This is a genomic window from Caballeronia sp. ATUFL_F2_KS9A (genome assembly GCF_023630765.1).
Lineage (GTDB): Bacteria > Pseudomonadota > Gammaproteobacteria > Burkholderiales > Burkholderiaceae > Caballeronia > Caballeronia zhejiangensis.
Genome location: NZ_JALQEK010000056.1, coordinates 1 through 53,548, shown reverse-complemented (window position 1 = coordinate 53,548; position 53,548 = coordinate 1). Strand labels below are relative to the sequence as shown.

At 63.9% G+C, this 53,548-nt stretch carries 64 protein-coding genes, 1 tRNA gene and 1 pseudogene (1 of these 66 cut by a window edge); 25 read left to right on the top strand and 41 right to left on the bottom strand.

Annotation, left to right across the window (positions count from 1 at the left end; all coding sequences use genetic code 11):
• The 5 genes from NCS67_RS31265 to NCS67_RS31245 form a co-directional block, all read right to left on the bottom strand.
• Positions 1–622, bottom strand: partial view of a GGDEF domain-containing protein gene (locus NCS67_RS31265; RefSeq protein ID WP_008345652.1) — the 5' portion only. The gene continues 596 nt to the left of window position 1, outside the view; the window shows 622 of its 1,218 coding nt (coding positions 1–622); the start codon lies at positions 620–622; the stop codon falls past the left edge of the window.
• Between the two features lie 104 nt (positions 623–726).
• Positions 727–966 (bottom strand): DUF3072 domain-containing protein, encoded by a 240-nt coding sequence (locus tag NCS67_RS31260; protein ID WP_008345654.1) that lies wholly within the window; start codon positions 964–966, stop codon positions 727–729.
• An 81-nt stretch (positions 967–1,047) separates the two neighbouring features.
• Positions 1,048–1,120, bottom strand: a tRNA-Lys gene (locus tag NCS67_RS31255).
• Positions 1,121–1,309: 189 nt separating this feature from the next.
• Entirely contained in the window at positions 1,310–1,717 is a 408-nt protein-coding gene (locus NCS67_RS31250; protein WP_008345656.1) for an Hsp20/alpha crystallin family protein, read from the bottom strand.
• A 28-nt stretch (positions 1,718–1,745) separates the two neighbouring features.
• Entirely contained in the window at positions 1,746–2,186 is a 441-nt protein-coding gene (locus NCS67_RS31245; RefSeq protein WP_250437882.1) for an Hsp20/alpha crystallin family protein, read from the bottom strand.
• 245 nt (positions 2,187–2,431) lie between these two features.
• Here NCS67_RS31245 and NCS67_RS31240 point away from each other — a divergent pair, with 245 nt between their 5' ends.
• The gene (locus tag NCS67_RS31240) at positions 2,432–2,815 is read left to right on the top strand and encodes a hypothetical protein (protein ID WP_033535688.1); all 384 of its coding nucleotides are present in this window, start codon (positions 2,432–2,434) and stop codon (positions 2,813–2,815) included.
• Positions 2,816–2,937: 122 nt separating this feature from the next.
• Here the strand turns inward: NCS67_RS31240 and NCS67_RS31235 are convergent, their stop codons facing one another.
• The gene (locus tag NCS67_RS31235; protein ID WP_250437881.1) at positions 2,938–3,567 is read right to left on the bottom strand and encodes a CGNR zinc finger domain-containing protein; all 630 of its coding nucleotides are present in this window, start codon (positions 3,565–3,567) and stop codon (positions 2,938–2,940) included.
• Between the two features lie 144 nt (positions 3,568–3,711).
• Between NCS67_RS31235 and NCS67_RS31230 the strand changes: the two genes are divergently transcribed.
• Positions 3,712–4,566 (top strand): alpha/beta fold hydrolase, encoded by an 855-nt coding sequence (locus NCS67_RS31230; protein WP_034471088.1) that lies wholly within the window; start codon positions 3,712–3,714, stop codon positions 4,564–4,566.
• A 41-nt stretch (positions 4,567–4,607) separates the two neighbouring features.
• Here NCS67_RS31230 and NCS67_RS31225 read toward each other — a convergent pair whose 3' ends face one another.
• The 3 genes from NCS67_RS31225 to NCS67_RS31215 are packed head-to-tail and all read right to left on the bottom strand — an operon-like array spanning position 4,608 to position 6,324.
• Positions 4,608–4,856, bottom strand: coding sequence for a pentapeptide MXKDX repeat protein (locus NCS67_RS31225; protein ID WP_008345665.1), 249 nt, complete (start codon positions 4,854–4,856; stop codon positions 4,608–4,610).
• Between the two features lie 47 nt (positions 4,857–4,903).
• Positions 4,904–5,680: a molybdopterin-dependent oxidoreductase gene (locus NCS67_RS31220; RefSeq protein WP_250437880.1), complete on the bottom strand. Its 777-nt coding sequence runs from the start codon at positions 5,678–5,680 to the stop codon at positions 4,904–4,906.
• 14 nt (positions 5,681–5,694) lie between these two features.
• A complete protein-coding gene (locus tag NCS67_RS31215) occupies positions 5,695–6,324 on the bottom strand; it encodes a cytochrome b/b6 domain-containing protein (RefSeq protein WP_250437879.1) in 630 nt (209 codons plus the stop codon).
• Positions 6,325–6,689: 365 nt separating this feature from the next.
• Here NCS67_RS31215 and NCS67_RS31210 point away from each other — a divergent pair, with 365 nt between their 5' ends.
• The 4 genes from NCS67_RS31210 to NCS67_RS31195 all read left to right on the top strand — a co-directional run bounded on the left by NCS67_RS31210 (position 6,690) and on the right by NCS67_RS31195 (position 8,480).
• Complete coding sequence (locus NCS67_RS31210; RefSeq protein ID WP_033535687.1) at positions 6,690–7,235, top strand: sigma-70 family RNA polymerase sigma factor; 546 nt, start codon at positions 6,690–6,692, stop codon at positions 7,233–7,235.
• The gene (locus NCS67_RS31205) at positions 7,232–7,873 is read left to right on the top strand and encodes a DUF1109 domain-containing protein (protein WP_008345671.1); all 642 of its coding nucleotides are present in this window, start codon (positions 7,232–7,234) and stop codon (positions 7,871–7,873) included. The genes NCS67_RS31210 and NCS67_RS31205 overlap by 4 nt, the downstream gene beginning before the upstream one ends.
• A gap of 113 nt (positions 7,874–7,986) precedes the next feature.
• Complete coding sequence (locus NCS67_RS31200) at positions 7,987–8,214, top strand: hypothetical protein (RefSeq protein ID WP_008345673.1); 228 nt, start codon at positions 7,987–7,989, stop codon at positions 8,212–8,214.
• Entirely contained in the window at positions 8,211–8,480 is a 270-nt protein-coding gene (locus NCS67_RS31195; RefSeq protein ID WP_250437878.1) for a hypothetical protein, read from the top strand. Before NCS67_RS31200 ends, NCS67_RS31195 begins: the two co-directional genes overlap by 4 nt.
• A gap of 51 nt (positions 8,481–8,531) precedes the next feature.
• On the opposite strand, the gene NCS67_RS31190 is transcribed toward NCS67_RS31195, so the two are convergent.
• Together NCS67_RS31190 and NCS67_RS31185 are read right to left on the bottom strand one after the other, a co-directional pair.
• On the bottom strand, positions 8,532–10,949 hold the full coding sequence (locus NCS67_RS31190; RefSeq protein WP_008345677.1) for a glucose/quinate/shikimate family membrane-bound PQQ-dependent dehydrogenase: 2,418 nt from the start codon (positions 10,947–10,949) through the stop codon (positions 8,532–8,534).
• Positions 10,950–11,007: 58 nt separating this feature from the next.
• Entirely contained in the window at positions 11,008–11,424 is a 417-nt protein-coding gene (locus NCS67_RS31185) for a hypothetical protein (RefSeq protein WP_250437877.1), read from the bottom strand.
• 171 nt (positions 11,425–11,595) lie between these two features.
• Here NCS67_RS31185 and NCS67_RS31180 point away from each other — a divergent pair, with 171 nt between their 5' ends.
• A complete protein-coding gene (locus NCS67_RS31180) occupies positions 11,596–11,940 on the top strand; it encodes an ElaB/YgaM/YqjD family protein (protein ID WP_061164684.1) in 345 nt (114 codons plus the stop codon).
• Between the two features lie 34 nt (positions 11,941–11,974).
• Positions 11,975–12,166: a DUF2934 domain-containing protein gene (locus NCS67_RS31175; protein ID WP_250437876.1), complete on the top strand. Its 192-nt coding sequence runs from the start codon at positions 11,975–11,977 to the stop codon at positions 12,164–12,166.
• Positions 12,167–12,191: 25 nt separating this feature from the next.
• Here the strand turns inward: NCS67_RS31175 and NCS67_RS31170 are convergent, their stop codons facing one another.
• The 8 genes from NCS67_RS31170 to NCS67_RS31135 form a co-directional block, all read right to left on the bottom strand.
• Complete coding sequence (locus NCS67_RS31170) at positions 12,192–13,223, bottom strand: SDR family oxidoreductase (protein WP_175982158.1); 1,032 nt, start codon at positions 13,221–13,223, stop codon at positions 12,192–12,194.
• 55 nt (positions 13,224–13,278) lie between these two features.
• Positions 13,279–14,169: an MBL fold metallo-hydrolase gene (locus NCS67_RS31165; RefSeq protein WP_250437875.1), complete on the bottom strand. Its 891-nt coding sequence runs from the start codon at positions 14,167–14,169 to the stop codon at positions 13,279–13,281.
• Positions 14,170–14,177: 8 nt separating this feature from the next.
• Positions 14,178–15,035 carry an NAD(+) synthase gene (gene nadE / locus NCS67_RS31160; protein ID WP_250437874.1) on the bottom strand — a complete coding sequence of 286 codons (858 nt, stop codon included), beginning with the start codon at positions 15,033–15,035 and terminating at the stop codon, positions 14,178–14,180.
• On the bottom strand, positions 15,032–15,547 hold the full coding sequence (locus tag NCS67_RS31155; RefSeq protein WP_008345691.1) for a CinA family protein: 516 nt from the start codon (positions 15,545–15,547) through the stop codon (positions 15,032–15,034). The genes nadE and NCS67_RS31155 overlap by 4 nt, the downstream gene beginning before the upstream one ends.
• 157 nt (positions 15,548–15,704) lie before the next feature.
• Positions 15,705–15,926, bottom strand: a complete 222-nt coding sequence (locus NCS67_RS31150) for a hypothetical protein (RefSeq protein ID WP_008345692.1) — start codon at positions 15,924–15,926, stop codon at positions 15,705–15,707.
• A 24-nt stretch (positions 15,927–15,950) separates the two neighbouring features.
• Positions 15,951–16,448: a YciE/YciF ferroxidase family protein gene (locus tag NCS67_RS31145; RefSeq protein ID WP_008345694.1), complete on the bottom strand. Its 498-nt coding sequence runs from the start codon at positions 16,446–16,448 to the stop codon at positions 15,951–15,953.
• Positions 16,449–16,576: 128 nt separating this feature from the next.
• Positions 16,577–17,539 (bottom strand): alpha/beta fold hydrolase, encoded by a 963-nt coding sequence (locus NCS67_RS31140; protein WP_250437873.1) that lies wholly within the window; start codon positions 17,537–17,539, stop codon positions 16,577–16,579.
• A gap of 149 nt (positions 17,540–17,688) precedes the next feature.
• A complete protein-coding gene (locus NCS67_RS31135) occupies positions 17,689–18,234 on the bottom strand; it encodes a DUF4142 domain-containing protein (RefSeq protein WP_008345698.1) in 546 nt (181 codons plus the stop codon).
• A 124-nt stretch (positions 18,235–18,358) separates the two neighbouring features.
• On the opposite strand from NCS67_RS31135, the gene NCS67_RS31130 reads away from it, so the two are divergent.
• Positions 18,359–18,580 carry a DUF2795 domain-containing protein gene (locus NCS67_RS31130; RefSeq protein WP_008345700.1) on the top strand — a complete coding sequence of 74 codons (222 nt, stop codon included), beginning with the start codon at positions 18,359–18,361 and terminating at the stop codon, positions 18,578–18,580.
• Between the two features lie 32 nt (positions 18,581–18,612).
• Here the strand turns inward: NCS67_RS31130 and NCS67_RS31125 are convergent, their stop codons facing one another.
• Positions 18,613–19,779 carry a mandelate racemase/muconate lactonizing enzyme family protein gene (locus NCS67_RS31125; protein WP_350029149.1) on the bottom strand — a complete coding sequence of 389 codons (1,167 nt, stop codon included), beginning with the start codon at positions 19,777–19,779 and terminating at the stop codon, positions 18,613–18,615.
• 118 nt (positions 19,780–19,897) lie between these two features.
• On the opposite strand from NCS67_RS31125, the gene NCS67_RS31120 reads away from it, so the two are divergent.
• Entirely contained in the window at positions 19,898–20,860 is a 963-nt protein-coding gene (locus NCS67_RS31120) for a LysR family transcriptional regulator (protein WP_250437872.1), read from the top strand.
• Between the two features lie 15 nt (positions 20,861–20,875).
• Here NCS67_RS31120 and NCS67_RS31115 read toward each other — a convergent pair whose 3' ends face one another.
• Positions 20,876–21,910, bottom strand: coding sequence for a methyl-accepting chemotaxis protein (locus tag NCS67_RS31115; RefSeq protein WP_008345706.1), 1,035 nt, complete (start codon positions 21,908–21,910; stop codon positions 20,876–20,878).
• Positions 21,911–22,263: 353 nt separating this feature from the next.
• Here NCS67_RS31115 and NCS67_RS31110 point away from each other — a divergent pair, with 353 nt between their 5' ends.
• Together NCS67_RS31110 and NCS67_RS31105 are read left to right on the top strand one after the other, a co-directional pair.
• Entirely contained in the window at positions 22,264–22,737 is a 474-nt protein-coding gene (locus NCS67_RS31110; protein WP_250437871.1) for a hypothetical protein, read from the top strand.
• Between the two features lie 7 nt (positions 22,738–22,744).
• The gene (locus NCS67_RS31105; protein ID WP_250437870.1) at positions 22,745–25,054 is read left to right on the top strand and encodes a M48 family metalloprotease; all 2,310 of its coding nucleotides are present in this window, start codon (positions 22,745–22,747) and stop codon (positions 25,052–25,054) included.
• On the opposite strand, the gene scpA is transcribed toward NCS67_RS31105, so the two are convergent.
• Genes scpA through NCS67_RS31060 form a run of 9 tightly spaced genes read right to left on the bottom strand, consistent with a single transcriptional unit; the run spans position 25,047 to position 33,659 of the window.
• Entirely contained in the window at positions 25,047–27,134 is a 2,088-nt protein-coding gene (gene scpA, locus NCS67_RS31100) for a methylmalonyl-CoA mutase (RefSeq protein WP_250437869.1), read from the bottom strand. The genes NCS67_RS31105 and scpA overlap by 8 nt on opposite strands.
• Positions 27,131–27,955 carry a Pnap_2097 family protein gene (locus NCS67_RS31095; protein WP_250437868.1) on the bottom strand — a complete coding sequence of 275 codons (825 nt, stop codon included), beginning with the start codon at positions 27,953–27,955 and terminating at the stop codon, positions 27,131–27,133. The genes scpA and NCS67_RS31095 overlap by 4 nt, the downstream gene beginning before the upstream one ends.
• Positions 27,956–27,964: 9 nt before the next feature.
• Positions 27,965–29,254 (bottom strand): MSMEG_0569 family flavin-dependent oxidoreductase, encoded by a 1,290-nt coding sequence (locus tag NCS67_RS31090; protein ID WP_008345715.1) that lies wholly within the window; start codon positions 29,252–29,254, stop codon positions 27,965–27,967.
• 30 nt (positions 29,255–29,284) lie between these two features.
• Positions 29,285–29,569, bottom strand: a complete 285-nt coding sequence (locus tag NCS67_RS31085; RefSeq protein ID WP_250437867.1) for an MSMEG_0570 family nitrogen starvation response protein — start codon at positions 29,567–29,569, stop codon at positions 29,285–29,287.
• Positions 29,570–29,591: 22 nt separating this feature from the next.
• A complete protein-coding gene (locus NCS67_RS31080; RefSeq protein WP_250437866.1) occupies positions 29,592–30,542 on the bottom strand; it encodes a sll0787 family AIR synthase-like protein in 951 nt (316 codons plus the stop codon).
• On the bottom strand, positions 30,539–31,099 hold the full coding sequence (locus NCS67_RS31075) for an MSMEG_0567/Sll0786 family nitrogen starvation N-acetyltransferase (RefSeq protein WP_250437865.1): 561 nt from the start codon (positions 31,097–31,099) through the stop codon (positions 30,539–30,541). The genes NCS67_RS31080 and NCS67_RS31075 overlap by 4 nt, the downstream gene beginning before the upstream one ends.
• A 1-nt stretch (position 31,100) precedes the next feature.
• Positions 31,101–32,171, bottom strand: a complete 1,071-nt coding sequence (locus NCS67_RS31070) for an MSMEG_0568 family radical SAM protein (protein WP_008345724.1) — start codon at positions 32,169–32,171, stop codon at positions 31,101–31,103.
• Positions 32,164–33,171 carry a Nit6803 family nitrilase gene (locus NCS67_RS31065; RefSeq protein WP_250437864.1) on the bottom strand — a complete coding sequence of 336 codons (1,008 nt, stop codon included), beginning with the start codon at positions 33,169–33,171 and terminating at the stop codon, positions 32,164–32,166. The genes NCS67_RS31070 and NCS67_RS31065 overlap by 8 nt, the downstream gene beginning before the upstream one ends.
• 5 nt (positions 33,172–33,176) lie before the next feature.
• Positions 33,177–33,659 carry an MSMEG_0572/Sll0783 family nitrogen starvation response protein gene (locus tag NCS67_RS31060; protein WP_008345727.1) on the bottom strand — a complete coding sequence of 161 codons (483 nt, stop codon included), beginning with the start codon at positions 33,657–33,659 and terminating at the stop codon, positions 33,177–33,179.
• Positions 33,660–34,060: 401 nt separating this feature from the next.
• Here NCS67_RS31060 and NCS67_RS31055 point away from each other — a divergent pair, with 401 nt between their 5' ends.
• Positions 34,061–35,452, top strand: coding sequence for an aminotransferase-like domain-containing protein (locus NCS67_RS31055; protein ID WP_008345729.1), 1,392 nt, complete (start codon positions 34,061–34,063; stop codon positions 35,450–35,452).
• Between the two features lie 14 nt (positions 35,453–35,466).
• Here the strand turns inward: NCS67_RS31055 and NCS67_RS31050 are convergent, their stop codons facing one another.
• Both NCS67_RS31050 and NCS67_RS31045 read right to left on the bottom strand, forming a co-directional pair.
• On the bottom strand, positions 35,467–36,678 hold the full coding sequence (locus tag NCS67_RS31050) for a DUF2252 family protein (RefSeq protein ID WP_250437863.1): 1,212 nt from the start codon (positions 36,676–36,678) through the stop codon (positions 35,467–35,469).
• A 62-nt stretch (positions 36,679–36,740) separates the two neighbouring features.
• Positions 36,741–37,760 carry an FUSC family protein gene (locus NCS67_RS31045; protein ID WP_250437862.1) on the bottom strand — a complete coding sequence of 340 codons (1,020 nt, stop codon included), beginning with the start codon at positions 37,758–37,760 and terminating at the stop codon, positions 36,741–36,743.
• Between the two features lie 158 nt (positions 37,761–37,918).
• Here NCS67_RS31045 and NCS67_RS31040 point away from each other — a divergent pair, with 158 nt between their 5' ends.
• On the top strand, positions 37,919–39,046 hold the full coding sequence (locus NCS67_RS31040; protein ID WP_250437861.1) for an L-dopachrome tautomerase-related protein: 1,128 nt from the start codon (positions 37,919–37,921) through the stop codon (positions 39,044–39,046).
• An 18-nt stretch (positions 39,047–39,064) separates the two neighbouring features.
• Here the strand turns inward: NCS67_RS31040 and NCS67_RS31035 are convergent, their stop codons facing one another.
• From NCS67_RS31035 to NCS67_RS31025, 3 genes are all read right to left on the bottom strand, one after another.
• Positions 39,065–39,283 carry a hypothetical protein gene (locus NCS67_RS31035; RefSeq protein ID WP_250437860.1) on the bottom strand — a complete coding sequence of 73 codons (219 nt, stop codon included), beginning with the start codon at positions 39,281–39,283 and terminating at the stop codon, positions 39,065–39,067.
• A gap of 109 nt (positions 39,284–39,392) precedes the next feature.
• A complete protein-coding gene (locus tag NCS67_RS31030) occupies positions 39,393–39,737 on the bottom strand; it encodes a response regulator (RefSeq protein ID WP_008345740.1) in 345 nt (114 codons plus the stop codon).
• A 105-nt stretch (positions 39,738–39,842) separates the two neighbouring features.
• Positions 39,843–40,280, bottom strand: coding sequence for a CBS domain-containing protein (locus NCS67_RS31025; protein ID WP_033535648.1), 438 nt, complete (start codon positions 40,278–40,280; stop codon positions 39,843–39,845).
• 140 nt (positions 40,281–40,420) lie between these two features.
• Here NCS67_RS31025 and coxB point away from each other — a divergent pair, with 140 nt between their 5' ends.
• Genes coxB through NCS67_RS30990 form a run of 7 tightly spaced genes read left to right on the top strand, consistent with a single transcriptional unit; the run spans position 40,421 to position 46,806 of the window.
• On the top strand, positions 40,421–41,377 hold the full coding sequence (coxB, locus tag NCS67_RS31020) for a cytochrome c oxidase subunit II (RefSeq protein WP_250437858.1): 957 nt from the start codon (positions 40,421–40,423) through the stop codon (positions 41,375–41,377).
• Positions 41,374–43,296: a cytochrome c oxidase subunit I gene (gene ctaD, locus NCS67_RS31015; protein WP_034471079.1), complete on the top strand. Its 1,923-nt coding sequence runs from the start codon at positions 41,374–41,376 to the stop codon at positions 43,294–43,296. Before coxB ends, ctaD begins: the two co-directional genes overlap by 4 nt.
• Positions 43,293–43,922 (top strand): cytochrome c oxidase subunit 3, encoded by a 630-nt coding sequence (locus NCS67_RS31010; protein ID WP_008345745.1) that lies wholly within the window; start codon positions 43,293–43,295, stop codon positions 43,920–43,922. Before ctaD ends, NCS67_RS31010 begins: the two co-directional genes overlap by 4 nt.
• Positions 43,919–44,254: a hypothetical protein gene (locus NCS67_RS31005; protein ID WP_250437857.1), complete on the top strand. Its 336-nt coding sequence runs from the start codon at positions 43,919–43,921 to the stop codon at positions 44,252–44,254. The genes NCS67_RS31010 and NCS67_RS31005 overlap by 4 nt, the downstream gene beginning before the upstream one ends.
• Complete coding sequence (locus NCS67_RS31000; RefSeq protein ID WP_250437855.1) at positions 44,233–45,159, top strand: cytochrome c oxidase assembly protein; 927 nt, start codon at positions 44,233–44,235, stop codon at positions 45,157–45,159. Before NCS67_RS31005 ends, NCS67_RS31000 begins: the two co-directional genes overlap by 22 nt.
• Positions 45,160–45,163: 4 nt before the next feature.
• On the top strand, positions 45,164–45,526 hold the full coding sequence (locus NCS67_RS30995) for a c-type cytochrome (RefSeq protein WP_008345748.1): 363 nt from the start codon (positions 45,164–45,166) through the stop codon (positions 45,524–45,526).
• Positions 45,527–45,528: 2 nt separating this feature from the next.
• Complete coding sequence (locus NCS67_RS30990; protein ID WP_250437854.1) at positions 45,529–46,806, top strand: c-type cytochrome; 1,278 nt, start codon at positions 45,529–45,531, stop codon at positions 46,804–46,806.
• Positions 46,807–46,812: 6 nt separating this feature from the next.
• On the opposite strand, the gene NCS67_RS30985 is transcribed toward NCS67_RS30990, so the two are convergent.
• From NCS67_RS30985 to NCS67_RS30970, 4 genes are all read right to left on the bottom strand, one after another.
• Positions 46,813–46,986: a hypothetical protein gene (locus tag NCS67_RS30985; RefSeq protein WP_250437852.1), complete on the bottom strand. Its 174-nt coding sequence runs from the start codon at positions 46,984–46,986 to the stop codon at positions 46,813–46,815.
• Positions 46,987–47,058: 72 nt separating this feature from the next.
• The gene (locus NCS67_RS30980; RefSeq protein WP_008345751.1) at positions 47,059–47,262 is read right to left on the bottom strand and encodes a CsbD family protein; all 204 of its coding nucleotides are present in this window, start codon (positions 47,260–47,262) and stop codon (positions 47,059–47,061) included.
• 46 nt (positions 47,263–47,308) lie between these two features.
• The gene (locus tag NCS67_RS30975; RefSeq protein WP_250437850.1) at positions 47,309–47,773 is read right to left on the bottom strand and encodes a hypothetical protein; all 465 of its coding nucleotides are present in this window, start codon (positions 47,771–47,773) and stop codon (positions 47,309–47,311) included.
• A gap of 57 nt (positions 47,774–47,830) precedes the next feature.
• A complete protein-coding gene (locus NCS67_RS30970) occupies positions 47,831–48,931 on the bottom strand; it encodes a YihY/virulence factor BrkB family protein (RefSeq protein WP_008345753.1) in 1,101 nt (366 codons plus the stop codon).
• 324 nt (positions 48,932–49,255) lie between these two features.
• On the opposite strand from NCS67_RS30970, the gene NCS67_RS30965 reads away from it, so the two are divergent.
• From NCS67_RS30965 to NCS67_RS30955, 3 genes are all read left to right on the top strand, one after another.
• Positions 49,256–50,131 carry a manganese catalase family protein gene (locus NCS67_RS30965; protein WP_008345754.1) on the top strand — a complete coding sequence of 292 codons (876 nt, stop codon included), beginning with the start codon at positions 49,256–49,258 and terminating at the stop codon, positions 50,129–50,131.
• Between the two features lie 64 nt (positions 50,132–50,195).
• Positions 50,196–50,642, top strand: coding sequence for a response regulator (locus NCS67_RS30960; RefSeq protein ID WP_008345755.1), 447 nt, complete (start codon positions 50,196–50,198; stop codon positions 50,640–50,642).
• 67 nt (positions 50,643–50,709) lie between these two features.
• A complete protein-coding gene (locus NCS67_RS30955; RefSeq protein ID WP_250437849.1) occupies positions 50,710–51,192 on the top strand; it encodes a DUF3597 domain-containing protein in 483 nt (160 codons plus the stop codon).
• Positions 51,193–51,322: 130 nt separating this feature from the next.
• Here NCS67_RS30955 and NCS67_RS30950 read toward each other — a convergent pair whose 3' ends face one another.
• Positions 51,323–51,835 carry a flavin reductase family protein gene (locus NCS67_RS30950; RefSeq protein ID WP_250437848.1) on the bottom strand — a complete coding sequence of 171 codons (513 nt, stop codon included), beginning with the start codon at positions 51,833–51,835 and terminating at the stop codon, positions 51,323–51,325.
• Positions 51,836–51,977: 142 nt separating this feature from the next.
• Here NCS67_RS30950 and NCS67_RS30945 point away from each other — a divergent pair, with 142 nt between their 5' ends.
• Complete coding sequence (locus NCS67_RS30945) at positions 51,978–53,147, top strand: zinc-dependent alcohol dehydrogenase (protein WP_250437846.1); 1,170 nt, start codon at positions 51,978–51,980, stop codon at positions 53,145–53,147.
• 199 nt (positions 53,148–53,346) lie between these two features.
• Here the strand turns inward: NCS67_RS30945 and NCS67_RS30940 are convergent.
• Positions 53,347–53,548 (bottom strand): annotated as a pseudogene (locus NCS67_RS30940) (hypothetical protein); the annotation flags it as partial.

Below are 53,548 nucleotides of genomic sequence, written 5' to 3'. Positions count from 1 at the left end.
GCGTCATCGGCAGAACGACGGAATAGAGCACGCCTTCATACATCGTCGCCTGACCGGCGATCGCCAGCAACTGCGGTCCGAACGACGCCGCCAGCCACGGCAGAATCGCGGCCCTGAATGCGTAGAAGAGCGCGTGGCCGCCCGTGACGGCCACGGCGATGTTGCGCGACTGCTTCCATTTCGAATCCCGCGTGCCGAGGAGTTCGCGCGCAGTCAGACCGCACACCACGGCAATGGGAATGGCGCTGATGTACGCCCACATGACCGCTTCGCCGCGCTTGCCCGCGATGGCCCAGGCGAGCGCGAGCATCGACAGGATGCCGACGGCGAACCGGCCGTAGCGGCGTCCGTTCAGGAGCGCGACGCCTTGCAGATTGAGCAGATACCCGCCGACGATGATGAGATTCGACACCGCGGCCCCCACGACGCCGGGGAGGCCGGGCACGCCGTGCCGCATCGACGCGGCGGCGCAGCCGAGCGCGAGCGTCGCATAACCGGCCGCGAGCACGCCGAGTTCGCGCCTGCGCCGCGGATACGACCGGCGCTCCCAGAGCGTCAGCGCGCTGCTGGCGAGGAGCGTTCCTATCGCTAACAGGTAAAGGGTGATGAGGTCGACACGCATGCGCTCGTTAAGCCTTCTTCCGGCCGAAGACGATCTGACATGACTCGTTTACGGCTGCAGAATCGGAAAATTTAGGCACGCGTGCCGGATTCGGACGCTTGCCGTCAGCCTGATTTACCGCGCCCCGTCTTTTGCTGAAGTTCGTCGATGCGGCGGGACGCGTCGGCTTTCGTCAGGGTTTCGTCGAAAGGCTCCTTGGCTTCTTCGCAGAGCGTTTTGAGGTAAGACGCCTGCGCGCCGGTCATCGGCTCATCGCCTGTGGTCCAGTCGGCGGGGTCTTTTTCCGCGTTCGACGTCGGGTGCGATTTGGGGTTGTCTTGCGGATCGGCGGATTTCTGGGTCATGCTGGGATCTCCTTGCAATGCCCCTTGCTGCGCAAAGAATGTGCCCTGGCTGGGCGAAAGCCCCGACGTGTGATGCCGATATGGGCCGTACTGGATTCGAACCAGTGACCAACGGATTAAAAGTCCGCTGCTCTACCAACTGAGCTAACGGCCCGGCCCGCCCGATCTCCGCGCGCCACAGAGGCGCTTCTTGGGTGCCTGCCCTGGCCGATGGCCGGCAATCGCGTGTATGTCCGCGCGAGCGCTCCTTGATGACGGTGCGCATCCGGGTCTGCGCAGTCGGAGGGTAGCGGCAGACGGCCGCCACCCACGTTCTCCTGTCGTTGCTGCCCGCCCGCCGGCCTCAGTTCGTACGCACTTCGATTCGGCGCGGCCGGGCTTCGTCGCGGCGCGGTATCGTCAGCTTCAGCACGCCGTTCTTCAGGTTCGCATCGATTTTCGATGCGTCGAAGTCAGCCCCCAGCGAGAACGCCCGCGCGAAATGAGGCTGGCGGATCTCCGCATGCTGCAGGCGCAGTCCTGCCGGCGTGGGCACCACCGCCTCGGCCTCGATGTACAGGTTGCCGTCGTGGACCTTCACATCGAGCCGGTCCTTCGTCACGCCGGGCAGATCCGCCCACAGAGTGACGCCCTGGCTATCCTCGAAGACGTCGACGGGCGGCGCCAGCGTGATCCGGCGTGGCGACTGCTCGTCGTCGCGCCGAGCCACCGTCGTGTCGTCTTTCCTGGCAAGTTTGGTCGTGTCGTTCATGATGTCCTCCTACGTTCTGCGACGCGTTTCATTGAACCGTGATGGCGCGCGGCTTCGACGTCTCCCGCTTGCCGATGCTCACGGTCAGGCAGCCATTGGTGTACTGCGCCGTGACCTTGTCGGGGTCCGCGTGCTGCGGCAGCTCGATGACGCGCCGGAAAGCGCCGACGAACCGCTCCTGCGCATAGGTACGGGTGTCGTCGCCGGCTTCCGGCTGTACGCTCCCGCGCTCGCCGCTGATGGTCAGCAGCCCCTTGTCGATCGATACATCGAGGCTGGCCGGATCGACACCCGGCGCGAACGCGACGATCTCGATCGAGTCGTCGGTCGAACCGATGTTGACCTGCGGGAAGGCGCCCGAGCGCCCGGAACGGATGCTGGAGGGGAAACCGCCGAAGAGGCTCGCCATCTGCTGTTGCAGACGGTCGAACTCGCTGAAGAGGTCGGTCCCGAAGTAGAGATCGCTCATGGTCATTTCCTCCTTGAAACCAGCAGGAAGACGAACCGGCCTACGCGCTCCAGTTCGTCTGCCATGCTGCGGGCAAACAAATCGAAACACGCAGCGCGCCGGACTGCTGGCGCGACTGCCTGAGCGGAATTCAAGATAGGATCCCGAGCGGAAATTTCAAGGGGATTTTTGCGACTTTCCGCTCTTGAATTGGAATGCCCGCACCCTATCTTCACGACGCTTCCGACGGACCATGCGAGGACATCATGGAATTCGAATACGATTGGCTGACCCTGGGCCGGCACCGAATCCGGCTGCGCTCGACAAGGGGTTTTCCGACCGAGACGATGCGTACGGCGGTCGAGGTCATCCGGCTGGCTATCGACAGCAACATGAGCGCGCGTGCGCGGCTCGTTGAAGTCGTCTTCCAGCAGGAATCTGCTTACGAGATTGCCGTCGGCACCACGTTCGCCGACGACCGGTTATGTGCGCCGCAACTGGAGGTGGCGATCGCGACGGTCCTCGGCCTGCAGCCCACGAAGATCAATATTTCCGTGACGGTGGTCACGCAGGAAGAGGTCGATCTGCACTTCGGAGTCTACGAGAGAATGCTGGCCGAAAAGCTCGGCGTGGTGCCGCCGATCCAGTGAACCGTCGCACGCCACACCAGAGCTCCAGACCTGCGGCGAACAATGAGTGCGCGACCTTGTCCCGGCGTCCGGTAACCTCGAGCAGGGGCCGGACCTTCGATCTCGCGTCACGCCATTAGAACTCAACCGCCCTTTCCTTCCCTGAGCCGCGCGCGATGCGCGGCGACTTTCGCGCGGTTCCCGCAACTGGCCATGCTGCACCAGCGGCGAGCGTGACCGCGCGTGTGATCGGCGAATAGCAGCGTGCATGTCGGACCTTCGCACGCTTTGACGTAGGTGAAATCCTCTTCGCAGACGAGTCTCGCGAGCGCCTCGACAATCGGCATCAGCAGCGACTCGGCCGTCGGATAGCGGCGCTGCATCGCGAATGCAAGCCCGCTCGACGCGCTTGCATCCGCGACGATCGCGCCGTGTTGTTCATCGCGCATCAGCACGGTGTTCAGCGCTTCCAGTTCGCGCAGGTCTTTAGCCGCGAGCGGCCGCCCCTTGTTCTTCTGCACGAACGATCTGAACCATTCGCGCAAGCCGCGCGCCTTCGCCGCGACCTCGTCGAGTTCGGCGGGTGCGATTTGCGAACGCATGTGCGCAAGCACGTCGGCGGGCACGAGCCTCGCCTGCTCGAGCCATGACAAAAAGCCTTCGCCGTCGGCGAGCCAGTCGACGGGTTCATCGACCGGCGTGGCAACCGAGTTGAGAAAGTCGAGGCCGGGCGCGTCAGCCACGAAGAATGCGGGAAGTGAGCGGTATTCCATTTCTTCGGTCCAGCGGTGTTTCTACGATGACTTCATCGTAACCGCTAAAAACGCACTTGACAAGTTACACAGTCGATAAGTAACCTTCATCGCAGACGTTTAACGGTTACACGAACGAACGCCCTCACTCGCGGAGAAACAACCATGTCCACCATTGCTCATCGCCATATCGACGTCGACGGTTTCAACGTGTTCTATCGCGAAGCCGGTCCGGCAGACGCGCCGAAGCTGCTCTTGCTGCATGGCTTTCCCAGTTCCAGCCACATGTTTCGCGACCTGATTCCGCTCCTGGCCGACCGCTTTCATATCGTCGCGCCCGATCTTCCCGGTTTCGGCCTCTCCGACATGCCGAGCCGCGACAGCTTCGCATACACGTTCGATAACATCGCCGGCGTGATCGACCGCTTCACGGAACGGGTCGGCTTCGATCGCTATGCGGTCTACGTCTTCGATTACGGTGCGCCGACCGGTTTCCGCCTCGCGCTGAAGCATCCGGAACGCATCGCGGCGATCGTTTCGCAGAACGGCAATGCCTATGAGGAAGGACTGAGCGACGGCTGGAGTCCGATCCGCGCGTATTGGCAGACGCCGACGCAGACGAATCGCGATGCGTTGCGCGCGATGCTCACGAAGGACACGACGAAGTGGCAATACACGCACGGCGTGCCCGATGCGTCGGCGGTTTCGCCCGATGGTTACTCGCTCGACGACTACTACCTGAACCGTCCCGGCGCGCACGAAGTGCAGCTCGATCTGTTCGCCGACTATCGCAACAACGTCGCGCTTTATCCGGCGTTTCAGGCGTATTTCCGCGAGCATCGGCCGAAGTTTCTCGCCGTGTGGGGTAAGAACGATCCGTTCTTCCTGCCGCCGGGCGCGGAAGCGTTCAAGCGCGACATCCCGAACGCGGACGTGCGCTTCTTCGATACGGGCCACTTCGCGCTCGAAACGCACGCGGCGCAGATCGCGGCGGCGATCAAGGAATTCCTCGCCGACTAATCACGGGTAAGCAAGGCCGGGCGCGCACCCGGCCTTCGCTTTTACTGCGACATCGCGCCCGAAGCCGGATGGTCCATGCCCATCGCGTTGTTCTTCTTCATCTTGTCGCTCTTCTTCATCGAGTCGTGCGACATCGCGTCCTTGCTCATCGAGTCGTGAGACATGCTGTTTTTGCTCATGGCATCGTGAGACATGGCGTCGTTGGACATCGCGCCGCTCGCCTGCGCGAACGCGGACGAAGCGCCGAGCGCCATCATGGTTGCAAACACTGCGGTCATCAGTCGCTTCATGGTGCATCTCCTTCGTGGGTTGAAAAGCAAAAAATGCGGTGCGGCGATCAGGAACCGCCGAACCAGTTGTAGCCCTGGTCGACCCAGTAGCCGCCCGGATACGTATTGGTGACGAACATCTCGACGATGTGCTTCGGGTTCTTGTAGCCGAGCTTGGTCGGCATGCGCAGCTTCATCGGATAACCGTATTTCGCGGGCAGACGCTCGCCGTCGTATTCGAACGTGAGCAAGGTCTGCGGATGCAGCGCGGTCGGCATGTCGATGCTTTCGTAGTAGTCGTCCGCGCAGCGAAAGCCGACGTATTTCGCGGTCGTGTCCGCGCCCACGCGACGCAGAAACTCGGAGAACGGCGTGCCGCCCCATCGCCCTATCGCGCTCCAGCCTTCGACGCAGATGTGCCGCGTGATCTGCTCCGCGTGAGGCAGCGCATACAGCTCGGGCAAGGTCCACACACGCTTGCCCGTGACGAGGCCGCTCACCTTCAGCCGATAGTCGCCGCCATCGACATGCGGCACGTCGTCGATGCCGTAATACGCGTTGAACGGAAACGGTCGCGTGAGCTGCGCTTCGGTATAAGTGGGCGCGAGACGCTTCGGGTCGAAGAGCAGCGCCTGCGCGCGATCGTTCAGGCGCGAGACGGCGGTCAGGAACGTGTTGACCGAGTCTTCATCGGTGATGGAGCAGCCGGTCAACAGCGACAGGCCGCCGAGCGTCAGCATGCGCTTGCCGAAGAGACGCCGCGAAGGCATGTCGAGTTTGCGGCGCGCGTCCGCGAGTATCGAGGCGCGGTCGAACTTCATGATCTTTCTGTCGTTCGTGTTCATCGCGAGTCTCCCGATCAGCGGCCGCGCAGCATGGTGAGCAGCGAACGCGGCACGAGCGCGACCATCGCGACATGCACGACCACGAACGCAGCCATCAACGCCATCGCGCAGAAATGCACGACGCGTGCGCGGTCATAGCCGCCCATCATTTCGCGCAGCAAGGGAAACTGCACCGACTTCCAGATCGCGAGACCGGACAGAACGAGCAGGATCAGATCGATCACGACGAAGAGATAAGCGAGCTTCTGCACCGCGTTGTATTGACGAAGGTCCGCGTGCGAAAGCTTGCCGGTGAGCGCCGCGATCAGATCGTGCAGGACGGCGCGCGGCGAGAGCGGAAAGAACTTTGCAAGAAAGCGGCCGCTCGCGAGATTGAGCGCGAGATACACGATGCCGTTGAAGACCAGCAGCCACATCGCGGCGAAATGCCATTGCAACGCCCCGCCGAGCCATCCGCCGAGCGTGATCGACGTCGGAATGACGATGCCTGGAAACACCGGCGAAGCGTCGTAGATGCGCCAGCCCGAAAGCATCAAGATCAGCGCGGCGAACGCGTTGAGCCAATGCGTGATGCGCAGCCAGAGCGGATGAATGGGCGGAATGCGTTGCGCGGTTTCGCGCGTCTGCGTGAGTGTCGTTTGCATGTCGGTCCCCGTGATGAAGCGTCGGATACGGGTGAATTCGTCGCGAGTCCGCGTTCGGTTACAGACGGGTTTTTCTTTTTCTGTTTCCCGTCGTGTAACCAATCGGCACGCAAAGACGAACTAGCTCACAAGACATGCAAGGAGTTCGTCATGCGGATACGCACGGCTGTCAACACGCTTGCGCAATGAAAAAGATGGACCGCGACGGCGCGTTTTCGACCCTCGTGAGCGCTATTGCGGCGCATCACGGCTTCGTCTATTCTGAAGCGCCCGATCTGACACACGACGCGTCCGCGCCCCGTACGCGCACGTCAGGCGCCGTGTATGAATCGCCGTCCGGCCGTCTCGCCAATACGGGAACCATCTTGCAAGAAGCGGAAAACCGCCTGAGAGTGCTTTTCATCGCCGGACTCGATGGCGACCCGAACGCATACCGCGATTTTCTGCAGGCGCTTACGCGGCACTTGCGCGGCTATCTGCGCAGACGCATTCCGCAGCATCGCGACGATGTCGAAGATCTCGTCCAGGACATTCTGCTCGCCGTGCATAATGCGCGTCACACCTATCGCACCGACGAACCGCTGACCGCGTGGCTGCACGCAATCGCGCGCTACAAGCTGATGGACTATTTCCGCTCGCGCGCACGCCGCGAATCCCTGAACGATCCCATCGACGACTATGCCGACTTGCTCGCCGTCTCCGACGACGAACCCGCGCAAGCGCGGCGCGACATAGGCAAATTGCTGGAGGACTTACCGGACAAGCAGCGCCTGCCGATCGTGCATATGAAACTCGAAGGCTTGTCGGTGATGGAAACCGCGCGCATCACGGGGCTGTCGGAATCGGCGGTCAAGGTCGGCGTGCATCGTGGGCTCAAGGCGCTCGCCGCACGGCTTCGGGGGTTGCGATGAAAACCGACGACCTCATCGGGCTGCTCTCGAATCAGGTGACGCGCATCGATCGCGGCGCGGTGGCGCGGCGCTTCGCCAGGGCGCTGCTGCTGGGCGCGCTCGGCTCGGTGATCCTGATGGCCATCGTCTACGGCGTGCGGCCGGATCTCGCGAGCATCGCGCGCACGCCGGTGTTCTGGGCCAAGATGGCGTATCCGTTCGTGGTGGCGATCGGCGCGTTCATCGCCGTGACGCGGCTCGGGCGTCCGGGCGTTCGTGCGGGTTATGCGTGGGCGCTCGTCGGCGTGCCGTTCGTCGCGGTGTGGCTCGCGGGCTGGCTGGTGCTCGAGGGCGCCGCGCCGGCCGAACGTCTGCCCATCGTGCTCGGCCAGTCGTGGCGTACGTGTCCGTTCAACATTCTGCTGCTGTCGGTCCCGACTTTTCCCGCCGTGTTCTGGGCGATGAAGAGTCTCGCGCCCACACGCCTTCGCCTCGTGGGCGCGGTCGCCGGTCTGCTCGCGAGCGCGATCGCCACCGTCGCCTATTGCCTGCATTGCCCGGAGATGAGCCCGGCGTTCTGGAGCGTGTGGTACGCAATCGGCATGATGCTGCCCGCGGGCATCGGCGCTTGGCTCGGGCCCAGGCTGCTGCGCTGGTGATCGGCGTCGTGAGGCGCGAGCGTACCGGAGCCGATCCTGCCAAGCCCGATCAATGCTGATGTAAGGAAGCGCGACGTCGCCGCGTCCGATCAGATGTCAGCCGGAGCAACGCCATGGGCCCCACTTCCCTTACTTTCGACATCGATCCCACCCCGCGCCGGGCAGACGGCGAGTTCATGGCCCACGCGCGAATCACCATGCCCGCGGAAAACGGAAGCGAGGGCCAGATCTTCATGAGCGGCGATCTTGCCGGATTCGACACGCGCGAAGACGCGATCGCGTACGCAAGGATCTGGGCCCGCGACTGGATCGACGCTTTCGTGCGGCTCAATACGCGATGACGCGTCCGCATGATCCCATCCCTGATATCGACCACCGAGACGAAAGCATGAACCAGCCGGAAAACAACGCAGCCAATGCAGAGGACGAGCGCGAAAAAGACCGCGCGGCTCGCGAAGCGCTGGACCGCGGCGACAAGGAAAAAATCGACAAAAAGCTCGATGACCTGGGCGTATCGAGAACCGAGTCCGGAAAAGACCAGTCGTCGAAACCGGACACGGAAGGATCGAATTCATCGAGCAAGAACCTCGACGAGCAAGGCGACTAGCCGGGCTCCGCGTCCCGCCCGAATCGATAGATCAGGCGGGACGAGTCGCGGTCAATGCTTGTCCGGCAGCGCATACGCGATCACGTAATCGCCGAGCTTCGTCAGAAACGAGCCGTGACCGCCCGCCGCGATCAGCACGTACTGCTTGCCGTTCGCTTCGTAGGTCATCGGGGTGGCTTGGCCGCCGGCGGGCAAACGCGCTTCCCAGAGCTTTTCACCGGTGTCGGTGCTGAAGGCGCGCAGGTAATCGTCCTGCGTCGCGCCGATGAAGAAGACGTGCCCGGCGGTCGTCATCGGTCCGCCCAGCATCGGCATACCCATGCGGAACGGAACCGGAATCGGCGATGCATCGCGCGTCGTGCCGATGCGTTTCTTCCAGATCACCTTGTTCGTGTCGAGATCGAGCGCGGCGACATAACCCCACGCGGGTTGCTTGCAAGGCAGACGCAGCGGAGACAGGAAAGGATTCAGCTCCACGCCATACGGCACGCCGTATTGCGGCTGAATGCCGACTTCGGTGCCGGTGCCCGCCTGGCCCGCTTGCGGCGGATCGATCGGGTTGCCGGGGCCGCGCGGCACGAGCTTCGAGACGAACGGTAGCGCGATCGGATTGGCGATGGCGATGCGTCGGTCCGTATCGACGGCGAGCCCGCCCCATTCGAACATGCCGAGATTGCCGGGGAACACGAGCGTGCCCTGCTCGGACGGCGGCGTGAACGGCCCTTCGTACTTCAGCCGATGAAAGATCACGCGGCACATGAGCTGGTCGTACATCGTCGCGCCCCACATGTCCGCGTCGGTCAGGTTCTTTGCGGGCCGGAAAGTGAGCTGCGAGAACGGTTGCGTCGGCGAGAGGCGATCGCCCTTCGCCGCGCCTTGCGGGACCGGCTGCTCGGGCGCGGGCACGATCGGCTTGCCGGTGCGACGGTCGAGCACGAAGATGTTGCCGGTCTTAGCCGGTGCGTAGATCGCCGGAACGATGTTGCCGCTCTGATCCCTGATATCCGCGATGGTCGGCTGCGCGGGCAGGTCCATGTCCCAGAGATCGTGATGCACGGTCTGATAGAACCACGCGAGCTTGCCCGTCGATGCGTTGAGCGCGAGCAGCCCGCTCGCATAGCGCTCCTGATCGGGCGTGCGGTTGCCGCCCCAGATATCGGGGGTCGTCACGCCCATCGGCAGATAGACGAGATCGAGCTTCGCATCGTAGGCAGCGGGCGCCCACGAGTTCGGCGAGTTCTGCGTGTAGCTATGCTGATCGTCGGGGATCGCGTTCGGGTCGTGCGCGCCGGGATCGAAGGCCCACAGCAGCTTGCCGGTGTTCACGTCGAAACCACGGATCACGCCCGACGGCTCGCGCGTGCCGTAGTTGTCCGTGACCGCGCCCGCGACGACGATCACTTTCGACGTGACGATCGGCGGCGACGTCGGCTCGTACTGGCCGGGCGTCTTGACCGGCTGCAGATGCTGAAGATCGAGCACGCCGTTCGTCGCGAACTCGGGGCACGGCTTCCCGCTCGCGGCGTCGAGTTCGAAGAGACGCCCATCGTTGACGGGCAACACGATGCGGCGCGCGCACATCGGCAGATTCGTCGTGTTGCCGGCGGCGCGCGCCTGCTCGGCGGCGGGCGTCTCGTAGTACGACACGCCGCGGCAAGTCACGTGCTGGAAACTCGGATCGGGCTTGAGCTTCGGATCGAAGCGCCATTTCTCCTTGCCCGTGGCGCCATCGAGCGCGATCGCATTCTGATGCGGCGTGCAGAAGAAGAGCGTGCCGTCGATGGCGAGCGGCGTCACTTCATCGGTGATTTCGACCGGATCGTTCGGGCCTTTCATGTCGCCCGTGCGAAAGCGCCAGGCTTCCTTCAGTTCGTGCGCGTTGCCCGCGTTGATCTGCGCGAGTTGCGAATAGCGCGTGCCGGTCTGCGTATTGCCGTAAGCGCGCCAGTCGCCATCTTGCTGCGCGGGCGCAGTGGCGGCAGCCGACGGCGCCGCGCGCACCGTGCCGTCCAGCTCCTGCGGATCGTTGAACACCGCATATGCGAGCGCGATGCCCGACAGCACGATGGTCGCACCGAGCGCGAGTGCGCCGGACTGCCGGGGCCACGTAAAGATGCGCAGCACGAATGGCAGCACCATCCATATGCCGACGATGACAAGCACATCGAGACGCGGCGCGAGCGCCCAGAAGTCGAAGCCCGACTCGACGATCGCCCATATCAGTGTGCCGAGCAACAGCGCCGCGTAGAGCCACAGTGCGAGGCCATTGGCGCGCCAGACGAGCCACGCGATCACGAGCATCGCCACGCCGGCGACCACGTAGTATGGCGAGCCGCCCACCGCGATCAGCCATCCGCCGCCGACGGCCATGTAAAGCCCCGACAGAACGAGAAAGACGATCGTGATCCACTTCGGCACGGACGAAGGCGAACGATGCCGCGCGGGCGGCGGCGAGGAGGATGTGTTCATTCGATGGAAGAAGGATGCGTTGCCGGCAACGCAGCAGTCGTCGTGCCTGTCGTTTGCTTTACTTGGGGACGTGGGCCACGACCGCGCCGGTCGCGTCGACGATTGCGGTCTCGCCCGATGCGCTCACCGATGCCGGCGGCTCGATCGATTCCGCGAGCACGAGTTTCGGCGCGCCCGCGTCCGGCTGCGATGACGTGGCGCCTATTGCATCGATGACATCGGCGGCTGTCGCGGCGATGATCGACAGCAGATCGCCTGCGTACGACAGGAACGCGACCGGCAATGCAGGCTGCGCTTCGCTGGCCTGCGGCGCGCTCCACTGAACGCGCACATCGGCGAGCGCGGATTGCATCGTCTTTTCGTTCAGTTCTCCGAGTTGCCGGAAACCGACCGCAAAACTGGAAGCGGCGCGCAAGCCCGTCTCGAGATTCGTGCGCGCGACGGAGAAGAAAGGCTGCATCAGAACGGGAAACATTTGTACGCTCCATTAGCGATGAAAGTCGGCGAATCATGGAGCAACGGGTATGCCATACACGCGGGACTTTCGTTTCGTCAGGACGGCACGCCGATTGCGCCACGCACATGCGCGTCTCTCGACGCGCACCGCGACTTCATCGCATTCAAACGATTTCCAGTGGAGGCAAGCATGGCTGACAACGACCGCGCGCTCGAACCCGTCAACGCTATCAAGACCGAAAGAGCCGACAGCGCCTATGAATTCCCGACGAGCGACAACATGACATCCTCGAATGGAGACCACAGCAGCTTTCGCGAAGCATCGAAGTCATGGGATGCAGGCAACGATGCAACGTCGACGAGCAATCTGCGCTCCGATGCGAAGGCCCGGTTCGCCGACATGCAAGACGCGATGACCCGAAAGTACCGCGCCGCCGCCGATACGACCGACGACTTCGTGCACGAGAATCCGTGGAAGGCGATCACGATGGCCGCGCTGGTCGGCGTGGTCGTGGGCATGCTCGCCGCGCGCTGAGCATCGCTCGTTCGCTGAAAAGGAGGAAAGCATCATGGACGTCCCGGCTAGCGAAGAACAGATTCGGGCACTCGCTTATCGGCTTTGGGAAGAAGCGGGCGGCCCTGAAGGCCGCTCGGACGAGTTCTGGATCGTCGCGCAGCAGCAACTGGCGACCGAGCCTGGCATGGGCGGCAACGAATTGCCGGGAGGCGAGCCCGCCGGCGCATCGCCGTCCTCTCGCTGATCTCGAAGATGACTCGACGACGCGCTTACTCGAACCTCGGTTTGCGCGTCGCCCGAAGATAGCGGCGGCCGGCGTCGAGCAGCAGCAAGGCGGCGACGCCCATCGCCACGCCGCGCGTGCCGGGCGGATCGATGCGCGCATCGGTGTAAAGGCTTCGCTCGCGCACCTTGCCGTTGCGGCCCGACCGTTCGCGCAGACTGCCCGCCCCTTCATACAACGCGTCGCCTTCGCCATGAGGCTGCCGCGTGAGTTGCGCCTTCACGCCGACGAGACTGACCAGCCTGTCATACAGTCGCGGTGCGCGCTGGCCGAACGACGCCATCGCGCGCGACGCCCCACCGACATGGACATCGCGCTCGGGCACCTCGGCGCAATGCAATATCGCTTTAGCGACCACCTCGGGCGCATAGACCGGTTGCGGCAGCTTCGGCTCGTGCGTGAGATAGTTTCGCGCGTGCTCGACGAAGAGCGTGTCGATTCCCGCAGGCTTGATGAGCGTGACGGACACCGGCGCACGATCGTTTTCCAGCTCGATGCGCAACGCATCGGTATAGCCCTTCACCGCATGTTTCGACGCGACATATGCCCCTTGCAGCGGAATGGCGACATCCGACAGTTCACTGCCGAGATTGATCAAAGCGCCGCCATGCTCGCGCAGATGCTTCAACGCACTGAGCGAGCCGTTCACGATGCCCCAGAAATTCGTATCGAAGAGCTTGCGCTGGTCTTCGAGCGGGACGTCGGTACATCGGCCATAGAGCGATACGCCCGCATTGTTGATCCATGTATCGAAGCGCCCGAATCGCGCGATGGCCGCATCGGCTGCGGCCTGCAACTGCGCCGCGTCGCCCACGTCCGCAACGGCGTAAGCCGCTCGCTGGGTGTCACCGTGCGATAACTCGTCCGACAGCGCCTTGAGCGCCGCTTCGTCGCGCGCCACGAGCATGAGGCGCGCGCCGCGCTTCGCCGCCATTCTCGCGGTGACGAGACCGATACCGCTCGTCGCCCCCGTGATGACGATCACTTGTTCGCTGAGTGGTTTGAGCTGTACTCGCATGATGATCTCGCCGGTTATGGTTGGACCAAACCGGGAGAGCATGCGACATGCCGCGTTACGCCCAAGAGCGCGCGGGCCGTATGAAAGCGTCGGCCGGAATGCCCGCCGATCGTCCGGCCATGCGCTCGAATTCGATCGGGTCGTGGCTGCAAAACACGTCGAGCTTGCCGCGCGAATCGACGCTGGCGCACAGCTCACGCAGCCTCGCCTGATTCCTTAGCCGCGCCGCGCGGTCCTTTTCCATCATCCATTGATAGAACGCCAGTCCCGGTGTACAGCGCGGATGTTCGAGATCCATCTCCGTATGAAAGAAATACGCGTCGGCCGCCAGCAGCAGCCAACCGTTTTCCTTGCGTACCGCGATGCCCGCATGACCGAAGGTGTGTCCTCTGAGCGGCACGAGTGCGATATCGTCCAACGAATCCGAGAGCGGCCGCACGCATTCGAAGCCATGCCAGCGGTCGCCGGCGGTGGCGTCGTGAAGTTGCCAGTTCGGCTGCGTCGACCATCGTTGAGGTCTGAAGCGCTGCCGATCGAGCCACGTCTGCTGACGCACCGCATAGTCGCGCTCGATGCGCAGCATATGCACCTTCGCGTGCGGGAAATCATCGAGGCCGCCCGCATGATCGAAGTCGAGATGACTGAGCACGATATGCCGCACGTCGCTGGCCGAAAAGCCCAGCCGTTCGATCTGGCGTAGCGCGGTCATCTCCTCGCGAAAGTCCGGCTTGAGCATCAGCAGGAAGAACGCCGACAGGCGGCTGCGCGGATCGGCGACATCGCGCAATCCGAAGCCTGTATCGATCAGAACGAGCCCTTCGCCCGTTTCGACGAGCAGGCAATGGCACGTCAGTTCGCCCCGGCGCAGAAGGCCGGGCGTGCGGCCATCGAAGATCTTGCCGCCGAGCGGACAACTCGATATGCAGTTGAGGTGATGAACACGCACGCCATGCCTCAAGCAGAGCGGTCTTCGCGCGGCACTTCGACCGGCAGCGCGCGCTTGTGGCGCGTCGCCGTATAGAAGCGGCGAATGGTCAGCAGCACTTCTTCGCTGACTTCCTTGCCCTCCAGAAAGTTGTCGATGTCTTCATAGCTCACGCCATAGCTATCCTCGTCGGGGCGTTGCGGCGTAAGCGATTCGAGATCGGCTGTCGGCACTTTCATCACGAGGCGATCCACCGCGCCCATCGAACGCGCAAGCGCACGCACGCGGCGCTTGTTCAGACCCGACAAGGGCAGCACGTCCGCGCCGCCGTCGCCGAACTTCGTGAAGAATCCCATCAGCGATTCGGCCGCGTGATCGGTGCCGATGACGACGCCCACCCGCGCGCCCGCAACGGCGTACTGCGCGATCATGCGCTCGCGCGCCTTGATGTTGCCGAGCACGAAGTCTTCCTGGAAGTCGTCCGTGTACTGCGCGCCACCCTCTTTGAGCGCCGCGAGCATGGCGTCGGATGGGCCCTTGACGTTGACGGTCAGCGTTTCGTCCGGACGTATGAAATCGAGCGCGAGCCGGGCGTCTTCCTCATCGCGCTGCGTGCCATAGGGCAGTCTCAGCGCGACGAAGTGCGCGTCATAACCGCTCGCGCGAAGACGTTCGACGCTCAGTTGCGCGAGGCGCCCCGCCGTCGACGAATCCACGCCGCCGCTGATCCCCAGTACGTAAGTGCGAAGTCCCTGCGATGAGAGATAGCTGCAAAGAAAGTCGATGCGCCGCTCGCGCTCGGCTTCGACGTCGAAATCGCTCGCGACACCCAGTTCGCGAATCACGGCTGCCTGCCAGCTGCGCCAATCGGTAGCTTGCTCGTTCATCGTTTCTCCCTGACTCGCTGTGCGTGCTGCTGATCGAAGTAGTGTTCGATGCGCGATAGCGCATAAAGCGCCGCTTCGCGCCGGACATCGTTGCGTTCGCCTTCGAATTTCTTCGTCTCGCTGAAGGTGACGATGGTGCCATCGCGCGCACGATACGACCACGCGAAGCACTGCGTACCCGATGGCGGTCCGTCGGGCACCGCATCGGCGACGCCCGTATTCGATACCGCGATCTGCGCGCAACATGCTTCCTGCCGCAGCGCGCCCTCCGACATCTCGCGCGCGACGGCTTCGCTCGTCAGCCCATGCTGCTGCATGGTGTCCTCGCGCACGCCGAGGAAGCCCGCCTTGCCAGTCGGCGAGTACGTGACGAAGCCCACGTCGAGACAGCTTCCGCTGCCGGGCACCGACGACACCAGCGAGGCGATGAATCCGCCGGTACACGATTCGGCTGTCGCGAGCATGAGTCCGCGCGAGGTGAGGAATGACACGGCCTGACGGGGAATGTCCATGATTCGGCCTTCCGAAAGGTTCTGGTCTGTTGCGATGCTGTTAGCAGTTCGTATGCCACTGCGGGAGCCCGGCATGTCGTGTGACAGCCGCAAAGAAAACGACGCACGCCGAACCCTGTCGGCGTGCGTCGATGTCGCGCTTACGGCAAGGCGTCGATCAGGACCGGGCTTCCGTTCCTTTGAGATTTCCATGCTTGTGAGCATGCGTGGCGCCGTACTTCAGCTCGAAGTGCGCGCCTTTTCCGCTCCGGGTAGGCGGAAAGTGCTCGCCTTCCACGCAGGTCACTTCGAACGTGTCCTTGCCGTCATCGTGGACCACCGAGTAGATACCCGAGACCTTCACGATCTCGCCCGGCTTGTATGAATTGTCGCCTGCCATCTTCATCTCCAGAGTGAACGAATTTCAGCCCTTTTGCTGCACTTCCTCGGCGAGTTGCGTCTTCGCGAGCTGGGTCAGTTTCTCGTCCGTGGCCTTCTCTTCCTGCAAGGTATCGAGCAAAAGTTTCATCGCGTCCTCGTTGCCGAGTTGCTTCGCGAGCGTCGCCAGCGTGCCGTAGGTCGCGATCTCGTAGTGCTCGACCTTTTGCGCGGCAGCGATCAACGCGGCGTCGCGAATCGGGCCCTGCTCGAAGGTTTCGATTTCGTCCTGCGCTTCCTCGACGAGACCTTCCATCGCCGCACATTTGATGCGCTTCAACTTGACGCCGAACAGTTCGACCACCTGATCGATGCGCTCGATCTGCCCGTTCGTTTCCTCCAGATGCGTCTCGAACGCCTGCTTCAGTTGCCCGTTGGTCGTCGCCCGTGCGAGCTTCGGCAGCGCTCTCGTCAGTTGCTTCTCGGCGCTGTACACGTCGGAAAGTGCATGAATGAAAAGGTCCTGCAACGTTTTCGATGCCATGATGCCTCCGGTTCGGGATCGGGTTGATGGGACGCGCCGGCTCGACCGGCGCCCGCTTCTCTCCGCGCAATTCGCGTGCCGTGCAATCTTGATCAGCTTGCCTAACGGTTCTGGATGCGCAGTCGCGGCTATTCGAGCGCCATCGTCTCGATGGCGTCGCCGATGCGGCCCGCGTCGTCGTAATGCACCATGTGCCCGAGGCCCGGCATGATCGAAAGCGCGCTTTGTGCGATGTCCTTGTAAAGACGGCCCGACTGCGAGTCCGTATCGACGATTGCGTCGTCGCTGCCGGCAAAAATGCGAACCGGCACGTCGATCTCGCCGTATCGCCCGGACATCGATGCCGCGGCCGGAATCATGCAAGCGGCGTCCTCTGCCGTCGCGCGCATCTGCGACGGGCGCAAGACCAGTTCGCGCGGTACATGGCCGTGAAAGGTATCGGGTACGGCGCGCGGCGCGAACATGGCCTGCACCGTGCGGCCGTACATCATGCGAGCGACGATCGGCGACACGGTGTAGCGCAGCACATCGCCGACGATCGGCATGGCCGCGGGCGCGCTGATCGCAACGTCCGCGCGCGCAGTGGGATAGTAGTAACCCGAGATCAGCGTGAGCCCGCGAATGTCCAGACGTGGTTCGAGCGCCATCGCCGCTGCGACGAGACTGCCGAGCGAATGACCGACGACCACCGCTTGCGTCAGTCCCAGCCTTTTAAGCGCAAGCTGGATCGACGTGGCCTGAGCCTGCGGCGTCCAGATGCGCGCGCGCGGCCGCTCGCTGTGCCCGAAGCCGGGACGATCGAAGGCGATTACGCGGTGACGCCGGGCGAGCCGCTCGAACAATCCGCTCGCCACGAAGTCTTGCGACGCGACCAGATTGCCATGCAGCAGGACGACGACCGGGCCTTCTCCTTCGTCGAGATAGTGGAGGCGCACGCCATCGACATCGATGAATTGGCCCGTGGGCGGAAAGTCGCGTTCCGCGCGCCGCGCTCGCATGGCCGTCCATGCGGCAAGACCGATCGACGCGACAGCCGCGCCGCCGGCTATCGCCCGGCGCGAGAGCAGGGATCCGGTTCGTGTATCTGACATGCGTTACCCGTTCGGTCTGATGAATCCGGCGAACCCGCGCTGCCTCGTAGACGCGCCAGCGAGCTCGCAAGAAAAAGCAGCCCCGCGTGGTTCCGCGCGGGGCTTCGTCCATCGCTTCGGCTTCGGTGCTCCGAAACCGTCAGCCGGGCTTATTGCACGCCCTTCTTCGCGGCGAGATCCTGCGCCATCTTCAGGTGCTTCTGGATGGTCGGCAGCGCCTTCTGCGCCGCCTTCTTGAGGTCGGCGTTCTGGCCTTCCTGCGCTTCCTTCTGGAAAGCGGCGACGGCCTTCTGATGCCCTTCGACGCCGACCTTCTGAATGTACATGGTGTCGAATTCCTTGCCCTTGAGCGGCTTGAGCGCATCGATAACCGTCGTGTCCGAATTGTCCTTCGGCACTTCGACGCCATGCGGCGCCGCCATCTTCAGCTGCATCGTCAGCTTCGTATGATCGATCATCATGTGATGCGCGAAGCTTTTCACGTCCTTGTCCTGCGACTGGCTGGTCGCCAGCTTGGCCGTGTCGATCTCGGTCGAGCTCGACTCGCTGGCGGCCTGTACGAAAGCCTTGTCCACCGCCGGCAGGTCGTTGGCCTGGGTGGTGCTCGCTGCCTGCGTCTGTGCCAGCACGGTGATAGGCGCCGCGCCGATGAAACCTGCCGCGACGAGTGTAACGAGAGCCGAATGTGCCTTCATGGAAGCCTCCTGAGTAAATGGTCGATTCGCGGCATATGTCAGCAATTGCGATGCCGTGCCCCGCGCTGGACAGGCACAACGGCTGCTGTCGAAGCCCATGATTCATCGATCAAGGGAGCGAATCATGGCAAGCAACTCATCCTCCGGCGGTTCCAACAGCGTGTTCATCGACATGCAGAAAGCCTTGAAGGGCGTCGACTATCCCGCCGACAAGCAGACGCTCGTCGAAACCGCGCGCAGCAACGGCGCAAGCGAAGACGTGATGTCCGCGCTCGATGCGTTGCCGGATCAGCAGTTTCAGACGCCCGCGGAGGTGTCGAAGGCAGTCGGTCAGGAAGAAGGCTGAGTCGGTAGACGGCGCGCGCAGCGCATTGCCGCTCAGGTAAGCAGCTTCTTCATCTCGACGATGAGATCGGACTTGCCTTCGAAGCCGATGCCCGGCAGTTCCGGCATCGTGATGTAGCCGTTCTCGACCTTGACGCCGTCGGGGAAGCCGCCGTATGGCTGGAACAGGTCCGGATACGACTCGTTGCCGCCGAGACCCAAGCCCGCCGCGATGTTCAGCGACATCTGATGGCCGCCGTGCGGGATGCATCGGCTCGGAGACCAGCCGTGCTCGCGCAGCATGTCGAGCGTGCGCAGATATTCGACGAGACCGTAACTCAGCGCGCAGTCGAACTGAAGCCAGTCGCGGTCGGCACGCATGCCGCCGTAACGGATGAGATTGCGAGCGTCCTGCATCGAGAACAGGTCTTCGCCCGTGGCCATCGGATTGGCATAGTAGTTGCGCAGCGTGGCTTGCAGTTCGAAGTCGAGCGGGTCGCCCGGCTCTTCGTACCAGAAGAGGTCGTATTGCGAGAGCGCCTTTGCATAGCGAATGGCCGTGTCGAGGTCGAAGCGGCCGTTTGCATCGACTGCGAGCTTTTGGCCGTCCTGCAGCACGCTCAGGATGGAGTCGATACGGCGCAGGTCTTCATCGAGCGATGCTCCGCCGATCTTCTTCTTCACGACCGTATAACCCCGATCGATGTAGCTGCGCATCTCGTCCTTGAGCGTTTCGTGATCTTGGCCCGGATAGTAGTAACCGCCCGCCGCGTACACGAAAATCCTGCGGTCCGGCTCACCGTCGCCATAGCGGTCGGCGAGCAGTTGAAATAGCGGCTTGCCCTCGATTTTCGCGACCGCGTCCCAGATCGCCATGTCGATCGTGCCGATGGCGACCGAGCGTTCGCCATGACCGCCCGGCTTCTCGTTCGTGAACATCGTCGCCCAGATCTTGTGCGGGTCGAGATTGTCGCCTGCGTCGTTCACGAGCGAAGCGGGATCGGCTTCGAGGATGCGCGGAATGAAGCGCTCGCGCATCAGCGTGCCCTGGCCGTAGCGGCCGTTCGAGTTGAAGCCGTAGCCGACGACCGGCTCGCCATCGCGCATGACATCGGTGATGACGGCAACCACGCTCAACGTCATCTTGCTGAAGTCGATGTAGGCGTTACGAATGGGTGAACTGATCGGTACGGTCTTCTCGCGGATTTCGACGATTCTCACGGCAATGTCTCCAGGGTCTTGGCAGGTATTGCAACCCGGCGGCTGCAACGTGGAACGTAGCTTACCCGCGACGAACGCTGCTAAACTGCACTTCCGTTCACATCATTATTCACATCCGGTGAATACCGAAACGCAGACCGCGACCGACTTCGAGTTCTTTATCCTGCTTGCGAAGCTCAGGAGTTTGTCGGGGGCGGCGCGTGCGCTCGATCTGTCTCCGCCCGCCGCGACCAAGCGGCTTGGCGTCATCGAGCAAAGGCTCGGCGTGCGCCTCGTCAACCGGACGACCCGCAGCGTCAGCCTCACGCCCGAAGGGGAAACGTATCTGCGCTACGCGACTCACATCGTCGGACAGGTGCGTGAGATGGAAGAGGCGTTATCGGTCGCGAGCCGCGATCCGCAAGGCCCGTTGCGCATCAATGCAACGCTCGGATTCGGCCGGACGACCATCGCCCCGATCGTTTCGGAATTCGCGAAGCGCTATCCGGGCGTCGAAGTCCAGTTCGAAGTAACGGACCGTCCTGTCGATCTGATCGAAGGCGCGTTCGATCTGGCGATACGCTTCGGCGATCTTCCGGACAGCCGGCTCAGTGCGCGGCGAATCATGAGCAACCGGCGGTTCTTATGCGCGTCGCCGAAATATCTCGAGAAGTACGGCACGCCGGAGCGCGTCGAAGAACTGGCTCGGCATCGCTGCATCATTCATCGACAGAACGACGATGCCTACGGCGTGTGGCGCTATATCGTCAATGACCACATCGAGGCGATCAAGGTCAAGGGCGCGCTGTCGAGCAATGACGGCGATATCGTGCTTCGCTGGGCGCTCGACGGACACGGCATTCTGATCCGCTCGGAATGGGATCTCGCGAAGTACGTGCAAAGCGGAAGGCTCAATCTCGTGATGCCGAACACCGTGCTGCCCTCGGCCGATCTCTTCGTCTACTATCCGCGGCAGAAGAATCAGACTGCTCGCGCGCGCGCGTTCATCGATTTCCTGGTCAGCCGGTTTCAGGCGCCCTTCACGCCGGTCGATACAGGCAGCGAACTTCGCGAGCGCAAGAAGCGAAGTCCGCGCCGTTGAGCGACCGCCGATGTCTCATGCGGGCATCTGGCAGATGACGCCGTACCAGCCCAGACCGCGATAGGTCTCGTAACCGGGCGTCGCTGCAAACGATACGACTGCACCGCCGGCATCGCGGTAGAAGCCCGATTCCTTGCCGCCCGTCTGCAAGCGAAAGCGCTCGTTGAGGATGCCCTTGCCATCCGACGCGGCGATCACCCGAAACGACGAATCCAGGATCAGACAGCGCGAGCGCGCCCACTCTTCGTTGCTCAGGCGAACGCCTTTGACGACGGTCTCGGCTTGAGGCGCCCAGTCGAAGAAGATGATGAGCGCTCCGAGCACGCGACCATCCGGCGCGCCGCCCTCGCGAATCGCCGTCGAATACGTCGCGACCTGTGCGTTGTCGAGCGGCGCGACTGTCTCGACATCCGACGCCACGTATTGCGCGCCCGACGCCGTCTTCATTGCGGCCTTGTACCACTCCGCGCCCGCCACGTTCTGCCCGCGCACCGCGTAAGTCGAGTGACGGCCGTTCGCCACGACCACGCCGTTCGCATCGACGACCCAGAGATCCCGATAAACCGTGTAGCTATCCAGGATGACCTTGAGGCGGCTGCAGGCATGATCGCGCGCCGCCGCGCGCTCATCGGCGAGACATCCGACCAATGCCGAGTCCGTCGCCCACCAGCGCACGTCGCAGGAGCGCTCGTACAGGTTGCGGTCGATGATGTCGATCATGTTCAACGCAAGGTCCGTGTACCGCTGACCGTCGAGCGATCGCATCCGCTCGATCATGCTGTCGCCGAGTTCCGTGAGCGTCGCAAGCGATCCGGCAAGCTCTTTGTTGAGGCCGGCCGTGATGTCGGAGATGCGTGTCGATACATGCTTCACCTGCTTGGCGACGACAGCGAAGCCCTTGCCCGCATCGCCGGCGCGGGCAGCTTCGATCAGCGCGTTCAGTGCCAGGAACGTGGTCTCGCGGTTGATATCGTTGATGTCGCTGATCTTGCCCGAGGCGAGGCGTTTGACTTCATGTGTCAGATCGACGATAGCTTGCGGATTGGACATGTGGCTTCTTCGTAGGGTCGGTTTTGTATCCCGATCAATGCAAGGTTCGCGCCTGTTTGTCTGACGATTGAGTTTTTACGAAGCAAACGTTTGGAAAGTGACGCGTGTTTTCACCGAGCACCAGTGAAGCGAAAACATGCCCTGTTTTGAGTCGCGTCAGTCGCGCTAGTCGTGTTATCAGCGAACGGGCTTCAATCGTAAAAACAAACTGAAAGGCGGCGAAACGTGCGGTAGCGCGCATTTTGTTCAGAAGTGTTGACCGCAACGGTTCAGAACCGCATGCGCTGCTTCGTCCTTAACGACGAACACTTTTCTTCCACACACGAAGACGCAGCCACGCGTTCAGACAACACATGGGCTCGACCGCCGAACACGACCTGATCCGGGACTTGTCCCGCAATGTCCTGATGCAGCTCGCGCCGAACGAGCTGCCGCTTTTCGCGGCGGCGAGCGCGGCGTGGTTTGCCGATCCGGACGCCGCGATGAAGGCATCGAAAAATCGCGATGCCGCGCTCGGCTTCGGCGCCGAATCGTTCTCGATCCTCTTCACGCCGCTCGTGCTTCAAGTCGTGTCGGAAATCATGCCGATCCTCGGCGGCATCGCGCTCAAGGCGGCGGAAACGGCCATCGGCGAAGAAGTGTCCGCGCGCGTGCGGAAGATGTTCCGGGGCGAAGAACCCGAAGCCGTCGCGATCCTGAGCTCCGAACAGTTGGGCGAAGTCCATCGCCATGTGATCGCGGCCGGCTCGCGCCTGCGTCTCGATCGCGCACGAGCCGCGCACCTCGCCGATGCCGTCGTCGCGCAACTGGCCCTGCCGAAGAAGTGAGCGAATCGTGCTGCAATCCGTCACGACGAACACGCGCAGGCCGCGGCTCAATCCGTTGCCGTTTCCGTCCGACATCGCGCTGAGGTTCGATCTGCTGATCGTGCTTATCGTGTGCGTCAGCATCCAGTTCTATGGGCATTTCTGGGAAAGCCTGCACGTCGAGGCGACGGAAAAGCTCGTCGCGTGCGCGTCGGATATGTTCGCGGGCGTTTTCGATCCGCGATTACTGACTCGGGACGTGCTGTCCGCTTCGGAAATGCGTGTGCAGTTCGCACCGCAATTCGCGCATTGCATGGCGCTTCTGCGGCCGCAAATGGCGTGGAAAGTCGCGGGAATCGTCGCGACGCTCGCGCTCGCCGGTGTCTTCTACTGGCGCTTTCCCGCGTGGAAGCTGAAGTCGCAGCGGCTCGTGCCGATCGCAAAGGACGATCCGCCCGGTCTTTTCGATGCGCTCATCGCCCTTTGCGGCGAAGCGCAGTTGAATCCGCCGCCCGCGTTCGTCTGGAATCCGCTCGCGACCGGCCTGCCGGTCACGTTCGGGCGTCGCCGCGACTATTACGTCGCGCTCTCCGGCGCGTTCGTCGCCAATTATTTCTACGCGGATCGCGCCGCCTTCCGCGCGATCGTCCTGCATGAACTGGCGCACATCCGTAACCGCGACATCGACAAGACGTTCATGACGATTGCCGCGTGTTTCGCGTTCGTCACCGTGAGCGTCGTGCCCTTGCTCGGCGTCACTCTGTTTGCCGGACACGCGCTACGCGACACCGCCTGGCTGCTCGCAAAGACCGGGCTGTGGAGCGCGCTCGTGCTGCTGTCGGGCGCGTCGGTGCTGCGCGTGAGGGAGTTTTACGCGGACGTGCAAGCGTCGCATTGGGACGGCTCGCCCGTTCACGTCGATCGTGTGCTCGCGCGGATGCGCGACGACAGCAACAAGCGCGCGCGCACGTTCCTGAGCCTGCATCCGCGCGGCGATGCGCGTCGCGCCGTGCTCGCCGACACCACGCCGCTCTTTCGCCTCGGCAAGTGGGATGCGCTCGGCATCGGCTTCGGCGCGGGCGTCGTCATCGAAACGATGAACGGTCTCGTGCTCGGCCTCGTGCCCGGCGAAGCGCAAGCGGCGGTCTTGCGCGTGACGATCATCGCGTCGGCGGTGGTGCCGCTCGCCGTGATGATCTTCGCGATCGGCGCGCTCACGACGGGCGTCTGGCGCGGCGCCTATGCAGCGGTGCTGAACGGCCGCGATCCGGTGAAGGGCACGGCGGCGGCGGGCGCCGTGTTCGCGCTCGGCTACTTCGTCAATCAGATGCTGCTCGGCGCGGGGCTGCTTTGGGGCGGCCCGGCCCAGCCGCGCATGACCGCCGACACGCTGACGACGGTGCTCGAAGTCCACGCGGTCGCGCTCGTGCTCGCGGCCATCGGATGCTGGATGATCTGCGACTGGATCGCGCGCTCGGCCGCCGCGTGGACTGGCGTCGCCGTGAGAAGCCGCTCGCCGCTTTTCGCGCTCAGGCTGACGAGCGCGGTTTCCATCGCGGGCGTCGCGGGGATGTTCGCGTGGGGCACGTTCGCGTCGATGTCGATCGTGACGCTCGGGCCGCATCAGACGTTCTATACGTCGCTCGTGATGGTCGCGCCGCCGGTGGTCATCGCGGCGTTCGGGTCGTGGCTTTTTCCGTGGGCATCGCGATGGTTCGGCCGCGCGCGCCGCGAGCTCGCGCCGTCGTCGTGGGTCTTTCTCGACGACGCATTCCGCTTGCGTCTTCCCGAGTTCCGACCGGGCCGCGCGCTGTCGACGGGCATCATCGCCGGGCTCGTCTTCTGTCTCTGGATCGAACTGTTGCGGTTTCGCCGCTTCCTTCCGCACGATGCCGAAAGCACGATCTACGCGACTTTCTCCGCGCTGCTGCACGTCGCGCAACGCGCGGGCGAAAGCGGCTTCGCGATCGTCATGCCGATCGCGCTGACGGCGGCGCTCGCGGCGCTGATCGCGGCGTCGCGTCGGGGCGCGTTCAACGCGCTCTACGGCTTGTGCGCCGGATCGATCGCGGGCGCGGTGATGAGCGTGGGCGGCCTCGTGACCATCGACCTCAACGCGCAATCGACGTTCGAGTCGAGCATGACGTCGGTGCTGCTGTACCTCGGCGTGGCGTCGCTGGCCGCCCTTCCCGCTTCGATGATCGGCGCGCTCGCCGGCACATTGCGCAGGTCTTCGGACGGACATGACCGCTTGTCGATGGTTCGCAAAACGGTCGTCGCCATGCTCGGGATCGTGGTCATCGCCGGATGGATCAAGTCGCTGAGCGACGTCATCTGAAGTCGGCCTGCGAAGTGACCAGGCGCGATTCGGAGCGCGCGTCCGGGCAGATCAACTTCACCAGCCGTTCTACGATCTCGTGCATCGTCGAACCTGGATTGAATATGTCGGCGACGCCTTTCTTTCGCAGCAAGAAGGCGTCTTCGTCGGGCACGATTCCGCCGACGACGAGCGGCGTATGCACGTCGCGCTCCGCAAGCTCGCGCAGCAATCGAGGCACGAGCGTGCCGTGCGCACCGGCGAGCGACGAGACGCCGATGACATCGTACGGCCGTTGCGCAGCGAGCTTCGCGGCCTGCGCCGGCGATGCGAACAATCCGGTAGCCGTCACATCGAAGCCTGCATCTTCCAGCGCGCACGCCACGACATTCGCGCCGCGATCGTGTCCGTCCAGTCCCAGTTTCGCGATCAACATGCGTGGGTTTCGGCCGAGCGTTTCGCCGAGTTGCGCAACGCGAGCGCACGCCGTGTGCCATGCGTCGTCATGGCGACATTCTCCGTACACGCGTGTCGTATTCGCCGATGCCGGATCATGACGCGGCCACACGGCTTCGAGCGCGCGCGTGCATTCACCCACGGTCGCGCGGTCGCGCATGCAATCGATCGTCAGCGCGAGCAGATTGCCGGCATCGTCGCGTGCGGCGCGCGTCAATGCGGCGAGCGCGGCACGCACGCGAGATTCGTCACGCCGGCGCAGCACGTCGGCGATTCTGTGCGACTGCTGCACGCGCACGCGTTCGCCATCGATCGCGAGACAGGCGGGCGCATCGTCGTCGGCATGGTCGGCAACGAACGCGTTCGCGCCGACGATCGTCTGCGTTCCCGAATCGATGCGCGCCTGCGTCGCCGCCGCACGCTCCTGAATCCGCCGATGAACCCAGCCCGTGCGAATTGCTTCGAGCGCACCGCCGCGCGCCTCGATTTCGTCGACGATGTCGCGCGCTTGAGCCGCGACGCTCGCCGTCAGCGATTCCATCATGTACGAACCCGCCCACGGATCGACGACCTCGCACAGCCCCATCTCGTGCTGAAGAATCAATTGCGTGTCGCGTGCGAGCTGCGCAGCGGATGCCGATGGCAACGCAAGCGCTTCGTCATGTGCATTCGTGTGCAGCGATTGCGTGCCGCCGAACACTGCCGCCATCGCTTCGACGGTCGTGCGAACGATATTGTTTTGCGTGCGCGTCGCGCCGAGCGACCAGCCCGACGTCTGGCAATGCATCCGCAGCGCGCGACTCTTCGCCGACGTCGCGCCCTCTTCTTCGGCCATGCCCGACCAGATGAGTCGCGCCGCGCGCAGCTTCGCGATCTCCGCAAAGAAGTCCGCGCCGACGCCGAAGAAAAAGCTCAGTTGCTCGCAGACGGCATCCGCGTTCAGGCCGCGCGCGCGCAGCGCACGCACATACGCGCGGGCGTTGGCGAACGTCAGCCCCAGCTCCAGCGATGCATCCGCGCCCGCTTCCTGAAAGTGATAACCCGAAACGGACAGCGCCTTGAAGCGCGGCATCCGCTCGCTTAAAAACTGCACGACATCCGCGACGATTCGCATCGACGGTTCCGGCGCGAACACGCAGGTGTTGCGCACCATGAACTCCTTGAGGATGTCGTTCTGCACGGTGCCGGAGAGCGACGCCATCGCGATGCCGCGTTCCTCCGCCGCGACGATGTACGCCGCGAGCACGGGCAGCACGGCGCCGTTCATCGTCATCGACACGGAGACGCGTTCTAGCGCGATGCCTTCGAAAAGACGGGCCATGTCGTCGACGGTATCGATGGCCACGCCCGCAAGACCGACATCGGCGCGCGCTTCATCGTCGGTCGAGTCGTAGCCGAGTTGCGTCGGCAGATCGAACGCGACGGACAAGCCCTGCGCGCCGCGATCGAGCGCCCGGCGAAACGCGAGGTTCGAATCGGCGGCATCGGCGTAACCGGCGTACTGGCGGAGGGTCCACGGTCTCGTCGTGTACATCGACGGATACGGTCCGCGCACGAACGGCGCGGCGCCGGGCATCGAGTCGAGATGCGCGAGACCTTCCAGATCGACCGCCGTGTAAAGCGGCTTGCGCGGTACGCGGTTCATGCGCGTCTCCGTGTCTTGTGTGTCAGCACGTCGGCGATCTTCACGCCATCGCGCGTGCGCTCGATCTCGCACCAGTGCGCGATGCGCGCATCGTCGATCGACACGCGCCGAAACGTGGCCCGCAGCCCTTCGCCGACGTTGATGTTGCCGTGATAATGCAGCTCGCGCGACACGAGCGCGGGCAAGTCCGCGAGACGCCACGTTTGCCATTCCGCACGATCGACGAACGCCTGGAAGCTCGCGAAGTACAGAAAGTCGGCGCCGTTGAAGTCGCTGTACGGGCACGGCATAAACTCGACCGGCGCGCATTCCGCCTCGTGCAAAGCGATTCCGTCGATGCTCGCTCCTGCTTCACGCAGGCGCAGCTTGCGCGCCCTATCCTGCATGTCGGCGATGAGCGGATTCATCGGCGCGATCTCGCCTTTGAGGTTCGCAAAGCTCGCCCGCGCGACCGAGCGATTGTTGCGCGCTTCGGTGCGTCGCACGAAGGTGGACATCATCGACAACGCGGCGATCGTGCCGCCTTTGCCGCTTACGCGATGCTCGCTGAAGTGCCGCACCGGACCCACACGCGAAAGCTCGGTGCGTATGCAGAGCGCGTCGTTCTCGCGCACATCGTGCATGCCTTCGGCGCGCAGCCGGATCGACGTGAACGCGGCATACGCGCGGCCGCCTTCGTCGGAGATGAAGTCGCTCGCCGTTTCGCGTGCGAGCGCGTCCCAATGCCGGTCGCCGCACTCTTTCAGCAGCCAGTTCTCCGAGAGCCCCGCGCAATTGAGCTGCGGCATGCCGGCGCGATAGGTATCGTCGTGACGAGGCATGAGCTTCCTTTACGCGCACGCGATCGACGCGCGCTCCGGCGCGTTTGCCCGCTCGGCGCACACCGCATCGACGATGTATTGCGCATCGCGCGCCACGCCGGAGAAGCGGCCCGAGCCCCACGTATGCAGCCACGGCAAGCCGACGAAATAGAGGCCCTTCACCGCCGTCACGCCGCGCGTATGCGATGGATAACCGCGTCCGTTGAACACCGGCGCATCGAGCCACGCGAAGTCCGGCGTGAACCCTATGCACCATACGATCGATGTGATCCCGCTCGCCTGCAGGTCGAGCTCCGCGCGCTCTTCCTGCGGCTGCCAGATGGGTACATAAGGCGCGGCGGGAGGCGCGTCGATGCCGTGCTTCGCGATGAAACCGTCGATGCTCGCGTTGATGCGGTTATAGGTATCGTCGGCGTCATCGAGATTCGCGCGCAGGTTGGTCGCGAAACGCAGCTTGCCGTCACGGAAGTCTTCGAGCCGGCCAAACAGTTCCATGCCTTCGAGCGCGAAGCGGCGCAGATCGATGTCGCGTCCGCCGTCGCGGCCCGTGACGTAATGATTGGTGTTGTCGCGCACGCCTTCGCGCAGCGGATGATCGGTCACGGGCATGTCGTAATAGCGCATGTCCGCGAGCCAGTCGACGACATCGCGACCGCGATGAAACCGCGCGCAACGCGGCGCCTCGCCGACCGCGAGATGAACCTTGCGTCCCGACAGATGCAGATCTTCCGCGATCTGCGCGCCTGACTGACCCGAGCCGACGACGAGCACCGCGCCGGGCGGCAGCGCACCGGCGTTGCGATATTCCGATGACTGCACCTGCACGATGTCAGCGGGCAGACGCTCGGCCATGCGCGGCACGATCGGCGTGTGATAGCCGCCCGACGCGACCACGATCTGATCCGCCGTGAACGCGCCGCGCGTGCTCGTCACGGCGAAGCGTCCTTGCGCGTCGCGCGTGACGCGCGTGACCGCCGCGTCCTCGAGCACCGGCGCATTCACCTTGGCGATGAACGCATCGAGATAGTCGATGATCTCGTCCTTCTTCATGAAGCCGTGCGGGTCCGCGCCCTGATACGGATGCCCCGGCAACGCGCATTGCCAGTTGGGCGTCACGAGGCAGAACGTGTCCCAGCGTTGCGTGCGCCATGTGTGCGTGACGCTGTGCTTCTCCAGCACGAGATGATCGATGCTGGCCTGCTTCAGGAAGTAGCTGGCCGAAAGCCCGGCCTGTCCGCCGCCGATGACGATCACGCTGTAATGCGCCGGCGCGGTCTGTGCTGAATCGATGTTCGACATATTCAATCCCTCTACCATTCGACAAGTGAGTCAATCGAGCGCCAGCACGGTGACGCGTGCCTCGTGCGCTTCGCTGAAGCGGCTCGCATCCTCTTCGATGCGCGCAAGCTGATCGAGCGCGGCCGAGCACGCGAAGCCGTATTTCTCCCGCACGCGCTCCGAGCCGATGTGCAGCGCCTCGCGCGAACGCGCGACGAAATCGCCGACGCTATAGCTTTCGCCTGCCGCGAAATACTCGCCGACGACCGTCGAAGGCGAATAGCAGCTCGCCTCGACGCCGTCGGGCCAACGAATCAGAAAATGCATCACTGGCATGGTGTAGCCTCGGTTGCGGGGTTCATCGCGCGCATATGAACGGCTCCTCGTGCAGGTTCCATAGCAACGCGGCATCACCGTCGCGCGTCAACACGACTTCACGCGATGCATCCACTTCGCCGATCACCGCGCTCGCGAGGTCGCGCGAAGCAAACCGCACGAGCACTTCATCGACCTGTCCGGGACGCACGGACAGCACGAAGCCGAAGCTCGGAAACGCCGTGAGCCAACGCTCGAAATCGACGCCTTCGGGACAGGGCAACGCATCGAGATCGATGCGCGCGCCGGCCTTCGAGCATTCGAGCAACATCAGCGCGGTGCCGAGCGCGCCCGCCATGCTGATGTCCTTCGCGGCATCGCACAGGCCGTCTTCGGCTAGCGCGGGCAGCAGTTCGTAATCGCCGCGCGCGCGGCCAGCAGGCGCGCTCACCGATGCATTCCAGAACGGATAAGGCTCCTCGAAACGGCCGCGCAAATCGACGGCCATCACGAGCGCATCGCCGGGGCGCGCGTCGAAGCTCGTCAAAAGCTTCCTGGCCCGCCCGACGATCGCCACCGCGAGCTGCGCGCGGTCGCTGCGCACGTTGCTATGGCCGCCGACGATCGGCACGCCATACGCCGACGATGCCGCCGCCATGCCCGCGAGCACCTCGGATGCCGCTTGCGCGTCGCCGCTCCACAGCGCATCGACGACGGCGAGCGGACGTCCGCCCATCGCGTAGATATCGCTCACGTTCACCATCACGCCGCTGTAGCCCGCGAACCACGGCATCGCGCGCACGAAGTCGCTCACCAGCCCTTCGATGGCGAAGAGCAGATAGCCGTCGCCATCGGGAATCGCGGCGCAGTCGTCGCCTATCGGCACGGCCTGAGCGCCTTCAGGCAGCCGCGACAACACGCCCGAGATATCGCTCTTGTGACGAAAGCCGCGACTCTCGCGCAAGCGTTCGACGAGACCGGCCAGCGCGTTCACGACGGCCTCCGCGCCAGCGCGACGAATCCGCTTTGCGGCGTGACGCACGGCGGATACGCATCGAGTTGCGCGCGCATCAGATGATGCGGGCGGCCGAAGAGCGTCTCTTCCCGCTGCGTGTCCCAGCGCAGACGCCGGAAAAGCGGCACGTTCTGCGCCTGCACATGCGCGAGAAAAGTCTCGCATCCGAGCGCGTGTGCGCTCGACACCGCGAGCCGGATCAGCGTCGAGCCGATCTTGCCGTGCGAACGGAAAGCGGCGTGCACGGCGAGCCGCGAGCCGAGCCACACGCGCGGCTGCGTCTCGTGGATGCGTACCGTGCCGACGACCTGCTCCGGCATGCCCGCGACGCAACTCAGCGCAACGAGCAGTTGCGCGCGTTCGTCGATCTCGTCGCGATCGTCGCCGACGAACACGCCCTGCTCGATGCAGAACACCGCGCGGCGCAGCTTGTACGCTTCATCCGCTTCCCACGGCAGCGTCGCCCACTTGACGCGATATTCGACCGGCGTATAGGCGAGATCTAATGCATCGCCCTCGATGGCTTCGACGAACATGTCACACCTCGTACGAAGAAAGCGACGAGCACGCGCCGCATTTGCCGCAGCCCGCTTTGATATCGGCGGAACGCATGTTGGCGTTTGCGAGCATCGCGCCGATGGGCGCCAGCACCGAGCGCATGAATTCGGGCGTGGGCGCGGGATGATCTTCGAGCGGCGTGCCGCTGATCGGCACGAAGGGCACGACGAACGGATACACACCGAGCGCGATGAGCTCGCGCGCCGTATCGACGATGGCCTGCGCGCTGTCGCCGAGCCCCGCGAGAATGTACGTGCTCACCTGTCCGCGTCCGAATACGGCGACCGCCGCCTCGAAGGCTTCCATGTAACGCGCGACCGGCACCGTCGCCTTGCCCGGCATGATGCGTTCGCGCACGGAAGGCGTCACCGCTTCGAGATGCATGCCGAGCGTGTCGATGCCGCTTGCCTTCATGCGCTCGAACCAGCGATCGTCGTCGGGCGGCTCGCATTGCGCCTGGATCGGCAGATCGACCGCGGCCTTGATCGCGAACGCGCTTTCGCAAAGGATCTGCGCGCCGCGATCGGATGTGGGCGGCGTGCCGGTCGTGAGCACCATATGCTTGACGCCATCGAGAAGCACGGCAGCGCGCGCGACTTCGGCAAGCTGCTCCGGCGTCTTGCGCGCGATCGTGCGCCCCGCCGCGAGCGACTGGCCGATCGCGCAGAACTTGCACGACTTGCGCCGGCTCTCGTAGCGGATGCAGGTTTGCAGCACGGTCGTCGCAAGCACGTCGGCGCTATGCAGCGTCGCGATGTGCGAGTAAGGCACGCCGTCGAGCGTCTGCATCGCATAGAAGCGCGGCGCCTTCGGAAAGCTGATGCTCGCGATCGGAATGGTGTTGCGCATCAGCGCGCTTTTGCCGTTCGCATCGGGCTCCCCGGCGACGAACGGCGATTCCCACGCGGTGCTCGTATGCACGGGCACCATGATGGTCACGCCATCGACCGTGACCGCCTTGTGATCCGACGGTCCCGCGCCGCCGCGCCGGCTCGACACGCCCGCGCGCGGATCGACGAGCCGCAGGCCCGTCGACTGAAGCTCAGTCATCAATTGCCGTGTCGATGCCGGCAGGTTCTCTCGGGCGCTCATCGTGTTCGGTGTCCTTGAAGGAAGTGACGGGCGATGCCGGGCGATCGTTGATCGCGAGGCTCAGCAGTTCGGGCCGTGCGTAATGACCGACCGAATCCATCATGCGTTTGCGCTTCGTGATGAGCGCCATGTCGAGATCGGCGATCACCATGCCCTCGCCTTCGCGCAAAGGCTCGGCGAGATGCTGGCCTTCGGGCGAGACGATCGCCGTGTTGCAGCCGCCGCGCAGCGCGCGTTGCAGATTCGGGTCGGGGGTGACGGCTTCGATCTGCGCATCGGTGAGCCAGCCCGTCGCGTTGACGACGAAGCAGCCCGATTCGAGCGCGTGATGGCGGATCGTCACTTCGATCTGCTCCGCGAAGATCGGACCGACCAGCGAGCCGGGGAACTGGCTGCAATGGATCTCTTCGTGCTGCGTCATCAGCGCATAGCGCGCGAGCGGGTTGTAGTGCTCCCAGCACGCGAGCGCGCCGACTCGTCCGACGCCCGTTTCGACGACCTTGAGACCGGCTGCGTCGCCTTGCCCCCAGATCATGCGTTCATGAAACGTCGGCGTGATCTTGCGGCGCTTGAGCAGCAGCTTGCCGTCAATATCGAAGATGAGCTGCGTGTTGTACAGGCTGCCGTGATCGCGCTCGTTCACGCCGAGCACGACGACCATGTTCGCGAGCCGCGCGTGTTCGGCCACCGCCTGCGTGACCGGCCCCGGCACCACGACCGCTTCCTCGTAGAGCTTCATGTGATCCGCGCCCGATGCCACCGGCGCGCGCACGAACGAGAAATACGGGTAATACGGCACGAAGGTCTCGGGGAACACGATGAGCTGCACGCCCTGCGCCGCGGCTTCGTCGATGGCCGCGCAGACGCGGTCGAGCGTACCGTTCGGACGCTCGAAGTCCGGCGTGATCTGCACGGCGGCGGCGCGCACGATGCGCTTTTTCGAAAGGGCATCGGCCATGATCGTCACACGGTCCACGTATGGATGACGAGCGCATTCTCCTTGCGATGAAGCAACTGGAGATCGAGCACGTCGAGCGGGTTGATCGGACGAATGCCTTCGATCAGCGAGGCTTCGCCGTGTCCGTAAAGCGCCTGCAATGCGAAGCGGCACGCGTACACCTTGCCGCCTTCGGCCATGAACTTCTGCAGTTGCTTGTTGAAGTTGAGATGGCCGGGGAAGGCTTCGTCGCCGAGCGTCGGAAAACCGCGTTGCAGACCGAGCGTGACGCCGGGACCGTAGAGCAGCACCGACGTATCGAAACCCTTGCGTTGCAGACGCGTGGCCTGCAGCATGTTCACGAAGCCGATCGAGCCTTCGAACGCAACCGTATGAAACGTGACGAGCGCCTTTTCGCCGGGTTCGGCCTTCACATCCTCGAAGACTTTCTCTTCGTAGTCGACCAGAAAGTCGCCGTTCTTGTGAAGCGGTTGATTGACTGCGGGCATGGCATTCTCCGATGTATGGGTTCGCGAACGAGCCGTCGCTCTCGATCGTGGTCGATCGCATTCATCGCGACGGCGAACGCTAAAACGCAACGGATATGCCAATGATTGGCCCGCGAAATGCAATCACTTTGCAATCAAGCAAAACGATCTTGCATGCGCGAAGCGAAAATTTTTTGCGGAAGCCTTGATTCACGGGCCTTCGCGACGCGCCGCCTCGCTCATGCCCGCCTACCCCACGCACGATTTCAGCGCAGAAAAGCGTGTGCATGGTGCGCGGCACACCGAAGCCGTGCATCGAAGCGATCAATGCAATCAAGTGCGATCAACGCATGCGATCTCTTTGCGATCGATTGTTTTGTCATGCTAAGGTCATCCGAACCATCGCCGGAGACATCGCGGTCATGAATCAGCTTGCGCATCACTGGGTCAGGAAGCTTGAAGACAGCAGAAAGCCCGCTTATCTGACGATTCCCGATCTGATCGAGGAAGACTTGGCGAGCGGCCGGCTTCGTCCGAGAGACCGGCTGCCCGGTCTGCGCGACCTCGCCGATCTGCTCGGGCTCAACTACACGACCGTCGCGCGCGCGTATGCCGAAGCGCGCAAACGCGGCCTGCTGGATTCACGCGCGGGCAGCGGCACGTTCGTGCGCGGCAGGACGCAGACCTTGCCGCTCGCGGGCGGCAGCAGTGTCGAGATGTCGATGAACATGCCACCCGAACCGCCCGCGCTCGCGGCGCGGCTGCGTGCATCGGCGGCGAGTCTGATGGAACGAGCCGATCCGTTTCAGTTGCTGCGCTATCAGGACTTCGGCGGCACGACGGCGGATCGCGTTGCGGGCCGCGAGTGGCTCAAGGCACGCATTCCCGATGTCGATGTCGATACCGTGCTCGTCTGTCCCGGCATTCATGGCGCGCTCGTCGCGCTCGTTTCGCAGCTTGCGCGGCCGGGTGAAATGATCTGTCTGGATTCGCTCGCTTATCCGGGGATCAAGGCGATCGCATCGCAACTGGGCGTGCGTCTGCAAGCCGTGTTGCGCGACGATGAAGGGCCGCTGCCGCATGCGTTCGAGGCATTGTGCCGAACGGAAAAGCCCGGCGGCTTCTATTGCAATCCGACCTTGCAGAATCCGAGCACGTTGACGTTGACGCGGCAGCGGCGCGAAGCGCTGGCCGATGTGGCCTTGCGTTATAACGTGCCGATCATCGAGGACGAGCCTTACGGCATGTTGCCTTGCGATGCACCCGCCACGCTTGCCGAACTCGCGCCCGAACTGACGTATCACGTAACCGGCTTATCGAAGACACTTGGCGCGGGGTTGCGTGTCGCGTATCTGAAGGCGCCGACGTCGCGGCAGACTCAGCGCATCGCGGGAGCGTTGCGGGCGACGTCGGTCATGCCGAGCCCGTTCACCGTGCTGCTCGCAACGCAATGGATCAACGATGGCACCGCCGCCGACGTGCTCGATTCCATTCGCGATGAAGCGGCGGCGAGGCAGGCTATCGCGTCGGCGGAGCTTCGAGGTCTCGCCTTCGACGCGGATCCGCAAGGGTTTCATCTCTGGCTGCCCGTGCCTTCGATGTCCGACTGGAGCGCGCCGGAACTCGCGTTGCAGTTGCGCAATCAAGGCATCGGCGCGGTGGCCGGCGCCGCGTTCTCTACCGATGGCAATCCGCCGAATGCGCTGCGGCTGTGTCTCGGCGGGCCACAGGATCGCGAGGATTGCCGCGAAGCGCTAAGGCGCGTGGCGGACATGATGGCCGATCCGCATCATCTGCATATGCCGATGCTTTGAAGCGATGCGTACCCTCACGCGTCGGTCGCGTAACGGCGGCAATGCTCGAGGTAGCCCGCTTCGTGGCTGCTCACCAACTGCACGATGCTGTTCCAAAGCCATAGCGGCGCGTCGATGGTCTTCGATCGATTGCGGCCGAGTTCGGCTCGCCACTCGCGCTTCGTTGCGTCGTCCATCTGACGCGCATGCGCCTTGCCTACGACACCCGCGAGATAATGCGCGACGTGCATCGCGTCATCCTTGCCGAGTTGCTCGATCTCGAGTTTCATGTCCTGCGGCAACAACTCGCGGATCACCACGCCGCGATCGAGCAGGCGGGCCGCGCGCATGCGTTCACCGAGAAACGGCGACAGGTTTCGCGCGCCTTCGAGGACGCGCAAGGCGTTGTCGCGCGGCATCGCGACGTCGTCGTAACGGGGCGCGGCGGCCTTCACGCCTTCCTTGATGTCCATCAGACACAGGTCGTCGCCTTCGACGACGCCACCATCGACATCGAGCAGGACCGCATAACGCAGACGGCCGAGCGAGCTGCAACCCTTCACCCAGTACGCCGCGTCCAGCACGACGATCTCGCCCGAATCCTTGCGTCCCTTCAGGCTCGTCGGCAGGCTTGCGATGTCCTCATCGGCGAAGAGCGCTTCGATCGCCTTTCGCTCGTCTCCGGCAAGCGGCCAGAAGCGTTTGCCCAAGGGAATCGTCGGATGCAGGTCCTCGATGCGCTCGCGCGCGAGATGCTGCCACGATCGATGCACGGCTTCCTTCATCGTCACGTGAACGGGTTCGGGACGCTTGATGTCGATGACTTCATCCGCGAATGCCGATTCATATCCTGCGGCCAGCGCCTCGATCATTCGCACGACGTTCAGCCCCGACAACGATGATCCGCGCGCAGCCGTCGCAAGCGACAAGCCCAGACGAACGACGTCATGCACCGGGTTGCCGATCACCGTCTGATCGAGGTCGCGAATCTGGATTTCCACTTTGCCTTTGGCATTGGCAATCGGTCCGAGATTGCCTGTGTGGCAGTCGCCGCAAATCCACACCGCCGGGCCGCGAGGCAACGAATCGCCGTTCGCCTCCATCACCCACTCATAGAATCGTTCGGTATTGCCCCTGACGTACGCGTGCGGCGAGCGCGCCATTTTGCAACGGCGCAGTTCCGTCAGAAGCGCCTGCCGGTCATCGGGCGCGGGCATGCCTTTGTTCGCTTTGCTGTTCTTGCTCATATCCGATCGCCGTAGGTGGTCGGAAGACAGAGCAGATGGTGTGCCGTCGTCTTGCAAACGGCTTACGCGGATCGATCGAAGCGTGTTTCCAGCACGCCGGCGATATTCGCGAGATTCGCCTTGATCTGTTCCAGTGCGAACGACAGCGTCGACAACGCCTGCAACTGCCGTGAGTCGTTCGCGTAGCCGAGAATCACGTTCGCGATATCCGATTGGACGGCAGCGGACGCATCGTTCAGCGGCCCGAGGAAGCGTTCGGCAGGCGGCAGCGGTGCGCCGCCGCGCATCCATGCAGCCAGTGCCTGCAGATAGCCGCTTGCGCAATCGCGCACGAGTTCGATGCGCTCCGCGAGCGGCTCCGTTTCCTCGTTCGTCAGCCAGCCGCATTGCGATTGCCCGATGCGATCGAGCAGCACCAGTCCATGCCATAGCGTTTCGAAAGCGACGAGCGCGGCGCCGAGCGACGATCCGGTTTCGAAGCGCGCACGCACGCGCGTCTCGCCGCAGACCGCGCGCGCTTCGACGAGATGGCGCAGAAAGCGCTCATGCAGCGCATCGACGCGTTCGCGGTTTTCGAGCGGACCGAGGATCGGCATCGTCGCGAGCAACGCACGGCAGTCATCGAGAAGCTCGCCCATGATCTCGAAGGCGCGCGAACGCGACAGTTGCGGCCACACGCTCGACGACACACCGATGCCGATGGCCGCGCCCAGCGCGATCGCTTCGGCGCGCGACACCGCGCCTGCAACGCCCGCCGATGGTTCGAGCGCGAGCGCCGCCGCCACGACGATGCTGTAGTTCGTCGTCGGGAAGAGCGTCGACGCAAGGCATGTGACGAGCGTCGCAAGACCGAGTCGCGGGAAGGCATCGGCGGCATCGGGAAAGAAATGCAGCGTCGCGAGGCCCACCACGGTGCCGATTGCCGCGCCGATCATCTGGCCTACGCCGAACTTGAGGCTGCGGTCGAAGCTCACCTGCAGCGCGAACAGGCTGGAAAAAACGCCCCACGTTGTACTCGATGAACCGATGAAATTCATGCACGCATACGTCAGCACGCTCGCGATGAGCGATTGCACGCACATGCGCAGCGCATCGAACCGGCCGATGCGTCGGGGGCGTCTTCGTATGATTGTCAATTCGGCTTGAGTCGCTGAGAGGTTTGCACGATGCGAGCATCGCCTGTGCCCATGCCACGGCATTGCGATTGCTGAAATGGCGCATCCCCGAATCGGAGCCGATCATGAGACCGCTCGTCAAAACCCTCCTCGTTCTGAGCCTCGCCGCCCTCTCGCCGATGGCCAGCGCAGAGGAAACCGCCAGCCGACACGACCGGCAACGCGGCGATGCCAGGCTTCAGCTCGTCGCGACCTTCGAGCATCAAGTGACCGGCGTCACCGTGACGCCCGATGGCCGCACCTTCGTCAACTTTCCGCGCTGGACGGAAGACGCGCCGATATCCGTCGCCGAGCTCGGCAGCACCGGCGATCTGCGACCCTATCCCGATGCCGATTGGAATAGCTGGCGCAATTCACGTCGCGATGAAGTCACGCCGCAGGATCACTGGGTCTGCGTTCAGTCCGTCGTCGCGGACAAGCGCGGCAATCTGTGGGTCATCGATCCGGGTGCGCCGGCGCAGTCGCTCGTCGTGCCGGGCGCGCCGAAGCTCGTGCAGATCGATCTGGCATCGAACCGCGTCGCGCATGTCTATTCGTTCGATGAAACGATCGCACCGCAAGGCAGCTATCTCAACGATGTCCGCATCAGCCCGGACGGCCGCTTCGTCTATATCACCGATTCGGGCGTGCGCGGCGCGATCGTCGTTGTCGATACGGCGTCCGGCTCGGCGCGCCGCGTGCTCGACGGCGACCCGAGCACGCAGGCCGACAAGAGCGTGACCGTGAAGGTCGACGGCAAGCCGCTGCAGCAGACCGACGGACGGCGCGTGAGCTTTTCCGCCGACGGCATCGCGCTGACGCCCGATGGGCGCTATCTGTACTGGCAGGCGGTGAAGGGCAAGACGCTGTATCGCATCGCGACCGACGCGCTTCAGAACGCGCAGTTGAGCGCGCAGCAGGTTTCGTCGCGCGTCGAAGCGGTCGGCATCGACGGTCCCGCGGACGGTCTCTGGTTCGACGAGCGCGGACGGCTTTACGTGTCGTCGGTCGAACATCACGCGATCCGCGTGCGTGACGGCGATCGCTTCACGACGCTGCTGCGCGACAAGCGTCTCGTCTGGCCCGACACGTTCTCGGAAGGCGCGGACGGCACGATCTACGTCACGGATTCGCGCATTCCCGACATGAACTGGTTCGATCCGCAAAGCCCCGTCGCGTTACCGACGCGGCTCTATGCGATCAGGGGACGCTAGCGAATGCCGTCTTCGTCGCTAGCTGACGAAGACGATCTCCTGAACATATGAACTGCTGCAAGTGAAATGGGCGATGCGTCCGATGCGCAAGTGAAGAAGCACTTGCTCGAGTCCTTGGACTTCCCTGCCGTCCTTCTGCTGGCCGACGACGTTCGCGCGGCTCGCCTCGGGCCCGTTGCGCTTCAGATCGATGATGCGGCGGATGGCGCCCTGCGTGTTGGTGAAGTATCGGTTCATGAAGGCGCACGTGCGTTGTCGTGCTGCGATCGTAGCGTCGCTCACCTCAAGCGAATGTTATGCAGGATACGTAGCCGCGCGATCCGCGCAACGTCGCACGCACGGTGCCTCAGCAGCTTCGGATGACATCCGTGAGTTCCGATGCGGTAACGGGCTTGCGCAGATAGCCGTCGAATTGACGCGATGAATCCATGTCGAATCCGCGCGTACCGGTCACCGCGACGATGCACGCCTCCGTCGATGCGCCCGCGCAGCGCACGAATTCGCAGAGCTTGCGTCCGTCGATATCCGGCAAGCCGATATCCATGAACACGGAGTCGTAGCGAGTCTGGCCTGTCATGCGCAGCGCCTCGCCGCCGGTACGCGCGACGTCCGCGTGATGGCCGAGCGAGGCGGCCAGTTCGGCGAAAGCCGCGGCGACGTTTGCATCATCTTCGACGAACAGAAACAGCATTGTCGATTCCGGCCGATTGCGGCCGGCTCCCGGTGTTTGAAGGGACGCGCATCCTGTCGCAACGCGAGCAAATCCCGTACCGCTCGGACGGACTTCGACACGACGCTATTTCGGTTCATCGCGACTCGGCACGGACGGCGTCGATATCGCGCCGAGCGTCGACGCAACTTCGCCGTCCGACCATGTCGCGATATCTCCCAGCGCAAGCATCCCGACGAGTTGCTTTTCTCCGTTCACGACGGGCATACGGCGTATCTGCAACCGTTCCATCCGGCGCATCGCGTCTTCGATATCGTCGCTCTCGAAGCACCATTCCACCGGCTCGCTCGCCACTTCCTGCACGGCGCACGAAGCATCCTTGCCCGCCGATACCGCGCGAACCACGATATCGCGATCCGTCACGACGCCCTTGAGCCGCGTGCCGTCGCATACCGGCAGCGCGCCCACGTTCAATTCGTCCATCAGCTCGGCCGCGCGGCGAATCGTGTCGCCCGACGCGATCGCCTGCACGTCTCGTGTCATTACATCGGCTACCTTGGTCATGACATTCTCCCGTCTGAATCACGCTGTTCTCGCGATGAGAGAAACAGCATCCGTCATGCCCTCGTCTCGCGTCAGCGTGCGGCACGCCGATTGCTAATCAGGTCGCACGTCCGCTTTCTGTCCATAGAGACGATGCACCCATGCAAAGCGCATTGACGCCCGCGGGCATTCAAGCCAGCCGCATTCTCGACCTGTGGAATCTGACGCTGGCCGTCTGCTGCGTTGTGTTCGCGGCGATTCTGCTCGCGTGTCTCATCGCGATGATGCGCGCGCCTCGCGCGAATCGCGCAACGCCTGCGGATCTCTCCGCTGTCGGGCATCGCGAGCCGCGCGTGCGCTTCTGGGTCGTCGCCGCGACGGGCGTGTCCACGTTTCTGCTCTTCGGTCTCGTTCTCGCCGATGTCCTCACGGACCGCGCGCTCTCGCGCCTGCCCGTCGACAACGCGTTGCGCATCGAGATGACGGGTTATCAATGGTGGTGGCAAGTGCGCTACGCGAACGATGGCGACGCGCCCGGCTTCACGCTCGCCAACGAACTCCATGTGCCGGTCGGACGGCCGGTGGTCGTGTCGCTGAAAGCCGCCGATGTGATCCACACGTTCTGGGTGCCGAATCTTCATGGCAAGAAAGACATGATTCCCGGCCGCGATGCGACCATCGAGTTTCGCGCGGACAAGGCGGGCGTGTATCGCGGACAATGCGCCGAGTTCTGCGGTTACGAACACGCGTTGATGGCGTTTCAGGTCATCGCCGATCCGCCTGCGCAGTATGAAGCGTGGGCGGCCCGTCAGCGCCAGCCGTCCATCGCGCCATCGGACGACATCGCCGTGCGCGGCCGCGACGTGTTCATGAGCCAGGACTGCGCGCGCTGTCACACCGTGCGCGGCACCGAAGCGCAAGGCACGATCGGCCCCGATCTCACGCATGTCGCGAGCAGGCAGTTCATCGCGGCCGGGACGCTTTCCAACAATCGCGGCAATCTCGCCGGATGGATCGTCGATCCGCGCGCGCTCAAGCCCGGCACCGTCATGCCGTCGACGCGCCTGCCGCCCGCCGATCTGCAAGCGCTGCTCGTCTGGATGGAGACGCTCAAATGAGTGAAGCACCGCTGACAGACGGTCCGCACGCATCGCCCGAAGTGCGCGATGCGCTCGCGAAAACCTGGAGCGATCCGCCGGGCTTCATCGGCATGTTGAGCGCGGTCAATCACAAGACGATTGCGCGACGCTTCATCGTGACGACCTTCGTGTTCTTCGTGCTCGCAGGCTTGCTCGCACTCGCGATGCGCACGCAGCTCGCGCGTCCGGATCAGCGGCTGATCGGCCCGAACCTCTACAACGAACTCTTCACGATGCACGGCACGACGATGATGTTCCTCTTCGCCGTGCCGGTGATGCAGGCCGTCGCCGCGTACCTCGTGCCTTTGATGATCGGCGCGCGCAGCATCGCATTTCCGCGCATGAACGCGTATGCGTATTGGGTGTTCCTGTTCGGCGGCTTGCTGCTGTTCGCCGCGCTCGCCGTGAACACCGCGCCGAACACCGGCTGGTTCAGCTACGTGCCGCTCGCCGGTCCCGACTACTCGCCGAACAAGGGCACGGACATCTGGGCGCAGATGATTACCTTCACCGAGCTTTCCGGCCTGCTCGAAGCGGTGGTTCTCATCACGACGATCTTCAAGCTGCGCGCGCCCGGCATGTCGCTCAACCGCATGCCGCTCTTCGTTTGGGCGACGCTCGTCACGCAGTTCATGGTGATCTTCGCGATGCCCGCCGTCATGCTGTGCAGCACAGCGCTGATTCTCGACCGCCTCGTCGGCACGCATTTCTATAACCCGGCGAAGGGCGGCGACGTTTTGCTGTGGCAACACCTCTTCTGGTTCTTCGGCCATCCCGAGGTGTATCTGATCTTCATTCCGCCGCTCGGCTTCATCTCGTCGATCATTCCGACGTTCGCGCGCCGCCCGATATTCGGCTATCCGGCGATGGTGCTGTCGCTCATCGCCACGGCGTTCCTCGCCTTCGGGCTGTGGGTGCATCACATGTTCGCGACGAACATTCCCGAGCTCGGCAAGAGCTTTTTCACGGCGGCGAGCCTGATGATCGCGATTCCATCGGCGATACAGATCTTCTGCTGGATCGGCACGCTATGGACCGGCAAGCTCAATCTGCGCGTGCCGCTATTGTTCGTCCTCGCGTTCTTCTTCATCCTCGTGATGGGCGGCATGACCGGCATCATGGTCGCGTCGGTGCCGCTCGACCTCCAGGTTCACGATACGTACTTCGTCGTCGCGCATCTGCATTACGTGCTGCTCGGCGGCGCGGTGTTTCCGCTCTTCGGCGCGTTCTTCTACTGGTTTCCGAAATTCGCGGGACGCTTGCTCGACGAGCGGCTCGGCAAATGGCAATTCTGGCTGTTCTTCATCGGCTTCAATGTGACCTTCTTTCCGATGCATCTGCTCGGACTCGAAGGCATGCCGCGGCGCGTGTGGACGTATCCGCACGGCATGGGCTGGGACGGCATGAATTTCACGGCGACGATCGGCGCTTACATGATCGCGTTGAGCGTGCTGCTTTTCATCGTCAATGTCGTGAAGACGATGCGCAGCGACGAACGCGCCGCCGCCGATCCGTGGGGCGCGGGCACGCTCGAATGGAGCGTGCCGTCGCCGCCGCCGCCGCACAACTTCGATGCGATTCCGGTCGTGCACGGACGCGATCCGCTGTGGGAGCCGTCCGCGCAACCGGCCTTCGTCGCGGGTCTCGCCGCCGATGCGCGCGAAGTGCTCGTGACGAGCGTGCTCGATGCGCAGCCCGATCATCGGCCGATGTTTCCGACGCCCTCTCTGTGGCCGTTCGCAAGCGCCGTCGCCACGACGATTCTGTTCATCGGCTCGATCTACACGCCGTGGGCGATCGTATGGGCGTCGCTGCCGGTCGCCGTGGCGATGATCGGCTGGTTCTGGCCGAGTCGCGGCGAGAACCGGCTCGCGGTCGCGCGGGAGCGCCGGCCATGAACGCCGAAACGCGCCGCGAAGCGCACGGCACCGGCGAGCTCGTGCTCGACGTGCGCGCGTTGCCGACCTTCGCCTTCAGTCACCGCAGCCTCATGTGGTGGAGCACGGCCGGCCTGATGCTGATCGAAGGCACGGTGTTCGCCATCGCGGTGATGATGGTCTTCTATCTGCGCACGCGCGCCCCCGCCTGGCCGATGGCGGCCGAGCCGCCGCGTCTTTTCTGGGGCACGCTCAACACGGTCGTGCTGCTCGCCAGCCTGTGGCCGAACCAGCTCGCGAAGAACGCGGCGGAACGTGGCGATCGCCGGAAAGCGGCGATCTGGCTCGCGGTGTGCCTGGGCGCATCGGTGATTTTCCTCGTGATACGCGGATTCGAATTCGCATCGCTCAACGTGAGCTGGTACGCGAACGCGTATGGCTCGGTCATCTGGCTGCTGCTCGGTCTGCACACGACTCACCTCATCACCGATACCGTCGATACGGCCGTGCTCACGGTGCTGCTCTTTACGGGGCCGTTCGAGGGCAAGCGGCTCGTCGATGTCAGCGAAAACGCGCTCTATTGGTACTTCGTCGTGTTGAGCTGGCTGCCGATCTACGGCGTCATCTATTGGGCGGCGCGGCTATGAAAACCTGGCTCGCGCTGCTCGGCGCTCCGTTCATCGTTCTCGCCTGTCTCAGCTTGAACTACGCGCTGGTGACGCCCGCGTGCCGGCTCGGAGGCCATGCGTTGCTCGACGGCGTGAGCGGCGCGAGCGCGATCGTCTGCGTGGCCGCGACGCTGCTCGCATGGCAGCGCTGGCGCGACGCGCGGCGCAAACTCGCCCTGCCGACGCCCGATACCGGCGACCGTCCGGCACGCGCCGGTTTCATCGCGGCGGTGGCGGCCGGTGTGGGCGCGCTGTCGGTGCTTTCCGTGATCGCGATTTCGATACCGCGATGGCTACTGTCCGCCTGCTGAAATGCGCGCTGCCTTGCGTGCTCCTGTCGTCCGCCGATGCGTATGCCCACGTCGCAGCGACGGAGGCATCGCCGCTCGCGTGGACGTTCGAACCGTGGATCGTCGCCGTGCTGGCGGCGAGCCTGACGCTCTATCTCGCCGGCTATCTGAAGCTGCACAAGCGCGGCGCGCAAGGCCGTCGCGAGCGGACCGCGAAGCTGATCGCGTTCGCCGCCGGATGGTCGACGCTCGTCGTCGCGCTGGTTTCGCCGCTGCACGCATTGAGCGAATGGCTCTTCTCCGCGCACATGCTGCAGCACGAGCTCTTCATGCTCGTGGCCGCGCCGCTGCTCGTCATCGGCCGGCCGCTCGCCGTGTGGCTCTGGGCGTTTCCCCCGAACGCGAGAGCGCGCATCGGCGCGGCGACGCGTTCACGCTGGATCAAACTGCCATGGCGCTTCCTGACCTTGCCCGTCGTCGCGTGGACGTTGCACGCCGCCGCGCTGTGGTGCTGGCACGCGCCGCGCTTCTTCGAGGCGGCGCTCGCGCGCCCCGGCATCCACACGCTTCAGCACGCCAGTTTTCTGGCGAGCGCGCTGCTGTTCTGGTGGACGGTGTTCGGCCGCGCATCGGAGGCGCAGGGCGCATCCAATGCCCACGCGATGCTTTCCCTCTTCACGACGATGGTCCACACCGGCGCGCTCGGTGCGCTGCTGACGCTCGCGCCGGGTGTCTGGTATCCGTCGTGCATCGAGACGACGCGCGCCCTCGGCTTCGATCCCTTGCAGGATCAGCAACTCGGCGGTCTGGTGATGTGGGTTCCGGGCGGGCTTGCGTATCTGATCGGCGGATTGCTCGTCGGCGCGCGCTGGCTGATGCGGCGGCCGCCGCCGCGCGCCGTCGCCGACGTGGCCAGCGAAGGATGAGCACATGCACACGACTCCAATCGCGCTCCTTCTGATCGCTACGCTCGCCGCTTGCCAGGGCAAGCCGCCTTCGGCCGACGCGATCACCGGCGGCAATCCGCGACACGGCCTCGATGCGATCCAGCGTTACGGCTGCGGCGCGTGTCACCGGATCGACGGCGTGCCGGGCGCTTACGGCAAGGTCGGACCGACGCTGCAAAACATCGGCGAGCGGGCTTATGTCGCGGGCAAGCTGCCGAACACACCGGAGAATCTGCAGACATGGATCCGCTTTCCGCAGCGCATTTCACCGCAGAGCGCGATGCCCGATCTGGGCGTCGGCGAAATCGATGCGCGTGACATCGCCGCATACCTGTATCACCAATAACGATGAACGTATCCCGCTTCCTCTCCGTTCTGCTTCTGTGGCCGCTCGCCGTCATGGCGGACGACAGGGCGTCGCCATCGCCCGAACTGATTGCGCGCGGCGCGTATCTCGCCAAAGCCGCCGACTGCGCCGGATGCCATACCGCGCCCTCGAACGGCGCGCCGTATGCGGGCGGGCTCGAGATGACGTCGCCGTTCGGCACCATCGTCAGCAGCAACATCACGCCGGATCGCGAGACGGGTATCGGCACATACAGCTACGAGGACTTTGCGAAGGCGTTGCGCGAGGGCGTCGCGCCGGGCGGCAAGGGGCTTTATCCCGCGATGCCGTATCCGGCGTTCGTGAAGATCAGCGACGACGATCTGCGCGCGCTCTACGCCTACATGATGCATGGCGTGCCGCCCGTGAATCACCGGCCGCCGGAAACGAAAGTACCCTTTCCGTTCAACCAGCGCTGGGCGTTGCCTCTGTGGCGCATGGCGTTCGCGCCGAAGCAGCGGTTTGAACCGCACGCCGATCGCGATGCGAGCTGGAATCGCGGCGCCTATCTCGTGCAGTCGCTCGGGCATTGCGGCTCGTGCCACACGCCGCGCGGCATCGCATATCAGGAACGCGGATACGACGAGTCATCGAAAACGTTCCTCTCCGGCGGCGTCAACGACAACTGGTTCGCGCCGAATTTGCGCGGAGATTCCGGCTCGGGGCTCGGGCGCATCGCACAGGACGATATCGCCGCGTTTCTCAAGACGGGCCACGGCGCGGGCATGGCCGCATTCGGCAGCATGGTCGAAACGATCGAGGACAGCACCCAATACCTGACCGATGACGATCTGCGCTCGATCGCCGTCTATCTGAAGACGCTGCCCGCGACCGGCGCGGCGGACGGCGTGTTCGATCCGTCGCTTGCGTCGCCGGGACGTCTCAAGACGCGCGCGCCCGACGTTGCGCCCGAACAGGGCGCGGCGGTCTATGCGGGGTTTTGCGCGCAGTGTCATCGAAGCGATGGCAAGGGCGTGCCGAATGCGTTTCCCGCGCTGGCGGGCAATCCCTCGGTCATCAGCGAAGATACGACCTCGCTGATCCGGCTGCTCGTCGAAGGCGGCAACAGCCCCGCGACGATCCACGGCCCGCCACGTCAGGCGATGCCGCCCTTCGCCGGACGCCTCACCGACGTACAGATCGCGCAAGTGCTCACGTATGTGCGCGCGTCGTGGGGCAACGACGCGCGCCCGGTCACGGCCAACGACGTGGGATCGTTTCGCGCGACCATCCACAAATGACGTGCGTTACTCCGGCGTGCCCGCGCCCTCGTTCGGCTTGACTTCGGAAAGGTCGTCCTTCCGCACTTCGGCTTCGCGCACGGTCGTGCCTTCGTCGTCCGTTTCGGAGACATCGGTGGTGAAGGTTTCGTCGCCGGAGGGCTTCTGGTCCTGTCCGCTTTGCTGCGATGGCGTGCTCATGTTCGATGCTCCTTACGGTTACGGCGGCCGCACCATACGGCCACTCTTGTTTCAACGCTTGCGCGCTATCGATTACTCGTTGGTCGGATCGCCCGGGTCTTCCACGCCCTTTTCGATGTTGTCCTTCTGATCGCCATAGTCCTTGCGATTGGCGCCGTTGGTAATTTCGACATCGCCTTTCACCTTGCGATCTTCATTGCCCGTCACGGTGCCGATGGCCGTATCGGTCCAGCCTTTGATCTGTTCCTTGATCCCTTCCCTTTGATCCTTGTTCATCGTGTGCTCCTGTGTGATGGACAAATGGCGATGACAGCCGATGCCTTCAGCGCGCCGCGCGTCCGCGAATCAGCGCCGCGATCGCGAAGCCTGCGCCGAGCGCGACGTAGGTCATCGCGAGCGAGCGCTTCGACAGATGAGCTTCGAAGCCGGGCGTGACTCGTTTGGGCACGGCGTGGTAATCGACGACATAGGCGACGAGCGCGGTCGTCGCGGCGGCGGCGACGACCGTCGCCGGCCGGGAACGCTGTCCGCATAACGACTCGAACAACACGCCCCAGAAAGCCGCGCTTCCCATGTGAATGGTTGCGCCGAACGCGCTGTATCTGAAGCTCGGTTCTTCATGCCAGATTGCTCTCGGCCATAAGCAATGGGATACGGCGTTGATCGCCGCGTATGGCTCGTGTCCCGCGCGAACGGCCGCGGTCGACGCGGCGCAAGCCGAAGCCAGTCCCGCAGCGGAGCCTGAATAGATGGCCCGCTTCATCAGGTCGTCGAAATGCCCTTGCATGTGTGGCTCCTTGCCGAACGCTCACGCGTTTCGCAGCATCCGCCGTGCCGAAGTTGCTCAGGAACGTCTTTCCGTGTGATGTCGATGTCCGCCCCTCGCGAACACGAAGAGCGTCGCGCCTGCCGCGGCGATTGCGAATCGACTCGGGTTCGCTTTTACCGCACCGATTACCTTCGCGATCACCGGCGAACCGTTCGGCGCGACGCTCGGGCGCGTTTGCATCGCGGGCGCGGTTTGCGGACGTGTCGTGGCGGGCACGTTCGTCGCCGGCGCTGCATGAGGCTCGCGCTTCTCGTTCGATTCGTCGGTCTTGCCTTCGCGCGCCTCGACTCGCGTTGCAGCGGCTTCCGCGCCCAGCAGCATGACGGCTGCCGCGAAATACAGCCACATCAGGAGCACGGCGAGCGACCCGGCCGCGCCGAATGCGCTCGCGGTCCCGGCATGCGTGAGATAGAGCGCGAACAGCTTCTTGCCGACCGAGAACAGCACCGCGGAGATAACGCCGCCTACGAGCGCATCGCGCCACGGTACGTGACCATCGGGCAGATACTTCAACAGCGCGGCGAAAGCGCACGAAAGGATCGCGAGACCGAGCACGAACTGCACGATGTCGCCGATGACGACGAGCGGCGATTCCCCGAACACCCATTTGCCCGCGGCCTGCACGGCGGTGTCCAGCACGAGCGACACGATCAGCAGGAACGCGACGCCCATCACGAGACCGAAGGAGATCAGCCGAACCTTGACGAGCGTGGCGACGCCCGATTTTTCTCTGCCGCTTTTCGGCCAGATGATCGATAGCGCCGTGTTCAACGATGAAAACGTCGCCGATGCGCCCACGGCCAGCAGTACGAACGAGATCACCGCGGCAATGCCGCTTCCGCCGCTCTGATGCGCGTGCTCGACGATCGCCTGCACGCTCGCGGCGGCATCCTTGCCGAGCATGCCGTTGATCTGATGAAAGAGCTGACCGCGAGCGGCCTCCGCGCCGAACACGAGGCCCGCGACGGCGATCACCATGACGAGCGTCGGCGCGAGCGAGAACGCTGAATAGAACGCGATGCTCGCGGCCATCGGCGCAGCACGATCCGCGCTGAAACGTTTGAACGTGCGTGCGGGCCACGCGAAGGTTCGTCCCATAAGCGACTTGACGTTCATGGTTGTCTCCGTTGATTCATCCGCTCGGCATCAAGCATCGTCGATGCCCGCTCCTTCGAAGTCAGTTGAATCGCGTGGCATACGCGTTGCTGATTCCCATTCAGGCCGATGCCGCGGACTCGATCCGGACAGCCGGCCTTCCATTCCACGACGCGGCTTTCCCCCGCGATACGCCAGCGCGATGCATCGCGCTGAGGCTTGCAGCAGCATGACCGTAACCGACGCCTTCGACGTCCTCTTGGTCGCTGCGAGCATAACCGTCCAACCTTGATGATTCGCGCCGGGACCGTGAAGGGTTTCGTGCGCCCTAAAAGGAGCCATGCAATGTTCGTGCATAACAAGCGTCTGCAATACACCGTCCGCGTGAGCGCGCCCAATCCGGGTCTCGCCAATCTGATGCTCGAGCAGTTCGGCGGGCCGCAGGGCGAACTGGCTGCCGCGTGCCGGTACTTCACGCAAGCTGTCGGCGAAGACGATCCGGGCCGCAAGGACCTGTTGTTCGATATCGCCACCGAAGAACTGAGCCATCTCGAAGTGATCGGCTCGATCGTCGCGATGCTGAACAAGGGCGCAAAGGGCCAGCTCGCGGAAGCAGTGGAATCGGAAGCCGAGCTGTATCGCTCGCTCACGGGCGGCGGCAACGATTCGCACACCACCGCGCTGCTCTATGGCGGCGGCCCTGCCCTCACCAACTCCGCGGGCGTGCCCTGGACCGCTGCCTATATCGACACCATCGGCGAACCGACGGCCGACCTGCGCTCGAATATCGCCGCTGAGGCACGCGCGAAGATCGTCTATGAGCGTCTCATCAACGTGACGGACGATCCGGGCATCAAGGAAGCGCTGGGCTTTTTGATGACGCGCGAAATCGCGCATCAGAAGTCGTTTGAAAAGGCGCTTCATTCGATTCAGCCGAACTTCCCGCAAGGCAAGCTGCCGGGCGAGCCGGAGTTCACGAGCGTGTACTTCAACATGTCGAAGGGCAATGACGCGCGCGGGCCGTGGAACGAAGGCGGCGATTGGAAGTTCGTCGAAGATCCGCAACCGGCCGTCGATGGCGGCGACGGAGCGGCCACCGTGACCGTGACCGAACGCGATGTCGAAGTGCTGCAGGCGATGGCATCGCGCACGGCTTCGGATCCGTCCGCCGATCCGACCACCGGCGCCGACCTGGGCGCTGGAAAGGCGAACGAAGTGTAAGACCCGCGGCGCTGCTCCGGCTCGGGGCAGCGCCGTTCGAGCGTTATCGATGCGCCAACGAATCATGAGTGCCGTGAGCGAATACCTGGTACCGAAATGCGCGATCTGGACACGTAGAACGAAAACCGCGCCCGGCACGCCGCGCGTGCTCGTCGTCGACGACTATGTGGATACGGCCGACGCCATCAGCATGGTTCTGGCCGTGTGCGGATTCGATGCCGATGCCGTCTACGGCGGCCTCGGCGCAATCGACGCGACCACGCGATGCAAACCGGAAGTCGTCCTGCTGGATATCTGGATGCCCGACATGTCCGGGCTCGAAGTCGCCGCCCGCCTTCGCGCGGACGCGAACACGTCCGGGACCATTCTTATCGCCCATTCGGCGGCAGCAAGCGAGGCCGATCTGCAACGCGCGAAGCAAGCGGGATTCGACGCGTTTTGCGCGAAGCCGACCGACGCGATGACCTTCGCGCCGTTGCTTCGTTACTTCGTGCACGGGCCCGTCGCATGACGAGACGCGCGGCACGCTCGATGCGCGATGCGCGGAACATCGACATCACTGACGCACAGAGGAAAACATGAGCATCTTCTCGAACATATTGAACAAGATCTTTCCGCACGACCATCCGGCGGCAACCGCTTCCGGCGGGACCGTGCCGCCTGCGGCACCCAATGCGGCGCCGCCATCGAGCACGACGTCATCGGGCAATCCGACCAGCACGCCTCTGGGTTCGGCGAGCGGCGCCGCCGGCACGCCCGCAACGCCGGGCGTCGAGCCTGCACGGCCACCGGTCACGCCATTGCCCGAAGTGGACGTCATTGCGATCCTCACGCAAAAGCAGCAGCAAAACGGCGCGGCGCTGAACTGGCGATCGTCCATCGTCGATCTGCTGAAGCTGCTCGATCTCGATGGCAGTCTCGAATCGCGCAAGGCGCTGGCGCAAGAACTGCACTACACCGGCAACACCGACGACTCCGCCACGATGAACATCTGGCTGCACAAGCAGGTCATGACGAAGCTCGCGGAGAACGGCGGCAAGGTGCCGGCCGATCTGAAATGAGAACCCGCTTTCCCTGATCGATCCATGAACGAATCTCGACCCAGCATGCGACGCGCTTCGTCACCGGCGCGATGCGCCGGTAGACGGCGGCCTGAGCGCCTCCAACGTACAGCCGCCGCAAGCGTAACTTCTACTTCGATTCGTTGAACGACTTGGCGTAGAGCTGCGCGCTCCGGTCCAGATCTTCCGTCGCGACATAGATCAACGGCTGCGCTTCGGGAGAAAGCACCGCACCGTCTATCACGCTGCCTGTCACGAGGCGATGATCCCCGGCTTCGATATCGCCGATAGCCTGACAGTCGAAATACGCCAGCGCATCGGGCAGTATCGGCGCGCCGCTTCGGCCGGTTTTCCAAGGCGTCGACGACAGCTTGTCGATCGTGCGGCCCGATTGTGTCCCGAAGTGCGCGGCCAACGTCTGCTGATCCGAACGCAGCACGTTGATGGAGAACGCGCGTCCGCGTTGCAGTATCCGATAGGACGCATGCGCCGGATTGATTGCGATCGCAACGAGCAGCGGGTCGAACGAGACCTGCATGACCGAGCTCGCCGTAAACGCGTTCTTGGTCGCACCGTCCGCCACGCCGATCACATGGACGCCTGCCGTCAGACGCCGGAAGAGGTCGGCCATACCGTTTGTCATCGCGCTTTATCCTTGATGTCGGAGGAATCGTTCAAGCGTGCATGTGCATGTGCCATGCCTCGGCGGGAATACGCGTTGCGCAAGTCGAATGGCAGCGACGACGCACCTATCCGACGATCGGATCAATCCGCAGGAGGCGACCTTGAAGGCACTCATCTGGCATGGCAAGAAAGACATCCGTTACGACACCGTTCCGGACCCCGTGATCGAGCACGGCCGCGATGCGATCATCAAGGTATCGACTTGCGCGATCTGCGGCTCGGACCTCCATCTGTTCGATGGCTTCATGCCCGGCATGGAATCGGGCGATGTGATGGGTCACGAATTCATGGGCGAAGTGGTCGAAGTCGGCCGTGATAACACCGCCCTCAAAGTGGGCGATCGTGTCGTGGTGCCGTTCACGATCATCTGCGGCGAATGCGATCAATGCAAGCGGGGCAATTTCTCCGTTTGCGAACGCTCGAACCGGAACAAGGACGCCGCCGACAAACTCTTCGGTCATACGACGGCCGGCCTCTTCGGATACACGCATCTGACAGGCGGCTATGCGGGCGGACAGGCCGAATACGTACGCGTGCCGTTCGCGGACAAGACCCATATCAAGATTCCCGATGGCCTTTCCGACGAACAGGTGCTCTTTCTCGGCGACATCTTCCCGACTGGATGGCAGGCCGCGGTCAATTGCGAAATCGAACCGACCGACACCGTCGCGATCTGGGGCGCGGGCCCCGTCGGACAGATGGCGATCCGCAGCGCGATATTGCTGGGGGCGCGACAGGTCATCGTCATCGATCACGTTCCCGAGCGGCTTGCGATGGCGCAGGCGGCGGGCGCGATCCCGATCAACTTCAAGGACGAAAGCGTGCTCGACCGCTTGCGCGATCTGACACAAGGTAAAGGCCCCGAGAAGTGTATCGATGCCGTCGGCATGGAGTCGCACGCGACGCGCTCGTTCGACGGCATCTACGATCGAATCAAGCAGGCCGTCAAGCTCGAATCCGACCGGCCGCATGTGCTGCGCGAGATGATCTACGTGTGCCGTCCGGCGGGCGTGCTCTCGGTGCCGGGCGTGTATGGCGGACTGATCGACAAGATTCCGTTCGGCGCGGCGATGAACAAGGGTCTCACCTGGCGCATGGGGCAAACGCACGTCAATCGATGGAGCGACGACTTGCTCAAGCGCATCGAAGAAGGACAGATCGATCCGTCCTTCGTGATCACGCACCGGATGAATCTGGCGGACGGGCCGCAGATGTACGAAACCTTCCGCGATAAGCAGGACGGGTGCATCAAGGTGGTCCTGAAGCCTTAGTCGACGCACCCGCGCAGGGTGAGGACGCGTCGCTTCGCGTTTGGATGCGCGCTCGGGCCGGCGAAGCGGCGCGCGAGCGCGCGGACGCCGAAAGCGGCGCCTCTGCGACGTACGTGATCATTGCGCGCATCCATCGCATTCAAGGACCGTGCTCGATTCGATGAAAGGCGCGCGCAGACAGCATGCCGACGCGTGAACGTCAGTCGTGGCGATGATGCTTGTGATGCTTGCCGCGACGGCCGTTATAGCCGCGGCTGTAGTCGTCCGCGTACGAATTCGAGCGCGATACATTGCCGCCCAATGCCGCGCCCGCGCCGCCGCCGAGCGCCGCGATCACGCGGCCAAAGACGGACCACGCCGAATCGGATTGCTTGAGATACGCGGGTTGAGGCTGCGCGGAC

Coding starts and splice junctions, on each gene's coding strand:
- NCS67_RS31260 (WP_008345654.1), bottom strand. CDS start 966: ATGACCCAGAAATCCGCCGATCCGCAAGACAACCCCAAATCGCACCCG.
- NCS67_RS31250 (WP_008345656.1), bottom strand. CDS start 1,717: ATGAACGACACGACCAAACTTGCCAGGAAAGACGACACGACGGTGGCT.
- NCS67_RS31245 (WP_250437882.1), bottom strand. CDS start 2,186: ATGAGCGATCTCTACTTCGGGACCGACCTCTTCAGCGAGTTCGACCGT.
- NCS67_RS31240 (WP_033535688.1), top strand. CDS start 2,432: ATGGAATTCGAATACGATTGGCTGACCCTGGGCCGGCACCGAATCCGG.
- NCS67_RS31235 (WP_250437881.1), bottom strand. CDS start 3,567: ATGGAATACCGCTCACTTCCCGCATTCTTCGTGGCTGACGCGCCCGGC.
- NCS67_RS31230 (WP_034471088.1), top strand. CDS start 3,712: ATGTCCACCATTGCTCATCGCCATATCGACGTCGACGGTTTCAACGTG.
- NCS67_RS31225 (WP_008345665.1), bottom strand. CDS start 4,856: ATGAAGCGACTGATGACCGCAGTGTTTGCAACCATGATGGCGCTCGGC.
- NCS67_RS31220 (WP_250437880.1), bottom strand. CDS start 5,680: ATGAACACGAACGACAGAAAGATCATGAAGTTCGACCGCGCCTCGATA.
- NCS67_RS31215 (WP_250437879.1), bottom strand. CDS start 6,324: ATGCAAACGACACTCACGCAGACGCGCGAAACCGCGCAACGCATTCCG.
- NCS67_RS31205 (WP_008345671.1), top strand. CDS start 7,232: ATGAAAACCGACGACCTCATCGGGCTGCTCTCGAATCAGGTGACGCGC.
- NCS67_RS31200 (WP_008345673.1), top strand. CDS start 7,987: ATGGGCCCCACTTCCCTTACTTTCGACATCGATCCCACCCCGCGCCGG.
- NCS67_RS31195 (WP_250437878.1), top strand. CDS start 8,211: ATGACGCGTCCGCATGATCCCATCCCTGATATCGACCACCGAGACGAA.
- NCS67_RS31190 (WP_008345677.1), bottom strand. CDS start 10,949: ATGAACACATCCTCCTCGCCGCCGCCCGCGCGGCATCGTTCGCCTTCG.
- NCS67_RS31185 (WP_250437877.1), bottom strand. CDS start 11,424: ATGTTTCCCGTTCTGATGCAGCCTTTCTTCTCCGTCGCGCGCACGAAT.
- NCS67_RS31180 (WP_061164684.1), top strand. CDS start 11,596: ATGGCTGACAACGACCGCGCGCTCGAACCCGTCAACGCTATCAAGACC.
- NCS67_RS31175 (WP_250437876.1), top strand. CDS start 11,975: ATGGACGTCCCGGCTAGCGAAGAACAGATTCGGGCACTCGCTTATCGG.
- NCS67_RS31170 (WP_175982158.1), bottom strand. CDS start 13,223: ATGCGAGTACAGCTCAAACCACTCAGCGAACAAGTGATCGTCATCACG.
- nadE (WP_250437874.1), bottom strand. CDS start 15,035: ATGAACGAGCAAGCTACCGATTGGCGCAGCTGGCAGGCAGCCGTGATT.
- NCS67_RS31155 (WP_008345691.1), bottom strand. CDS start 15,547: ATGGACATTCCCCGTCAGGCCGTGTCATTCCTCACCTCGCGCGGACTC.
- NCS67_RS31150 (WP_008345692.1), bottom strand. CDS start 15,926: ATGGCAGGCGACAATTCATACAAGCCGGGCGAGATCGTGAAGGTCTCG.
- NCS67_RS31145 (WP_008345694.1), bottom strand. CDS start 16,448: ATGGCATCGAAAACGTTGCAGGACCTTTTCATTCATGCACTTTCCGAC.
- NCS67_RS31140 (WP_250437873.1), bottom strand. CDS start 17,539: ATGTCAGATACACGAACCGGATCCCTGCTCTCGCGCCGGGCGATAGCC.
- NCS67_RS31135 (WP_008345698.1), bottom strand. CDS start 18,234: ATGAAGGCACATTCGGCTCTCGTTACACTCGTCGCGGCAGGTTTCATC.
- NCS67_RS31130 (WP_008345700.1), top strand. CDS start 18,359: ATGGCAAGCAACTCATCCTCCGGCGGTTCCAACAGCGTGTTCATCGAC.
- NCS67_RS31115 (WP_008345706.1), bottom strand. CDS start 21,910: ATGTCCAATCCGCAAGCTATCGTCGATCTGACACATGAAGTCAAACGC.
- NCS67_RS31110 (WP_250437871.1), top strand. CDS start 22,264: ATGGGCTCGACCGCCGAACACGACCTGATCCGGGACTTGTCCCGCAAT.
- scpA (WP_250437869.1), bottom strand. CDS start 27,134: ATGAACCGCGTACCGCGCAAGCCGCTTTACACGGCGGTCGATCTGGAA.
- NCS67_RS31095 (WP_250437868.1), bottom strand. CDS start 27,955: ATGCCTCGTCACGACGATACCTATCGCGCCGGCATGCCGCAGCTCAAT.
- NCS67_RS31090 (WP_008345715.1), bottom strand. CDS start 29,254: ATGTCGAACATCGATTCAGCACAGACCGCGCCGGCGCATTACAGCGTG.
- NCS67_RS31085 (WP_250437867.1), bottom strand. CDS start 29,569: ATGCCAGTGATGCATTTTCTGATTCGTTGGCCCGACGGCGTCGAGGCG.
- NCS67_RS31075 (WP_250437865.1), bottom strand. CDS start 31,099: ATGTTCGTCGAAGCCATCGAGGGCGATGCATTAGATCTCGCCTATACG.
- NCS67_RS31070 (WP_008345724.1), bottom strand. CDS start 32,171: ATGACTGAGCTTCAGTCGACGGGCCTGCGGCTCGTCGATCCGCGCGCG.
- NCS67_RS31065 (WP_250437864.1), bottom strand. CDS start 33,171: ATGGCCGATGCCCTTTCGAAAAAGCGCATCGTGCGCGCCGCCGCCGTG.
- NCS67_RS31060 (WP_008345727.1), bottom strand. CDS start 33,659: ATGCCCGCAGTCAATCAACCGCTTCACAAGAACGGCGACTTTCTGGTC.
- NCS67_RS31055 (WP_008345729.1), top strand. CDS start 34,061: ATGAATCAGCTTGCGCATCACTGGGTCAGGAAGCTTGAAGACAGCAGA.
- NCS67_RS31050 (WP_250437863.1), bottom strand. CDS start 36,678: ATGAGCAAGAACAGCAAAGCGAACAAAGGCATGCCCGCGCCCGATGAC.
- NCS67_RS31045 (WP_250437862.1), bottom strand. CDS start 37,760: ATGTGCGTGCAATCGCTCATCGCGAGCGTGCTGACGTATGCGTGCATG.
- NCS67_RS31040 (WP_250437861.1), top strand. CDS start 37,919: ATGAGACCGCTCGTCAAAACCCTCCTCGTTCTGAGCCTCGCCGCCCTC.
- NCS67_RS31035 (WP_250437860.1), bottom strand. CDS start 39,283: ATGAACCGATACTTCACCAACACGCAGGGCGCCATCCGCCGCATCATC.
- NCS67_RS31030 (WP_008345740.1), bottom strand. CDS start 39,737: ATGCTGTTTCTGTTCGTCGAAGATGATGCAAACGTCGCCGCGGCTTTC.
- NCS67_RS31025 (WP_033535648.1), bottom strand. CDS start 40,280: ATGACCAAGGTAGCCGATGTAATGACACGAGACGTGCAGGCGATCGCG.
- coxB (WP_250437858.1), top strand. CDS start 40,421: ATGCAAAGCGCATTGACGCCCGCGGGCATTCAAGCCAGCCGCATTCTC.
- ctaD (WP_034471079.1), top strand. CDS start 41,374: ATGAGTGAAGCACCGCTGACAGACGGTCCGCACGCATCGCCCGAAGTG.
- NCS67_RS31010 (WP_008345745.1), top strand. CDS start 43,293: ATGAACGCCGAAACGCGCCGCGAAGCGCACGGCACCGGCGAGCTCGTG.
- NCS67_RS31005 (WP_250437857.1), top strand. CDS start 43,919: ATGAAAACCTGGCTCGCGCTGCTCGGCGCTCCGTTCATCGTTCTCGCC.
- NCS67_RS31000 (WP_250437855.1), top strand. CDS start 44,233: ATGGCTACTGTCCGCCTGCTGAAATGCGCGCTGCCTTGCGTGCTCCTG.
- NCS67_RS30995 (WP_008345748.1), top strand. CDS start 45,164: ATGCACACGACTCCAATCGCGCTCCTTCTGATCGCTACGCTCGCCGCT.
- NCS67_RS30990 (WP_250437854.1), top strand. CDS start 45,529: ATGAACGTATCCCGCTTCCTCTCCGTTCTGCTTCTGTGGCCGCTCGCC.
- NCS67_RS30985 (WP_250437852.1), bottom strand. CDS start 46,986: ATGAGCACGCCATCGCAGCAAAGCGGACAGGACCAGAAGCCCTCCGGC.
- NCS67_RS30980 (WP_008345751.1), bottom strand. CDS start 47,262: ATGAACAAGGATCAAAGGGAAGGGATCAAGGAACAGATCAAAGGCTGG.
- NCS67_RS30975 (WP_250437850.1), bottom strand. CDS start 47,773: ATGCAAGGGCATTTCGACGACCTGATGAAGCGGGCCATCTATTCAGGC.
- NCS67_RS30970 (WP_008345753.1), bottom strand. CDS start 48,931: ATGAACGTCAAGTCGCTTATGGGACGAACCTTCGCGTGGCCCGCACGC.
- NCS67_RS30965 (WP_008345754.1), top strand. CDS start 49,256: ATGTTCGTGCATAACAAGCGTCTGCAATACACCGTCCGCGTGAGCGCG.
- NCS67_RS30960 (WP_008345755.1), top strand. CDS start 50,196: ATGAGTGCCGTGAGCGAATACCTGGTACCGAAATGCGCGATCTGGACA.
- NCS67_RS30955 (WP_250437849.1), top strand. CDS start 50,710: ATGAGCATCTTCTCGAACATATTGAACAAGATCTTTCCGCACGACCAT.
- NCS67_RS30950 (WP_250437848.1), bottom strand. CDS start 51,835: ATGACAAACGGTATGGCCGACCTCTTCCGGCGTCTGACGGCAGGCGTC.